At 34.6% G+C, this 57,671-nt stretch carries 43 protein-coding genes (2 of these 43 cut by a window edge); 1 reads left to right on the top strand and 42 read right to left on the bottom strand.

Annotated elements, in window-relative coordinates; genetic code table 11:
- The 3 genes from EKH84_RS22320 to EKH84_RS04745 form a co-directional block, all read right to left on the bottom strand.
- Positions 1-213 carry the 5' end (the start) of an HNH endonuclease gene (locus EKH84_RS22320; protein ID WP_207669757.1) on the bottom strand. 966 nt of this gene lie to the left of the window's left edge, so only the first 213 of its 1,179 coding nucleotides appear in the window; the start codon lies at positions 211-213; the stop codon falls past the left edge of the window.
- Positions 214-396: 183 nt separating this feature from the next.
- The gene (locus EKH84_RS04750) at positions 397-810 is read right to left on the bottom strand and encodes a Fur family transcriptional regulator (protein ID WP_127065375.1); all 414 of its coding nucleotides are present in this window, start codon (positions 808-810) and stop codon (positions 397-399) included.
- Positions 810-1,250 (bottom strand): Dps family protein, encoded by a 441-nt coding sequence (locus tag EKH84_RS04745; RefSeq protein ID WP_127065374.1) that lies wholly within the window; start codon positions 1,248-1,250, stop codon positions 810-812. The genes EKH84_RS04750 and EKH84_RS04745 overlap by 1 nt, the downstream gene beginning before the upstream one ends.
- A 297-nt stretch (positions 1,251-1,547) precedes the next feature.
- Between EKH84_RS04745 and EKH84_RS04740 the strand changes: the two genes are divergently transcribed.
- Positions 1,548-2,276: a hypothetical protein gene (locus EKH84_RS04740; RefSeq protein ID WP_127065373.1), complete on the top strand. Its 729-nt coding sequence runs from the start codon at positions 1,548-1,550 to the stop codon at positions 2,274-2,276.
- Positions 2,277-2,334: 58 nt separating this feature from the next.
- Here the strand turns inward: EKH84_RS04740 and EKH84_RS04735 are convergent, their stop codons facing one another.
- The 39 genes from EKH84_RS04735 to EKH84_RS04545 all read right to left on the bottom strand — a co-directional run.
- Positions 2,335-3,672, bottom strand: coding sequence for an alpha/beta hydrolase family protein (locus EKH84_RS04735; RefSeq protein ID WP_190283489.1), 1,338 nt, complete (start codon positions 3,670-3,672; stop codon positions 2,335-2,337).
- A 107-nt stretch (positions 3,673-3,779) separates the two neighbouring features.
- Positions 3,780-4,199, bottom strand: a complete 420-nt coding sequence (locus EKH84_RS04730; RefSeq protein WP_127065371.1) for a hypothetical protein — start codon at positions 4,197-4,199, stop codon at positions 3,780-3,782.
- A gap of 2 nt (positions 4,200-4,201) precedes the next feature.
- Entirely contained in the window at positions 4,202-4,648 is a 447-nt protein-coding gene (locus EKH84_RS04725) for a LytTR family DNA-binding domain-containing protein (protein ID WP_127065370.1), read from the bottom strand.
- A gap of 29 nt (positions 4,649-4,677) precedes the next feature.
- Entirely contained in the window at positions 4,678-6,024 is a 1,347-nt protein-coding gene (locus tag EKH84_RS04720; RefSeq protein WP_127065369.1) for a CPBP family intramembrane glutamic endopeptidase, read from the bottom strand.
- A gap of 363 nt (positions 6,025-6,387) precedes the next feature.
- Positions 6,388-8,439: a hypothetical protein gene (locus EKH84_RS04715; protein ID WP_127065368.1), complete on the bottom strand. Its 2,052-nt coding sequence runs from the start codon at positions 8,437-8,439 to the stop codon at positions 6,388-6,390.
- Positions 8,440-8,934: 495 nt separating this feature from the next.
- Positions 8,935-9,393 carry a low molecular weight protein-tyrosine-phosphatase gene (locus tag EKH84_RS04710; RefSeq protein WP_127065367.1) on the bottom strand — a complete coding sequence of 153 codons (459 nt, stop codon included), beginning with the start codon at positions 9,391-9,393 and terminating at the stop codon, positions 8,935-8,937.
- Between the two features lie 76 nt (positions 9,394-9,469).
- Positions 9,470-10,381 (bottom strand): thioredoxin-disulfide reductase, encoded by a 912-nt coding sequence (trxB, locus tag EKH84_RS04705; RefSeq protein ID WP_127065366.1) that lies wholly within the window; start codon positions 10,379-10,381, stop codon positions 9,470-9,472.
- Positions 10,382-10,572: 191 nt separating this feature from the next.
- The gene (carB, locus tag EKH84_RS04700; RefSeq protein WP_127065365.1) at positions 10,573-13,779 is read right to left on the bottom strand and encodes a carbamoyl-phosphate synthase large subunit; all 3,207 of its coding nucleotides are present in this window, start codon (positions 13,777-13,779) and stop codon (positions 10,573-10,575) included.
- A 474-nt stretch (positions 13,780-14,253) separates the two neighbouring features.
- Positions 14,254-14,571 carry a hypothetical protein gene (locus EKH84_RS04695; RefSeq protein ID WP_127065364.1) on the bottom strand — a complete coding sequence of 106 codons (318 nt, stop codon included), beginning with the start codon at positions 14,569-14,571 and terminating at the stop codon, positions 14,254-14,256.
- Positions 14,572-14,876: 305 nt separating this feature from the next.
- Positions 14,877-15,623, bottom strand: coding sequence for a hypothetical protein (locus EKH84_RS04690; RefSeq protein ID WP_127065363.1), 747 nt, complete (start codon positions 15,621-15,623; stop codon positions 14,877-14,879).
- 469 nt (positions 15,624-16,092) lie between these two features.
- On the bottom strand, positions 16,093-16,605 hold the full coding sequence (locus EKH84_RS04685) for a hypothetical protein (protein WP_127065362.1): 513 nt from the start codon (positions 16,603-16,605) through the stop codon (positions 16,093-16,095).
- A 186-nt stretch (positions 16,606-16,791) separates the two neighbouring features.
- Complete coding sequence (locus EKH84_RS04680; protein WP_127065361.1) at positions 16,792-18,162, bottom strand: hypothetical protein; 1,371 nt, start codon at positions 18,160-18,162, stop codon at positions 16,792-16,794.
- Positions 18,163-18,173: 11 nt separating this feature from the next.
- Positions 18,174-27,629, bottom strand: coding sequence for an RHS repeat-associated core domain-containing protein (locus EKH84_RS04675; RefSeq protein WP_127065360.1), 9,456 nt, complete (start codon positions 27,627-27,629; stop codon positions 18,174-18,176).
- Between the two features lie 236 nt (positions 27,630-27,865).
- Positions 27,866-29,782, bottom strand: coding sequence for a glycoside hydrolase family 127 protein (locus EKH84_RS04670; RefSeq protein WP_127065359.1), 1,917 nt, complete (start codon positions 29,780-29,782; stop codon positions 27,866-27,868).
- A 135-nt stretch (positions 29,783-29,917) separates the two neighbouring features.
- Positions 29,918-30,799 (bottom strand): AraC family transcriptional regulator, encoded by an 882-nt coding sequence (locus EKH84_RS04665; RefSeq protein ID WP_190283488.1) that lies wholly within the window; start codon positions 30,797-30,799, stop codon positions 29,918-29,920.
- A 437-nt stretch (positions 30,800-31,236) separates the two neighbouring features.
- Positions 31,237-31,719 (bottom strand): hypothetical protein, encoded by a 483-nt coding sequence (locus tag EKH84_RS04660; protein WP_127065357.1) that lies wholly within the window; start codon positions 31,717-31,719, stop codon positions 31,237-31,239.
- Positions 31,712-32,284 carry a hypothetical protein gene (locus EKH84_RS04655; protein ID WP_127065356.1) on the bottom strand — a complete coding sequence of 191 codons (573 nt, stop codon included), beginning with the start codon at positions 32,282-32,284 and terminating at the stop codon, positions 31,712-31,714. Before EKH84_RS04655 ends, EKH84_RS04660 begins: the two co-directional genes overlap by 8 nt.
- Positions 32,285-32,585: 301 nt before the next feature.
- Entirely contained in the window at positions 32,586-33,317 is a 732-nt protein-coding gene (locus EKH84_RS04650) for a hypothetical protein (RefSeq protein ID WP_127065355.1), read from the bottom strand.
- Between the two features lie 4 nt (positions 33,318-33,321).
- The gene (locus EKH84_RS04645) at positions 33,322-34,518 is read right to left on the bottom strand and encodes a hypothetical protein (protein ID WP_127065354.1); all 1,197 of its coding nucleotides are present in this window, start codon (positions 34,516-34,518) and stop codon (positions 33,322-33,324) included.
- A gap of 6 nt (positions 34,519-34,524) precedes the next feature.
- Positions 34,525-34,989 carry a hypothetical protein gene (locus EKH84_RS04640; protein ID WP_127065353.1) on the bottom strand — a complete coding sequence of 155 codons (465 nt, stop codon included), beginning with the start codon at positions 34,987-34,989 and terminating at the stop codon, positions 34,525-34,527.
- A gap of 169 nt (positions 34,990-35,158) precedes the next feature.
- Positions 35,159-35,386, bottom strand: coding sequence for a hypothetical protein (locus EKH84_RS04635; protein WP_127065352.1), 228 nt, complete (start codon positions 35,384-35,386; stop codon positions 35,159-35,161).
- A 30-nt stretch (positions 35,387-35,416) separates the two neighbouring features.
- Entirely contained in the window at positions 35,417-36,196 is a 780-nt protein-coding gene (locus tag EKH84_RS04630) for a hypothetical protein (protein WP_127065351.1), read from the bottom strand.
- A 254-nt stretch (positions 36,197-36,450) separates the two neighbouring features.
- Positions 36,451-36,765 carry a WXG100 family type VII secretion target gene (locus EKH84_RS04625; RefSeq protein WP_127065350.1) on the bottom strand — a complete coding sequence of 105 codons (315 nt, stop codon included), beginning with the start codon at positions 36,763-36,765 and terminating at the stop codon, positions 36,451-36,453.
- A 53-nt stretch (positions 36,766-36,818) separates the two neighbouring features.
- Positions 36,819-37,118, bottom strand: a complete 300-nt coding sequence (locus EKH84_RS04620; RefSeq protein WP_127065349.1) for a WXG100 family type VII secretion target — start codon at positions 37,116-37,118, stop codon at positions 36,819-36,821.
- A gap of 508 nt (positions 37,119-37,626) precedes the next feature.
- Positions 37,627-38,859, bottom strand: a complete 1,233-nt coding sequence (locus tag EKH84_RS04615; protein WP_127065348.1) for a glycerate kinase type-2 family protein — start codon at positions 38,857-38,859, stop codon at positions 37,627-37,629.
- Positions 38,860-38,950: 91 nt separating this feature from the next.
- Positions 38,951-40,345 carry a GntP family permease gene (locus EKH84_RS04610; protein ID WP_127065347.1) on the bottom strand — a complete coding sequence of 465 codons (1,395 nt, stop codon included), beginning with the start codon at positions 40,343-40,345 and terminating at the stop codon, positions 38,951-38,953.
- A 155-nt stretch (positions 40,346-40,500) separates the two neighbouring features.
- Positions 40,501-41,667 carry a CdaR family transcriptional regulator gene (locus EKH84_RS04605; RefSeq protein WP_127065346.1) on the bottom strand — a complete coding sequence of 389 codons (1,167 nt, stop codon included), beginning with the start codon at positions 41,665-41,667 and terminating at the stop codon, positions 40,501-40,503.
- A gap of 285 nt (positions 41,668-41,952) precedes the next feature.
- On the bottom strand, positions 41,953-42,984 hold the full coding sequence (locus EKH84_RS04600) for a 3-deoxy-7-phosphoheptulonate synthase (RefSeq protein WP_013655306.1): 1,032 nt from the start codon (positions 42,982-42,984) through the stop codon (positions 41,953-41,955).
- A 97-nt stretch (positions 42,985-43,081) separates the two neighbouring features.
- The gene (locus EKH84_RS04595; RefSeq protein WP_127065345.1) at positions 43,082-43,837 is read right to left on the bottom strand and encodes a sugar phosphate isomerase/epimerase family protein; all 756 of its coding nucleotides are present in this window, start codon (positions 43,835-43,837) and stop codon (positions 43,082-43,084) included.
- A gap of 382 nt (positions 43,838-44,219) precedes the next feature.
- Complete coding sequence (locus tag EKH84_RS04590) at positions 44,220-44,642, bottom strand: bacteriohemerythrin (RefSeq protein ID WP_127065344.1); 423 nt, start codon at positions 44,640-44,642, stop codon at positions 44,220-44,222.
- Positions 44,643-45,201: 559 nt separating this feature from the next.
- A complete protein-coding gene (locus EKH84_RS04585) occupies positions 45,202-46,170 on the bottom strand; it encodes a beta-galactosidase small subunit (protein WP_127065343.1) in 969 nt (322 codons plus the stop codon).
- Positions 46,154-48,034, bottom strand: coding sequence for a glycoside hydrolase family 2 TIM barrel-domain containing protein (locus EKH84_RS04580; RefSeq protein WP_127065342.1), 1,881 nt, complete (start codon positions 48,032-48,034; stop codon positions 46,154-46,156). The genes EKH84_RS04585 and EKH84_RS04580 overlap by 17 nt, the downstream gene beginning before the upstream one ends.
- A gap of 13 nt (positions 48,035-48,047) precedes the next feature.
- On the bottom strand, positions 48,048-48,887 hold the full coding sequence (locus EKH84_RS04575) for a carbohydrate ABC transporter permease (protein WP_127065341.1): 840 nt from the start codon (positions 48,885-48,887) through the stop codon (positions 48,048-48,050).
- On the bottom strand, positions 48,884-49,783 hold the full coding sequence (locus tag EKH84_RS04570; RefSeq protein ID WP_127065340.1) for a carbohydrate ABC transporter permease: 900 nt from the start codon (positions 49,781-49,783) through the stop codon (positions 48,884-48,886). Before EKH84_RS04570 ends, EKH84_RS04575 begins: the two co-directional genes overlap by 4 nt.
- A 50-nt stretch (positions 49,784-49,833) precedes the next feature.
- Positions 49,834-51,192: an ABC transporter substrate-binding protein gene (locus EKH84_RS04565; RefSeq protein ID WP_127065339.1), complete on the bottom strand. Its 1,359-nt coding sequence runs from the start codon at positions 51,190-51,192 to the stop codon at positions 49,834-49,836.
- Between the two features lie 162 nt (positions 51,193-51,354).
- A complete protein-coding gene (locus EKH84_RS04560; RefSeq protein WP_127065338.1) occupies positions 51,355-53,619 on the bottom strand; it encodes a helix-turn-helix domain-containing protein in 2,265 nt (754 codons plus the stop codon).
- A gap of 483 nt (positions 53,620-54,102) precedes the next feature.
- Positions 54,103-55,182, bottom strand: a complete 1,080-nt coding sequence (locus tag EKH84_RS04555; RefSeq protein WP_127065337.1) for a stalk domain-containing protein — start codon at positions 55,180-55,182, stop codon at positions 54,103-54,105.
- 451 nt (positions 55,183-55,633) lie between these two features.
- Positions 55,634-57,310, bottom strand: coding sequence for a YcdB/YcdC domain-containing protein (locus EKH84_RS04550; RefSeq protein WP_127065336.1), 1,677 nt, complete (start codon positions 57,308-57,310; stop codon positions 55,634-55,636).
- Between the two features lie 54 nt (positions 57,311-57,364).
- A protein-coding gene (locus EKH84_RS04545; protein WP_127065335.1) for a hypothetical protein crosses the window boundary here: on the bottom strand, positions 57,365-57,671 show its 3' portion. It continues 44 nt past the right edge of the window; 307 of the gene's 351 nt are visible here — the last part of the coding sequence; its start codon lies off the right edge, out of view — the gene reads right to left on this strand; the stop codon is at positions 57,365-57,367.

Genomic DNA, 57,671 nt, shown 5'->3' with positions numbered 1-57,671 from the left:
CTCATCACTATTCCAAAAAATATTTTCTTCAATGTCTATATCAGCTTGCCTAATATAATTATTAATTTTTAAATTGAGGATTGCATTAATAACTGCTTCTTTATCACTATCCATATCTTCTGCGAGCCTTTTAATGGTAATAGGATAAAGCTGTATTCTTAAATACGCGATTATTAAAAGCTCTAGTTCATTTAATGTCAATAATAAGTTCATTTTCATTTCCCCCTAAATATGCCTATTTTTATCCCTTTATTAATATACTATCTAAACCTTATGGGAGATTCAATAAATTTTCTAGTTATGCATAATTTTTTGTATTAACCAAGACGCATAAAAGTGCCTCAAATAGATAGTTAATGGTTCCTATCTTTTGAAGCACTTAATATAATATGTATTTTATTCTTTCGTTATTTCTTTTATGGTGCATTTAGAGCACAGACCGGTAAGTGTAAGGTCAAGCTTGAACAACTGGTAACTACTGCCTAAAGGTACTGCGGCACGTATCTTCTCAATATCTGCCTTAGGAACATTCTCAATGTAGCCACAACTCTGACAGAAGAAGTGGACATGGTCACTGCAACAAGAATCATAGTGATCGATACCTTGGTGCGATGCCACACGTCTTATTTTACCCAAATCTTCCAGTAGCCTTAGATTCCTATACACTGTTCCAAGACTTAGCCCTTGAATTTCACTCCGCAAGGCATCATACACCATTTCCGCTGATGGATGATGTTCCTTAGAAGATAGAAGGTATTCATAAATTCTTTCCCTCTGCTGAGAGTAGCGGAGCTTCTTTCCATCAGCCATTATTTTGACATGGCATTGAGGAACCAAATCGTCTTGCTATATTCCATTAAGTCACCCTCCATTGCACTGACGATAGGATACTCATCATCTAATGCAGCAGCTTTACGGATGTTTTCGGCCTGTGATTTAAGAATCTCCATATCAGAAAGAACAATTGCTAGAGCTTCTGTAGTTTTGATTTTCTTAGAAGCTAGTTCCTGAATGGAAGCTAATTCCAGATATTCTTTCATAGAAGCTGCAGGAGTGCAGTCACTCATCTTTAATAACTCTGCCACGCTGTCCAGTACACCTGCAAAGCCATCATATAAAGTCTCCAGATATTCGTGAACTGCCTTAAAATCCTTTCCTACTACATTCCAGTGCAGATTGTGCAGTTTTACATAAGATACGCCAATGTTGGCGAGATAACGGTTAAGTTCTAAAGCTAATTCTTTTTTCATATTTATATCCCCTTTTCTATGTGTTTTTAAAATTTTATGTTATTTAATATTATTTATTTTTCTTAATATTATGTTACCACACCACCTCTTTATTGTCAATAATGATTCTCATTATTATTTTTTTATACACTTTATTAATTTTTCTTTTGACTATCTATAGCAAATTTCTATGCACTCTAACATCTAAACAGTTATAATTAATTTATTAATTATTCAATCAACCATCTCTTTATTGCTATAATAGTTTAAAGCCTTTACTGCTTTTTATATTTTCTAGTACCGAAAGGAGTATTAATAATGGACTCACAAGCCTATGCTATATCAGATGCATTTATTAAGAAAACCAAGCGCACTTATTTATGTATGTATATCTTTATCCCTATTGGTATCTTCCTTATGGCAGCTCTATTATTATTTGCTGATGGTGATACTGATAACCTCTCCTTATTTATCGGGGTTTTCATAGGCATTACTGCCTTTGTTGAAATCGAGCTTCTCATTGTTAGCAAAATCATGCTTAAGAAAGTTAAAGAAAATACCCTTACCATAGGACCTGATTTTCTTCAACGATCCGGGAAAAAAGCTGAAGATCCTATAGCGTTTCAGCACATCCAAAAACTCTACATAAAAAAAGAAGCGATAGGTGATATCGCTTACATTAATATTCAAACAAGTACTAAGACCATTCGCTTATGTGGCTTTGAAAACTTAGAGGAGATTGCAGATCTACTAAAAGCTACTGCTGTGCATGCTTCCATCAAAGAAAGCCAGTACAAATTAGACTACAATCATCCTGTTATGTTCGCTCTTATTTTCTTCTTTTCACTTGCAGTGTTTTATCTCTTTAATGCCAACTTATCTCTTCCACTTAGTGATCTTGTTTGCTTAGGCATGGGCATATGGTTTCTACTCTTTAAACCTGTATCTAAAGCACAAGGTAAGCGCTTCAGATTATTTGAAATTATTGTTGGTGCCTTAATCGTATTAGGCATTGGTATGCAATATTTGTCTATGCTACTAGGATAACCTAGTAGCATTTTCTTGTTTTAGTATCCGTATCTCAATTTAAACTTCCTATAACCTTCTATTTAATAGTAATCACTTCTTCTTTAGGTAAATGAATAGGCTCTCCTTTTAAATAACCATCGAAAAATTCAAGGATAGTTTGATTTACATATTTCATACATGCTTTGGGATTAACGCTACTTGTTCCTAAAGCTTTTGCAAGTATAGGTGCCACCATTGGTAAATCTGTAAAGTTCATATGTCCTGCATTCATGATGGCTATTTGATAAGAATCCTTTTGACTAGCTGACGCAATGGTATTCGGATAGATGTCTTCAATGTTTTTTATTTCTATATAAGACTCACCATTGTAGAAATTCAGGATTGGTACCGGATAAGGCTCAGTAGTGACTTGCTCCTGACCATTCTCAAATCCCGTTTCTTCTCCTAGCATAGTCCCATCTATAACAGCTACTGCTTTAATCTCCAAATCACGACGTCCTAAATCTGCTGCTGTTGCACCACCTAAGGAGTGTCCCATAAGTCCTATTTTCTCTAGGTCAATCATACTAAAGACTTCATCTTTATCACTAGGTAACTCTACTAAACTTTTAATTTGATTTAAGCAAAAAGTCATATCTTCTGTACGAAGCTTAAGCCAACCTTGGGTCATTTCATATTTTTCCTCTCCCATTTGTCCCGCTTCATCTATTAGAAGTTGATTCACTTCATTCATAAAGCCTTGATCAAACAAAAGCATTTTACCATCTGTTTGCTTCGTAAAAGCTGCATGATAAGTGTGGTCAATGCTACATACCACATAGCCATGGCTTGCTAGCTCTGTATAAGTAGAAGTATTACTAGCCCTTATGCCAAAGGCTCCATGAGAGAAAATAACTAGAGGAAATTTATCTTCTGCTTTTTCTTCACTTTCCTTTTCCTTGGTAGGATACCAAAACTGAACCGTAATACTTCTATGGTCTGCCTCTTTAGTAAAGGTCTCATCTCTACTCTCATCTGTCCAAGTATAAGTTACTGTTTTTACACCGTAATCCCCGGTAGGAGCTATCTCATTATCTTGCGGAAATACTAGAGCTGGCACTAACATAAAAAGTAATAAAGTACTCTTTAATGCCACCTTTGCTATTGTTTTGCCTTTCGTAATCATAGTTAACTTCTTACTTTTTAATGCTTTAAACACAGCAATTATTGCTTGGATTAAGAGAATAAGACCTAAGCCATACCATCTAAAACTCCATTTAATGATTGGACTAATAACTAAGAGAATAAATATCAAAAGCTCTGCTAGCCTTACATTTGCCTTATTGGTATAAAGCGGCGACTTCTTCTTAACACTTAAGATCCCTAAGGCGATTTCTACACCTATTACTCCCAACAAAATAATCATTGCTATCATCATAATCTCCCCTTACTTTTTGATTTGTTAATAGTATAGGAAATTTTTTTTATCTTGTGTGGGTTTTGTGAGTCAAGTGCATAAAGTGCCTAGTCAAATGCATACAATTAACTTTTTTGCTTTTTGGCTCTCATTTTTTGAATACTTTCATTAAGCTTTGCATCCTTTTCTCTATAGCTTAAATACATCATTAAATAGACAATACCATAAATAACAAGGCTAAATCCTATAACAATAAGTGTTTCTATAAGCTTTAACTGAAACCCACTTTGTAACATATTAGAAAGGAAAACTGGGACTAACACATCTAAAATCTGAACAATCCCTTTTACTATTCCATTACTTACTATAAATTGGTCTGTCAAAAACATTAGAAAAGCTATGACGCTACTTACCAAAAAGATATAAAGAGAATACTTCATAGGAACCTCACTAGCTATGTTTAAGGCTTGAAATATAGCATTAGCTAGCACAACAGCTGTGAATGCATAACAATCTATCATTAAATACTTCTTAAATTGATTCATTTCTACACCCCCTGCTCCTCTATCTTCTGCCTAAAACTCTCTGCATAATGCCTATTCACTATAAGCTTTTCTCCATTTTCTAGCTTTGCTTCCACACGACCATTAAGTAAGGTTCTAATGCTTAAAAGCTTATAAATATTAAGGATGCAGGCGCGGCTAATGCGCTGAAAATTCATTGTCCCTAGCCTCTCCTCTAGCTCATAAAGCTTTTGCTTACACTCATAAACACTATCTTCACAATATGCATAGGTTCTATTATCTACAGTCTCAAAATAAAAAATCTGCTCAAGATTAATAGTAAAAGTCTCTCCATCTTTCTCTCCGGTGATGGAAAATCCATACAACCGAATTTGCTCAATGAGCTTTTCTAGAGATTTATCAATTTGGCCACACCTTACCCTGATTTCCACATCAGACCACTCATCTGACTGTTCTAAAATGAATTTCAAATTTCAATCCCCCTTGCGTACATCACTTGTCATACAGGTACAATCGTAGTAGCTATGGTATAAAGATACAATAATACTACTAGCCATAAACAAATAGACTTGCAAATAGCTTTTAGTCTTAATCCTTTATACTTCTCATCGTTAGTTATGGTGCGATATACTGTTCTGTTCTTAATTAAGATTATAATACCAACGACGCATAAAACAATCCATGATATACCATTAATAATGCCTCCTACTTCACCTGTATTAGTAATAAGTATACTTATTACCACAGAAAACAAGTTATTAGCCATATGCAGACCTATGGCTGGTAAAATAGATTCTTTTTTGATGGTTATATAAGCTAATAACATAGCAAATAAAGTGACACTTATTCCTTGATATAAATTGCCATGAATCAAACCAAATAGTACACTTGTTGCGATAATGGCAAAACGCTCCCCATAACGCTTTAATCCATTCAGTAATACACCACGAAACATATATTCTTCTGTAATCGGTGCAACAATAATCACACAAATCCCCCAGATAATAGTTTCTATTCCTAGTCTATCAAAAATATATATCTCATCTATTTTAAGACTTCTATTAAAATAACCCAGGCCCCAATCTAAAACTAAATAAATCGTGGTTCCAATAGCATTTAAACCTAATACCGCAAGGAAACTTGTCATCATCTCTTGTTTAGTCATGGTTACTTTTTTAAATAGCGCCTTTGAATTTACCTGAATTTGCTTTGCACATCTCATAAAAGGTAGTGTATTGGCAACAAGCATTGTTAAGAGTGTATTAAATGCCATAATGATACCACCATTACCATAGCCTTGTTCACTAAGTAGCTTATCAGTTCCAAAAACTATGCCTATTATAAACATTGATATCCACACAAATACAACACTGATTGCAAGATTACTAAGCATGGCCCTACCTATTTTTTTTATATCCCACTCAATATTGTTCTTTCTAATCTTTCTTAATGCATGCTGATCTTCCAGTGTTATTTCTTGAGTACTTGCCACTTCTTCTTTTAGTAATTCCCCTTCTCTTAGAGACTCCTCTGCTCTTAATGACTCTTCCCCTCTTTGCAGCTCCTCTTCCCTTAGTAGTCCTTCTCCTTTTAGTGACTCCTCTTCTCTTAGTGACTCTTCTTCCCTTAGTGACTCCTCTTCTCTTAGTGGCTCTTCTTTCCTTAGTGACTCCTCTTCTCTTAGTGACTTTTCTTCCCTTAGTGACTCTTCTTCCCTTAGTGACTCCTCTTCTCTTAGTGGCTCTTCTTCCCTTAGTGACTTCTCTTCTCTTAGTGACTCTTCTTCTCTTAGTGACTCTTCTGTACTAGCGCCCTTATCTTCCCCATATAAAAAATTCTCTTTCATTTACATCCCCTTTTCTTTTTATATACTCCTTAATTACACTGTCATATTATTTTATAAGTTATTAATTAATTTTATATTCAGATAACAACCACTTTTATAAATTTGCTCTATAGAAGTACTTACTGGAATTTTACCTATTACAATATCAAATTAAATTATAGAGAGTACGTTGATTTCTAAAGGTGTACACGATAATATTCTGTTGAACCTTTTGCATACCACAACCTAATATATGATTTGCAGTACACCAGTTATACCGATTTTATTCATAGCTACCTTTAATGGCTCAAATGTACTAGCCACTTCTCTTGATGACATACCACTCATGATATAGAAATCAGCATATGTACTTACTAGTTTTACTTAACCTGCTATATCTTTTACTACAACTGGATACCATACTCTCTGTATCCCATTTATATCTACAACTACTTTAACCCATATGATACGATTCTTAAAATCAATCTCATAATCTACAACAAGTACTTCGTATTCTTCTGCTATTACAGCATTTATAGGAGAGCCATAGTTTGGCTCACTATAATACTTATGTCCTTGAGTAAGCTTTACTCCACCATTCTGATAAGACTTAGCCATATAATCTAATTTATCTATAATTGGTTTTTCCTTCGCACCCAAGGCTTCTTTAGCTTCTTCTACTGCTATTTGATATTTTCCTTCAATTATTCCTTTAAATTCTGAATCTGTTAATAGATATAGGTAGTACGCCTCATTTTTGTCTTTTAATGACACGCTATACCAACCTAACTGCTCTCTAGTAATTTTTATATCAGATTCTAAGCCACTATTTATAATTCTTACTGATGTATTTTCCAGCATTGCTTCTCCTAACATTTGCTGCTCTTGTTCTCTTAATAAAAATTGTCTATCACCCGCCACGTCTATCAAAGAATACTTCTTAGTATAGAGTTTCTTATTGCCTTCATAAACTGTAACTGTTCCATCTTCTCCTACCTGTACTATATATAACCTTAGGTCTCCTCTCCAATAACTATCGCTATAGATCGCATAATGTCCTACAAAATCCTCCATGGTTTGCATGCTTTCATAAGTCTCACCACTACTCCAATAAAAAGAGCTCACTTGGCCTATATCCTCTAACAGTACTTTATTAGTTCCATCTTTTTCATACATATTTATTACACCTTTTAACTGTCCATTGGGTAACACTTCTAAGCTACAATAAACAAAATACGCTTCCTCTAAGTCACACGTTATAACTCCCCCACAAGCATCTGTCAACAATTGTGGTTTTTTCTTTATATCCCTTAGAACAAATAAATCATTATCTTTAGTCTCATAAAAAAAATAATCATCTACTACGCCTTTTCCCCGTAGCTCATTCCCTAAATTCTTTACCTCTCCGTTTTGTATGAAATACACGTTATTCATAGCATCCTCTACAACCAGATTATTGCCATTATTACTTGTAAGGTAGTAATCCACATTATTAGTAATGACTTCATTACTAATAATAGCGTATTCTCGCTCTTTATTTAACTCAAGTAAATAAAGACTCTCCCCTTTAAGGTAATAAACCTTGTCCTCTTCTTTACAAAATATATAACTTTCGATACCATCAACAAGTAACTGAGTTTTATTATTAGGTCCTATTATAAATAATCTTTTATTATCTGATGCATTGAGGCCGTAACAAAGAAGACTCTTTCTATTTGACATAAGATTTATGCTATTTCTAGAATAACCTAAGCTCATCTCTTCATTTATTTGTATAGGTCGACTACGTTCGTTTGCCTCATTATAAATATAGTATCTAAGCTCATCTCCATTCTGTGTTACGTAAAAATAAGTATCTTTATCAAGCTTAAAGCAATCAAATACATTTTCTGAAATAACTGTAATCTCCTGATTAGACTCTGTTGCAAAAATACTAATTTTCTGTAGCTCCCCTCCACTACTAAAAACATAATAGTAACCTCTCTCATAATCTATCTCTATTGCCTCATCATTCCCTATACATTCACTTTTTCTCTTCTCTATATCGTAGTAGTATTCTCCACGTTCGCCTATTTTGGAATAGTGTACCATCCGCTCATCTGCCACAAATCCCTCCACTACTACATTCTCCGCTATCATAATTGGCTCTTGACCAGGCCTTGTCCAATATAAATCTTTTCCTGAACAATAAAGAATAACTTGACTCTTTCTACTTAGATAATACTGCCCTTCATCTACATCCTCAGCAATAAGCTGCCTTTCTTCTCCTGCCTTATGATAATATAGAGTGCCATATGAGTGATACAACTTGTCTTCATTCATATAACCTAAAAAACTATCATTCATATTTTTATTTAACTCTTCCCCCAATATTGGACTCACCAAAACACTTCCCAATAGAAATGTGATACCTACTATCTTCCACAACTTTTTCACACTAACTCCCCCAGACATAATTATTAGAATATTTTAAATATATTATATCATGATTAATTAACAAAATGCATTATATATTGGTCCCCCTTAATCTCTATTCAAAAAGGGACGTCACACTAAGAAATTAATGTCGTCCCTTTTTCTACATAAAATACAATAGCCAGGCTTCGAAAAGCCTGACTGTTGATGTAAAATATATTTATGCTACTAAAATTATTCTACATAAAAATATGTCTCTTTGAACCGTAAGTGCTCTACACGAGATATTGAAATAACATATCACCGTGATACTGATTCCCTTTCTAAAAGATATGGAATTATATCTAAGTTTTTAATACTATAAGCCATAAACAAATAGATTTGTACATAGCCTTTAGTCTTAAATCCATATACTTTTCATCATTAGTTATAGTATCATATACTGCCCTTTAGTAATTAATTATTTTTAAATATGTTAAAGTCTATTAGGAATAGCTTTAACGTAGTTATACAACTCTATTTTTCTTCTATGATAAACTCCAAGAACTCACTACATCCCTCATAAACATCTTCATACGTCCTATCAAAATCCCCTGTATACCATGGGTCCGCAATATCTCTGGGACAGGAAGAAAAGTCTAGCAGTCTATAGATTTTTTTCTTAGGATCATCACCTAATATTCTACGCATATTGGTGATATTTCTACTATCCATCCCTAAGAAATAATCATACGCATTGTAATCCTTTTTTGTTAACTGCACTGCACACTTGCCATCAGTTAAAATGTTATATTCCTTTAACTTACGCTTCGTTCCATAGTGAACACCATTACCTATTTCTTCTGTGCTTGTTGCTGAAGATGCTATGTAGAATTCTTGACTAAGTCCACGTTTATTCACCATATCTCTCATTACAAACTCAGCCATAGGTGAACGACAAATATTGCCGTGACATACAAACATTACCCTGATCATCTTCTTCCTCCTTTAATCACTCAAAAGGCTACTTCCAAAACTAGTTGAACTAGCTTTAGTAGTAGCCTTCTTCTCTTTAGTGAGCTAAGCCATCAATATATTCACATGCAGCAAGGCCTGCAATAGTACCATCACTTGAAGCTGTTGTTAACTGACGTATGGTTTTGGTACGACAATCTCCAGCAACAAAGATCCCCTCTGCATTTGTTTTACAGTTTTCACCAGCAATAATATAACCTTCAGGGTCTAAGGCTACCATATTGGCACAAAAGTCGTTGGCAGGTATTTGCCCAATTGCAACAAAAAGGCCATCTAGGGGTAAAAATGTTTCTTCACCTGATTTACTTTTTATGTCTATTCCTTCTAAACGCCCTTCACCATGTAGCTTTGTAGCAACACTTTCTAAGATAAAGGACACATTTTCCCTAGCCTCCAGTGTTTCTACTAAACGTGATTCTGCTCTAAAGCTATCCTTTCGATGAATAAGATAGACCTTTTTACAATAAGCAGAGAGAAAGATGGCATCTTCAACAGCAGTATTACCACCACCTACAACTGCCACTTCTTTGCCCTTGAAGAATGCACCATCGCATACAGCGCAATAGGATACACCTAAGCCTGTTAATTCTTGTTCTCGTTCTAAGCCTAATGCTCTTTTGGTGGCTCCTGTTGCAATGATAATACTTTTACATTCATAAGTAGCTTGATCTGTTCTCACAACCTTTTTATCAGGAAAGCCTTCTATTGAGGTGGCATTCTCATATTTAATGGTTGCTCCTAATGAAAGTGCTTGCTCATAGAGAGCAGATGCAAAGTCAGCACCCGATATATGTTTAATCCCTGGGTAATTTTCTATTTCTTTAGAACTAACAATTTGTCCGCCAGGCAAATATCCTTCAAGAAGTAAGGTACTCTTACCTGCTCGTGACGTATAGATTGATGCAGACAAACCAGCCGTACCTGCACCAATGATAATGACATCGTACATAATTTTCTCCTTTCCTACATATCTCATAGATATGAGTCTTCTTTCTTATTCTATGCCTTTATCATACTCCCTATTAGAAATCTTTTCTATAGTACGAACTTTATTCTTTATACTTTTTTTATTATTAAAAAAATATAAAAGCACGCAAAAGCCTCACTATCATGATGCTTTTGCATGCTTTATTCCTAATCTTACTGAATTTCATTATGGAATTCTTGCAAAGATTTAATCGTATGCCCCTTGCCAGCTTTAACGGCTTTGATCCCTTCTACAGTAGCGCTGGCACCTGCCATAGTCGTTACGTAGAATACACGTTTTCTAATAGCTGCTTTTCTAATGTAGCTATCATCATCTGCTCCTACTTTATCATTCGGTGTATTAATGACGATTTGAACTTCATTATTAGTAATAGCATCTAAAATATTAGGACGACCTTGATTTAATTTAAAAATCTTTTCTGCTGGGATACCATTAGCCTTTAAAAGGTCTGCTGTTCCTCTTGTAGCAACAATCTTAAAACCACATTCAGCAAAGCCTCTAGCTATTTCTACTACTTCAGCTTTATCCCTATCATTGACACTAATAAGCACTGTTCCCTCTAAGGCAATCTTGGTTTGCGTAGCTTCTTGAGCTTTATAAAAAGCTTCTCCAAAGTTATCTGACATACCAAGCACTTCACCTGTAGATCGCATTTCAGGCCCTAGAAGTGGATCGACTTCATGGAACATATTAAATGGGAAAACAGCTTCTTTTACGCCATGGTGATTAAATACCCTGTCCTTTAGTGCTGGTACAGGTGATGGTTTATGAGTAATCTCACTGGTGATAATCTCTGTTGCCAGCCTCACCATCTGAACATTACATACCTTTGAAACTAATGGTACTGTACGAGAAGCACGTGGGTTGGCTTCTAAGACATATACCTTGTTATCTTCAATAGCATACTGCATATTCATTAAGCCGCGAACACCCATTTCTTTAGCAATACGTTTAGTATAGTCTTTGATAATCGCCACATTTTCTTCTGAAATATTGAGAGATGGCAGAATACAAGCAGAGTCACCTGAGTGAATACCCGCAAGCTCAATATGCTCCATAACCGCTGGTACAAAAACATTTTCTCCATCACTTATGGCATCAGCCTCACACTCCATAGCATTATGTAAAAATCGATCAATTAAGATTGGACGATCTGGTGTCACGCCTACTGCAGCTTTCATGTAGACTTCAAGACTTTCAGCATCATGTACCACTTCCATGCCACGACCACCTAATACATAAGAAGGTCTCACCATTACCGGATAACCAATACGCTTAGCAATAGCTAAGGCTTCCTCTACATTCACAGCCATTCCAGACTCTGGCATAGGGATTTCTAGTTTCTCCATCATGGCTCTAAATAAATCTCTATCTTCTGCAAAATCAATAGTTTCTGGACTCGTACCTAGAATATTAACCCCTGCTTTTTTAAGATCAGCTGCTAAATTAAGAGGTGTTTGACCGCCAAACTGTGCAATAACGCCAAGAGGTTTTTCTTTTTCATGGATGCTTAAAACATCTTCTAAAGTAAGAGGCTCAAAGTAAAGCTTGTCAGAAGTATCATAATCTGTTGAAACAGTCTCCGGATTACAATTGATCATAATGGTTTCAAAGCCCAGCTCTTTAAGTGCAGTAGCTGCATGCACACAGCAATAGTCAAATTCAATCCCTTGACCAATACGATTAGGACCGCTTCCCAAAATCATAATTTTAGGTTTATCTGTGCTTACCTTTGTTTCATCTTTAATATGATAGCTAGAATAGTAATAAGCCGAGTCTGGTGTTCCACTTACATGAACCCCTTCCCAAGCTTCTGTAATGCCATATTCAAGGCGTTTAGCTCTTACTTCTTCTTCAGGTACTTCTAGCAGCTTCGCTAAATACTTATCTGAGAAACCATCTTGTTTAGCTTGAAGGAGTACTTCTTTTTCTAGAACAGTTCCTTTCCTAGCAATAAGAGTATTTTCTTCTTCTACTAATTCTTTCATTTGCTCAATGAAATAAGGTTTAATCTTGGTAAGGTTAAAGAGTTCCTCTACAGTAGCACCTTTTCTAAGGGCTTCATACATGATGAATTGTCTTTCACTAGTTGGGATATGAAGCTGGTCTAAAAGCTCTTTTTTAGACTGCTTATTAAAATCTTTGGCAAAGCCCAGTCCATAGCGGCCTGTTTCAAGACTTCGGATGGCTTTTTGGAAAGCTTCTTTATAGGTTTTACCAATACTCATAACTTCCCCTACGGCGCGCATTTGTGTGCCTAATTTATCCTCCGCCTTTTTAAACTTCTCAAAAGCCCAACGTGCAAATTTAATAACCACGTAATCTCCATCTGGTTTGTACTTATCTAAAGTCCCGTATTTACCACAAGGAATATCTGCTAAAGTAAGTCCTGCCCCTAACATGGCTGATACAAGGGCAATAGGAAAACCTGTTGCTTTAGAAGCTAAGGCTGAAGAACGAGAGGTTCTTGGGTTAATCTCAATTACAATAATACGGCCTGTTTCTGTATGACGAGCAAACTGTACATTAGTACCACCTATGACCTCTATCGCTTCTACAATTTTATAAGCTTGACGCTGCAATTCCTTTTGAACATCCTCTGAAATAGTTAACATGGGTGCTGAGCAAAAGGAGTCACCTGTATGTACGCCTAATGGATCAATGTTTTCAATAAAACATACTGTAATCATATTCCCTTTAGCATCACGTACAACTTCTAATTCTAATTCTTCCCAGCCTAAAATAGATTCTTCTACTAAGACCTGTCCCACTAAACTAGCCTGAAGTCCTCTAGCACAAACGGTTTTAAGTTCATCTGTGTTATAAACTAAACCACCACCTGCACCTCCCATGGTATAAGCTGGTCTAAGTACAACGGGATAACCTAACTGCTCAGCAATGGCTAAAGCTTCTTCTACGGTATAAGCCACTTCACTTTTAGCCATTTCAATGCCTAAGCTGTTCATGGTCTTTTTAAATTCAATACGGTCTTCTCCTCTTTCAATGGCATCTACTTGAACACCTATAACCTCTACATTATATTTTTTTAAAATGCCTAATTGATTAAGCTCTGAACATAAGTTAAGACCTGATTGTCCGCCTAAATTAGGTAATAACCAATCTGGTCGTTCTTTGGCTATAATCTCTTCAAGGCGCTCTGCATTAAGAGGCTCAATGTAAGTAATGTCTGCAATACCTGGGTCAGTCATAATCGTTGCTGGGTTAGAATTAACTAGGATAATTTGATGCCCTAATTTTCTGAGCGCTTTACATGCCTGCGTTCCTGAATAATCAAACTCACAGGCTTGGCCTATAATAATAGGACCTGAACCAATAATTAAAACCTTTTTACTCTCCATTAATCACAATCCTCCAAAGTTAAGATTCATGATAGCCCAATAACGCTCTAACCGCTTATATTATTTAGACTTTTCATTATTTATAATTATAGCATAATTATTCACTTAAAATAAAGCATTTATATTATATTTTGCATATTATTATGTTAAAATGCATTTTTAAACATTTTATTGTTTGCTTTGTCAAATTATTATAGTGATTATGTAGAATTTATTTGGATTGTTATTTTATAATTTATAAGCCATTGATTAAGTTGATAATGATGATTTTCATATTTAATTCCATAAAAATCATCAAAATAGGCTATAGCACAACTCTTTATCGTAAGATGTTTGTGTTATAGCCCTTTGCATTTTTGTTTACCTTGATACAAATAATAGTATTATCTCTTTTATCTGTTTCTTACCATTAACCTCATTTAAAAATTCAGCCAACTAAGTTCCAGCACACCTGATTTCTCTATGTTTTCAGTACTATTTGTATTTTACTAAACCATAAATATTTTCATGATGAAGTACCCAGCATTGCTTTAATTCAAAGCTAATAATAAATGCCTCTTGATTAAACATAGGCTCATTATATTTTATAGCATATGCTTGACAAAAATCATCAAGTTGTTGACTATTGACTTTAAATACTCCACCCCTATCATTACCATTGCTTTGCATATAGGATACTTCGGTTACAATATATAATGTTCCTTTAAAACTTGCCAGCTGTCCTAGCTTTGTTAGCATTTCTTGATCAGATGTATTATGGATATCTATTGAAGACCATTTTGTGTCTAACAACATTAAATCATCTATGCTGTGAAACTTAATATTAAACTCTTAATTTATTCTATTTTTCAGCTCTTCCCTTGTTACTATGGTATACATATCATATCTCCCCTCTGTATATATTCTTTAGACAACTATCTACTATAATACTAGATAAATATCCTCAGCTATTACCGCTAGCACTCTATTTCAATAATGTTACTATTGCCATCATATTATCAGTAACAAATGTGATGTTCTTGATTCTCTTTTAATTCACATATATAGTCTCCCCAAATTGTAAATAACCCTTATCACTAGATTAAATACACCTATAATTAACGTTCACAATATACTAATAGTTCAACTCTGCATTCTTCAGCATCCATTGCATCACCGTATCCCATTATACTTTGCTCAGCTCCTATATCAAATAACTTAGCCAGTTCCTCTAACCTATATTCAGCGAAAATATATTTCTCTCTATTTAATATATTTTCCATCTTAGGTAATTCCGCCATTTTATCCTCATGATCAGCCCCATGTATTTCATCCAACATTGAAGCTAGTAATAAATATGTCTCTTCACTTTTTACTTTACCTTCATTAAATGCCTTATATATATCTTCTTCTCCATACTCTTCTTTTAAAAGTCTTACCCATTTATCTGGGCTTCCTTTTAATGCTTCCTTCATTTCTGGTGTCACAGGCTCTCCCCAATAGTCAGGGCAATTATTATATTGATCAATACATTCTCTATTTTCAAAGAGTTGGAGTATTAAAATATCACTATCATAAACCATTGCCGTATATGCTAGTGTTTGGAACTTCTTCGTTAATAGTCTACCTAACTCCTCTAATCTTTCTAATTGACCAAAGTCTGCTTCCTGCATATAAACGCCTACCCATGGCTTCCCTTCTGTCGTAGCTAGCACGATGTCCTCACCCTCAGCACCTTCTTCTGTGCATAACACTAAGCCTTGCTTGTCCATTATTTCTGAAATACTTTCAATAACCTGCTTCTTTGTTTCCTCAATATCTTTTCCCTTACTCCAAACCTGTAAATTTCCTATGTTTGCCCCCATTTATTTTTCTCCATTCTATTTAAATTAGTTTATTGCTTTTATTATGCTATATATTCTAAATATTTTTAATATTAATTCTCGTAAAACATAAAATCTATCATAGGAAAGGGCTATGACACAATTCTTCACCTAAACTGAGCTTCAAAAATACTTTTCATGTTTTATTCATTTGAATAGGCACTACTGTATATTAATCAAATAGTACACGCCTCCCTCTAATATATGTATGTCATTTATCTAAAGTCTCCCTATCCTCATTATAATTTCCATTAGATATTCTACTTCTACTTTTTCTACTCTATCTATTTGCCCATTCAGGAGACAGAGTCCATCACCTAGGTTTAATTGTGCTGCTTCCATCCAGCCTTTGTCTTCTACATAGAAAAGATGAGTTTCTGTAGTGTGAATAGTGGGGTAAATACATGGTTATATACCTTAAATAATTTGTCAAAATTAAGCCTGAGTGTGCCTATTCCCTCTTTTGATACATGACTAGTGTGAGTCCTAATTCTCCCATTATCTCATCTCCCCACTCCACTACAATTTTTTTATCTAGAAATAATTCTTTAGCTCTTTTTTCCCAGAAATACTTAATAATCTTACAAAAATTATTAATCATATGCTCATCATCATAAAGTACAGAATCTCTATTAATATACTCTCCATCGTTCACATCCCAAAAATAGTCGTATACACTCCAACTATTTACCCACTGCTCTACTTCTATTTTATTTCCTTGAAATTGTTCTTCAAGCTTACGCACTGCTTTAATAGCTTCTTCTCCTCTTTCTTCAAACAAATCAACCAAGAAAACATACTCTCCAACTTGTATCATATCCGGCCATAAAATATTAACTGTTGCTAAAAAATCTTCTATATTTACGCCCAGACAAAAGTGATTAAATAAATCACACCCTTTGTAAAGATTAAACTGATTATAAACCGAATGATCTACTGCTCCTTTTATTAACTTAACTTCCATCGCTTATCACCACCCAAATAAACTTTCAACACCTTTTCTATTATTAAAGTAAAATCTAAATAATAAAAGAGATAATACCTGCCAATTTGTAGTATTATCTCTTTTGCTTATCTCTTAAATATTAATTCTAGGTCATCTATCTTAATCTTCTAATAGCAATTCTAAAAATCCCAATATTCCTTTGGATTAATACGTAATAAAGTCTACATCTTTCCATTCTAGGTACCTATCTACTATAACATTTTCAATAGATCTCCATTCATATAGATGATCCTCTATTGTTTTATGTATCTGTTTAGAACAATTAATAATTACTTCTTCTCTTCCTAAGTAAATAAGGTTGTATTTTTTTATATCTTCCTCATCCATGGTGTCTAATATCATATTATAATTTAAACGTTGGTTTTCCACGTATTTGCTAGGGTCTTCTAAAGGCATCATAGGTAATAATGGTGTTTGTCTAATCATTTCTGAGCTAGGTAATTCATCCCCTAACCACTGATATACTTCTATAACAGGATTAATACAGGCTTTTTCTTTATCCCATAGTAATTCTATTACTCTAAATAGTATATATTTATTTAGTAAGCCTTTTTCTTTGCTATACTCAGTATTAAACTTATACGCAAATACATCTCCTAACTTCCACTGGTAAGTGTTAAGTTTCATATGTTCTTGCCCATCGACATGACTTGGAATATTTTCTACCTCCTTCCATACTAAGTATCTATCAATAAAATATTCCTCTATCCATTTATATAAAAACATTCCCCCTTCATTTGTATATCTTTTTTGTTGCGGTATAACGCTTATGGCAGGAGAATTACCCAAATAAAATAAACTTCCTTTTTTTATTTGCCTTTTACTCGATATATCGATATTCCATTCATAAGCTATTGATTTTAACTTTAAATAACCTTCTGGATGTTTTATACCCGTTGAAGGTAATAAACATTCCTTATAAATAACATCTAAACCTGGTAACTCTTTTCCCATCCATTTATACACCTGTACAACAGGTTGTATACTATTATCACTTTTACTCCTTACTAATTGAATAACTCTAAAAACCATATAGTGATTTTCTACCCCCTTTTTCTTGCTATAATCAGAGGTGAATTGATAGGCAAATACATCCCCTAGTTTCCACTCACACTCATATGGTTTTGGAACACGAATTTTCTTTTCTGCTGGCATAGGTGAAAGTAACTTTTCTCTTAATTGTTCTAACACTTGCTCACGTTTTTTATAATCCGTGTTACTACACTCTTCCCATGCTTCTAACCCTTTTCCTGTTTCAAGATAACCTAAAGCTCTAGCCTTAACTCTTTCAGAAAGCCTTCCATATTTCCACTCTAAATCTGCCAGAACTAACCATGCATCTATTGTTTCATCGTCTTCGTCTTCATCCTCACATTCCATTGTATCCTCATATTGTTCTATTGTCAGACGTTCAACTTCTTCTTTTGTCTTTCCTTCTTTTAGCAGTCTCATATAAGTTCCTTTTAAATCTAATGCAAGATCATTCGAATAAAGTCCTGTACCCCATGTTCCCATATTTCTCCTCCTTATTTAATAAATCCTAGCAATGCAGCTTCATCCTCAAAGTAACCTGCATATATAACTAGTAACTCCTTCCATTCTTCAGCATTTATATAATCTCCCATCCCACCATATTTATCTACTTTACCAGATGCAATCTCCCGTCGCATATTTGCCAACTTATCTAGTGTGTATGCTGATATATATGATTGCTCAACTAATCTAGACATCCTTTCAGATAGATTATCCTGAAGAACTATCATTTCCCAATCTTTTCTTTCTAGTTTTCTTTTATGCTCATTGAGTCTTCTTGCAACATCATCTGTTCTTCCAATATATTTTACTTCTCTTGTCTCAGCAATTTCGTCAAATAAGGCATATACCGCAAACCTCTTTGTTTCATTGCCTGGCTTAACCTTTTCACCATTTGCAACTATTTTATTAGCTTTATCTACTAAACTAGCTAACAGTATATTTATATCTGCAGCATATTCTTCTAAACTAGGAATATCTAATGCTCCAGGAACTAAAACATCCGCTAGTCCATTAAATGAGATGTTTCCCACCTCTGAATATGCAATTTTCATTAACTGCATTCCTGCACGTAATGCAACTGAACTAGCAAACCTATAGGCAGCATCTGCCATGCTCATCGTTTCCATTGTTGCAGTTGATTCAGCTATGCTATTCATACCTGTCGGATCTGAATAAGTAATCGGATTCGCATTAGCATACATATATTTATGCAAACTAGCTGGCTCAAATAGACTACCTTCGTAAACATCTCTTGAGGCAAATACACCATTTCTTGGATTCATATACCTTGCTCTTAAGTAATAGAATCCACTATTAGCATCATACTGTTCCCCTCTATATAGATAACTATTTTCTGTATCACCTGTTTGACTAAGTAAATTACCAAAGCCATCAAATAAATAGGTATCTGTAATAATCCCTTTTGAGTCACTTAACATTCTTACATTTAGAAGTCCATCAAAAAGATAGTATTGCTTACCTGAAGAACGTTCTAAACTTATTAATTCGCTTCCATAGCAATAGTAGGTCACAACTCCTGTCTTATGGTTGGTTTCTGCAATCACTCTAGCTAATCCAGAGGTTTCAACAAGATACTGTATCTTCTCTGTACCATTGATATTCTTTTGAATGCGATTACCTTCCCAATCATACTCATATGTTTCTACTACTTTAACATTTTCTTCTTGCTTAATAAATTTAATTAACTTATTTTCAAGATTATATTGATACTCTGCTATTTTTTGCTGATTTTGATTCTTGCTTATTAAATTTCCATTTGAATCATATTGATAGGTTAGGTTTCCTTCACTAATTAATTGATCATTCTCATTATATGTATACTTTATTACTATACCATCTTGCATCTTACTCAGTCTATTACCTACTTTATCATACGTATAGGATATTTCACTGATAGTACCATTACTTTGAATTGTTTTTTCATAAATTAATCTATAAACTTCATCATACTTGTATTGTGTATGCGTTCCATTTAATTCTGTTATTTCTAATCTCTGACCAGCCTTACCAAGCTTCATTGTATAGCCTTCAATGCACTGTCCTTGATTATTGAAAACTTTCTCTTCTGTAAGCCTATTTAAATTATCGTAGATATATTGAACTACAATGCCATTTGGATATACAATACTCTCTCTGTTCCCATTTTGATCATAAGTATATTTTGTTATTTGTCCATTGTCCTCAACACTTGATAAACGTTCTAAATCATCATAAGTATAATTAATCGTTTGATTATCTACTTTAATCTGAGCTAAATTCCCTGAAATGTCATATGAATAAATAAACTTAACACCATCTGGATTGGTTTTTGTATATAGCTGTCCTTCTGAAGTATATTCGTAACTTGTTGTACCTTTTTCACTAATTACTTGTTTTATACTTCCATCATTTGTATAACTAAATAACGTAGCATCACCATTAGCTAAAGTCTTTTTAATTATTCTGCCATTATGATCATATTCATAACTTGTTTTACTGCCATTATAATCTACACTTTCTACCCTATTTCCAACTTCATCATATTTGTTTACAGAAGTCATTCCTAATGGCAGTATAGTTTTAGTCCTTCTTCCTAACTTATCATATTCATATTGAGTACTATGTCCATTTGCATCAATAACCTTAACTAAGTTATTAAAATCATCGTACTCATATTTCCACTTAGAACCATTTGCATTAGTAACAGATGTAAGTAAATTTCTATTATCATAAGTGTATAATGTTTTGTGACCTTCTGCATCGGTTTCTTCTAAAAGTCTTCCCATTTCATCATAATTAGCTTTGGTACTGGTTCCATCTGGATAAACTGTCTCTATCTTATTTCCATAGGCATCATATGAAAAACTATACTTATTCCCCTTAGCATTTATCATTGTAGTAATTCTAGATAACTCGTCATATTCATAATTAGTTTGATTACTGTAACAATCGATAATACTTGTATTTCTACCCAACTTATCATACTTATAAGTTGTAGTACTACCATTAGCATTTATTAATTCTGTAATATTACCTATGGCATCATACTTATATTGATTAATAGTTCCCTGATTGTTGTAGGTCCTACTTATTCTTCCTAACTTATCATATTCGTAATAAGTTACTTTTCCTCCTCGAGATATTGTTTTAGTATTTCTACCCTCTGCATCATATTCAAATTTTTCTATAGTATTATCAGGATAATAAACTTCTATTAAGTTACCTAAATCATCATATCGATATTCAGTCCTATTTCCTTTTGCATTGATAAATGCTGAAATTTTCCCTGTGCTATAATATTCTGCTCTTGAAACATTTCCCTCTGCATCAGTAACCTCTACTTGATTTCCAAGTGCATCATACTTTATAAACTTTGTAATAGTCTGCATTTCACCTTGGGAAGCTCCTGTTATACTTGAGCTTAATATATTTCCATTATCATCATAGGTATAACTTAATATTCTGTCTGTATCATCAACTTGTGAAATTATTTTACCATCTTCGTTATAAGTATATTGCACCTTTCTTCCAATAAGATCTGTAAATCCTACTAAATACCCATTTGCATCATATTCAGATTTTATTCCTCTTCCGTCATCATTGATAATAGCAGTTACTTGTCCTTTGGAATTGTAGTCATAATTCAAGATATTACCTTGCAAATCTTGTATTGTAGCAATCTTACCATTGGTATCATAAGTAGTTAAAATCTGTTCACCCAATGGATTCGTCATACTTATTAGCTTATTATCATCTGTATATTTATAGCTCCATACATCTCCCAGTGCATTTTGTCGTAATGTCTGATTACCTTTTGAATCATATTCAAATTTAGATACGTTCCCTAATGCATCAGTTATAGATAATATATGTCCTTCATCATCATAAGTCATCAGTGTGGTATTACCTAATCGATCTTTAACTACTTCCTGCCTACCTTCAACATCATGACTGTACTCCATTCTATTTCCTTTTGCATCAATGGAAGCTACCAAACGTCCATTTTCATCATACTCATTTCTAGCAATAGCAATTCCTCTTGGGTCTATAATTTGTGCTAGATTATGCTTATTGTCATAAATGAATTGCACTGATTGATCAAGTGAATTAATAACCTCTACTAAATCCCCGTTGTTATCATAAACATATCTTGTAGCATTACCTGCTAAATCAGTAGCTGATATAATACGTTCTTCGCTATCTCTTGTGAAAGTAATGCTTTTGCCTGTTGAGTTTGTGATACCGTTTTTGTCTACAGTAATTTGATTGCCATTTTTATCTGTGATGCTTTGAATGCCATTTTGTTTATGGAATATGATTTCAGTACCATCTTCTCTGGTGAGTTTAAATACCTGTGGATCCATAGGTTGGTCAAGATTAGAATATTCACCTTCTGGGAAGAACGTAGTAGTACCTAATCCCCCTGTGCATTCCATCGTCTTGTTACCCACTATTTCTAGCTTGACTTTACTATTGGTCTTACATCTATACGTGGCATCTACTATACGTATGGGTACAATAGGGGTTTGACCTTTATAGTCTATACCCACTTCGAAGGTATCACTTTTGCCATCTCCATAGGTGATGACTACATCATGGCTTTGTGTAGGTTGAAAACTATATTGAGTAAACATCCCTACTTTTTTACTGATTTGTTCCCAATTAGCGCCTAGTTCAGAGCCCTCGTACATTTGAATGCTATTAAGCCCCAATGTCCAACCAACGCCAAAATCCCCTTTCTGCTTATTAAAACTATTATAGTTTCTCGTCACAGACATATTCACGCCTGCCACATTAGCTGAAATATCAGTAAATCCAATAGACATTTGACCTATTTTCATATCACCAGCTACATGATAGGTAGTAGTTAATTTATTGATGGTTCCTCCCTTGTCTTCTGCAACAAGTTGTATTTCATACATACCATTTTCTAATGCTGTTGGATCAAATCTACCTAACACTTCATCTTCTTTTGACACTGATTCTTCTGAAAAAACAATATAATCTTCTGTTCCTTTTAAGCGATATTGTAAATAATATCTTTCTAGGGCTTTATTATCCTTGGCTGTCCCTATTATATCTATAGGCGACGTAATAGTAGCGCCTGGTTCTGGTGAATTAATCATTACCTCTGGTGGTACTTTATCTTCTGGATCAATAATGCGGCAAGTTATTGTTTCTCTTATTTCCTTGCCTTCTAATGTAATTGCTACAGCTTCAACCTGTACAATTTTTGCCTCTGTACAAGTAAATGTACCTACTCCATTTATTAGCTCAATTGGACTTCCATCTACATAAACAGTTATCGCTTGAACAGGTACACCATTAGTAATACCTGCTTGTACTGTAACAGGTGTTCCTACATTGGCTACTGTGGTTGATGTCATAACAGCTAATATAGGTTCTTTATTAATAATGTCACCTACAATGTATTTCACTATTATTCCTGCAGTATTACCTCCCATATCTTCTGCTATTAGCTTGATTTGATAAATGCCTTTTGGTAAATCTGCTGGATTAAATTGTCCTAATACTTGATTTGCCTTAGCTGATGTACCTTCTGCAAAAGTAATAAAATCTTCTGTTCCATCTGGTGCATATTGTAACGTATATTTTTTTAACTGCGTTTCATCTGTCACAGTTCCTATAATATCTATAGGTTTTGAAATAGTACTTCCCACCGTTGGAGATGAAATGTTAGCTATGGGATTTACTTTGTCTCTAGAGTCAACGACTTTACATATAGTAGTCTTACTACTCTCATTGCCACTGGTATCTATAGCAATAACCTTTATTTCTATATTACCAGCCTCATTATTGGAGAAATTAATCGTTCCTGGTGCTTCCATCTCCAATTTATCATTTACATAAACTTTAACAGATTGCACTCCTACATTATCTGTAACCTGAATCTTAGCTGTTACCTCTTCTCCAACTTCCACTTGCTCTTTAGTTAAGCTAATGGAAATCTTGGGTGCTTCTTCATCCACTCGTTCTATACATGATATGGTGTAATTCTTAGTTGCTATGTTGCCCGCTTTATCACTGGCATTAACCGTTATAGTGTTTTCTCCTATAACTAAATTTTCTATTGGAATAATTGCTTGAATAGGTAGTGATTCACCGTTACATACGAATTCAATCTTCTCCACTCCAATGTTATCCGTTATCTGGAGAGTCGCATATGCTGTTTCTCCTTGATAATAAAGCTCTTTATCAAATGTCACATTAATTACAGGTTCTTCTTTATCATTACTTACCACAACTATTTTTCCTGATGAAGTGTAAGTTCTTCCTAAATCTGAGACAATAGTTGCTGTAAATAAATAAGTCCCTGTTACAGAGGTATCTATCACGTATTTTCCAGCGTCATCGATAGATACTGCCTTATTGTTTAATGTATAAGTTGCACTACGAATGTTTTGTATGCCTGTTGTTTTGACTTCAAAATACGCTGATTCATTTTGAAGCGTACTGTCTGATGAAACAGTAACTGACACACTTGGTTCAGCGCTGTAAACTAAGATAGTATACTGCTCACTTTTCTTATTTCCTGCTGCATCCCATGCATTAACTTCTATGCTATTTTTACGAAGTACTAGATTATCAATTACTATACTTGGTTCTATAGCAAACTCTTTTCCATTACAACTAAATTGTACTTTCTCTACACCTACATTGTCTGTGACTACTAATTGAGCAGTTGCCTGATCTCCTTCGTAATAGGTTGACTTATCAAAAGCTACTTTGACAACAGGTGGTTCTTTATCCTTAGACACTACGGAGATTGTCTCCGTGGCACTATAAGCTTCCCCTGATAAAGTAGAAATAGTTGCTGTAAACCTATATTCTCCTAGTTCTGAGGTATCTAAGTGATATGTACCATTAATAAGTTGAACTTCTTCTCCATTTAATGTACAGGTTATAGATTTAATTTTGTCTTCGTCTGTTGTTTTAACTAAGAATGAAGCTTCTTCATTTTGTTCTACGATATTACTTGAAGCTTTTACACTAATCGTTGGAATAATGGTATAGACTTCAATCTCATATTCTTTCTTATCAAAATTACCTTTTGCGTCATAAGCATAAGCAGTAATATGATACCTCTGGTCTTTCCCTGGCATCGCTAAAGTGAAGCTTCCATTCGCTGAAACTTCTATATCTTGACCATCTGCTTGCACTTTATAGCTTACTATTTCAGCTTCATTAAGCGACTTAATTTGAGCATTTATGATTTGCCCTTGTTCAGCTCTTTTAGGTAAACTTACAAAAATGCATGGTTTATTACTTTTATCACTGCCTAAATGAATATTTTCATCACTCTTAGTTACATTAAGCACACTACCATTGAGTAAAATATCATCGGCATAGATGGCTCCCCTTAATGTTGTATCATATGTATTAATGGTCACCTTTCCATTAGGTGCATATAATAATCCATTAACTTGAATCTGAGAACCATTTATTGTAATATTACCTTCCTCAGAATATAAACAAACACTTCCTTCTCCAGAGAAACTCATTACATTATAATTAATGTTTCCTTTTGCAATAATGGTGCAATTTCCTTTAAAAGTGGTTCCACTAATGTCTACATCCCCATTAACTTTAATGGCTTGTTCAATGATATTTTGATCCTTAATATACGATATACCTTCATCATAAACCCTACATTCTCCTGCTGCTTCTAGAATGGCATCTTCTAAATCCGGCATTTCTAAGGATTCAACTTTTTCATTAACTGCATCTACTTCTTTCTTCCAGCCTGCTATTATTGCACTTCCTGTTGTATCAATACTACCTGTTACATATAATTCTGAAACTTGACTTTTAAAATCATTCCCTGTATAAATATCACCGATAACATTGCACTTCCAACCACTTAATGTCAAACCATTAGATGGATGTGCTGCAAAAAGGGCATACTTTAATTCAATCTCTTCTGGCAAGCTTGCTGGTACTGTAAGTGTCCCCTCTGTAATTTCTGTCAATACTTCAGATAAGTTTTCACTTTGATAGCTTACTTCTATTTGATAATTATAATTTTTTTCTACTGAAAGCTCTTGTAAAACAAAATTATATCCAATGCTATCACTCTCTCCTACATTTAAGCCTTCCTTAGAGATACTTGCTTGTGAAGCGTCTAATAAATAAATACCTTCTTCAGTAGCTATTTTAATCTTTACATTCTTAGCATTACCATTTCCAATATTAGTATAATCTAATTGAATATGTCCTTCCCCATTTTGAACATCACTGTTTCTTAAAGCTAGTTCTATTTTAGGTAAGTTAGCTTCCTTATAGTTGTACTCATAATGAAGAACACTAGAAGTATTATTAGCTTTGTCTAACGCTTTAACATGGATATAGAGTGTATCCTTCATCTCATATTCATCAGGTACTACTACTTTAAAATGACCATCTTCTGTTTCTATTTCATTGTCAGGTATGGTGTCCGGCTTTTGGTCAATTACTATAGAATATCCTTTTATTCCCGACTCTAAATATACAGCCTCCACATTAGATTTCATTTTTTCGCCTGTATCTGGGTGAGTTGCTTCAACATAATATTCATAATCATCACCTAAGTCTTCAGCTTGCAAATCAAACTCCAGTGATTTAGTAACATAAGATGCCTTTAGATTAGATAGCTTAGGTTCAGTAGGTGCACTTAAATCCTGCCCCATGTGATCTACCCAACTAGTTTGAGTTGTTTTTTGTGCTAAGTAGTAGAGTGTGTTCATTAAAAGTTTTTGTTCATCCTCAGTAGCTCTTCCATTAGAATGGCCCGTTTGAATCATGGCGCAGTTATTCCACGTAGTAAGATAGAATTTGTCATCTGATGTAAACTTCATCCATATATCACCATATGGTGTCTGATATGAAATATGTGATGATGGTATGCTTAATATATCCCCAACTTCTCCTATCTTGTATGGATAATTAGTTAATAAGCCTTTTTTTGAAATTTTTATTTTATTACCGCCTTGATTTGCTACAGGCCCCAACGTTAAATTAACATAATGTGCTAGTGCATTAAAATAGGTATGACCTATATAACTATTAATGGTATCATGCCCGAATAATACACCTTTACCTGATTCAATATATTCCTTCATTACATCTCGACTATTTTCATTTAAATCCCAACCATTATTACAGTCCCAGAATCCAAAAACAATAACATCATATTCCCATACACTATTAGGATCTTTATTAAAGTTAGACATACTTATTGCATCACAAGTTATCTTTCCTTCTCCATATTGCTTTACCCATCCTACTAATTGTGGTGTATTAGGATATACTTGCAATACTTTTACTGTATCATTTGCAGGAATACTCTGATACTCAGAGTCTTCCACTAAATCATTCTTATGTTTTTGATAAATCATATAAGAATAATTAATACCCTCTTCTGGTGAATTCCAATCTAGATTAATGCAGTTATTTTCCATGTCAGGCTCTGCACTTAGTGTTACGCCTTTCTTAACTAAGTAACCTGGTACTACTACATCAAAAGTTCCTTGTTTTGTGTATACTTCTGTAAGTTCACTATTATAATAGGTGAGTGTAATCTCACAGGCATAGGTCTGCTCTACTTCAGATATAGGTACTGTTAATATCCATGGCTTAGTAACTGATTGTCCACCCTCTACATCCCCCATTTCAATCTGTAGCTGTGAACCAGTTGTGGAGCATAGACTATCTGTACTCTCGATAAAAGCCACTACATTTTTTGCTTCAATATTAGTGACATTATTACATTTAAGATTAAGATTTACTTGATTATCTACTAGATTTTCTTGACTAATCTCTAGCTCTAGATTTGGTCCAATCTCTTGTACCACTTGCGATGTTGCCATTATTGGTAGTGTGTTAATATTCATTGATGTAATGATTAGTATGACCGACAAAATCTTTGCCAATTTTCTTTTTAACTCCATAATAGCCTCCCTTATATTTTTTAATATTAATATTATATCAAATATTTTAAATTTAATAAATATTTGATATAATATTGCAATAAAAACAGGCTATTTCTAACACTAGCTTTTACTAGTACTAAAAATAGCCTTTCTTCTACTTCCTAAATAACACAATTAACTTCTATTTTTGATAACCACCAAATGTAAATCATCCATCCAAACTAATAACTTGATCTATACAAAATACTCTTACATCATTCTTCCGGAAGCCATACTCTCATCTGATTAAGCCCCCGATTGCCCCACGTATAATAAGGAATAAGGGTAATCTTACAAGGCTCTACTTCCGGACGCACAGTGGAATAAAGTAGCTTGCTATCACTCACCTTATACCCATCTACTTTAATCTCAACAATACCATTTAGTTTTTCAGAGCTATAAGCTTTAATCTCTCCCTCTTTCTTTGCTCTCAAACTAAAGACATCTCCAGCATTATCAACCCCCTCAGCGCAGTAGACCAATGGTCCTCTTGAAAATGCCACCTTGCCACTATCAGCTGTAATCTTGCTAGAAGCAAAAATACGTTTAATGCTCATATCAAAGGTTACAGTTATGATATCCTCTGCTGTGAACGCCTTAGTAAGATAAGCATATCCGTTTCTGATCTCATAATCGGCTTTCTTTTCACCTAGCATGATGCTTGTATTTTCACTCCAAAGCGGAAGTCTGATTGCAAGGGTCAAATCCATAGATTCATTAGCTGGCTCAAATCTATAGAGAACCTTATTCTCATAAGGGTAGCTGGTTTCAACTTTAATTTTGCCGTGTGAAGTATCTGTCAGGTCAAGAGTTCCCCCGATGAACAAATGAGAATAAACCGTGTTTCCTCCTTCACTCCATGCATATCTTCCGATAGAGGATAAAAGTCTCGCTACATTGGGAGGGCAGCATGCACAAGTAAACCACTTTGGACGCTGTGGCAGTGCATGGCGGTGAGTAACGGCTTCCCCAGATATGCCGGGTATAGCCTCTAAAGGATTGACATAAAAGAATTTTGTACCATCTAGCTGCATGCCTGCAAGGACACAGTTATAAAGTGCGCGTTCCATGATATCAGCATATTCATTGTTCTTTTCAAGGTCAATCATCTTTCTTGCGAAGAAAATCAAACCAATTGCCGCGCAAGTCTCTGCATAAGCTGTATCATTGGGAAGGTGATAGTCCTTGGTAAAAGCTTCTCCCTCATAAGCTGAACCAATAGCACCTGTCACATACATTCTACACTTAGTAATATTCTCCCAAAGTGTCTCACAAGCTTTTTTTAGACTTTCATCACCAGTCTCTGCTGCCACATCAGCCATACCTGTGTAAAGGTAAACTGCTCGAACGGCATGCCCAACGGCTTTTGTCTGTTCCCTTACAGGAAGATGATTTTGGGTATATTCCTTATTGTTGCAGTCATTACCCCAAACAGTCCAGTTATAACGCTCACTTTCCTTTATAAAATAATCACTATCCACACCTCTAACGTCAATAAAGTGCTGAGCAAGACGCTTATACTTCTCATTTTTCGTAAATCTGTACATTCTCATCAGAGCAAGTTCAACTTCAGGGTGTCCTGGATATCCTGGTACTTCATCCTCAATAAAGCGTTCATAAATATGGTCTGCCATACGACACATTATATCAAGTAACTTTGTTTTCCCTGTACATTCAGCATAAGCAACGGCAGCTTCCATCATATGCCCAGCACAGTAAAGCTCATGTGCTTCCTCAAGATTAGTCCAGCGCTTGTCCGGTTCTTTCACAGTAAAGTAGGTATTAAGATACCCATCCTGATGTTGCGCACGGCCAATTAAGTCAATCACCTCATCACAGCGTTTTTCAAGCTCTTCATCTGAATGCATTAATAGTGTATAAGCAGCGGCTTCAAGCCACTTTGCAACATCACTATCTTGAAAGATCATTCCATAAAAGGCTTCATCACATTTTCCCGTTTCAATCACCTTTGCTGCTATTCTAAAGTTTTCTATGGCATGACTCTTTTCAGCATCCTCAATTTGATCGTTTAATACCTTTTCCTGATAGGGCACCACCGTATCCTTAATAAGTGCTTCGTAATATCCAAAAAATTTATCTGTAACTGTAAATTTCTTTAGCATATCATCCATTTCTTATCCTCCCTCATTAATCTTATATATGTATAATATTCCTTAATGAAGGTAGATAACATGGATTATATTCCACAATTTATGTATTTTTTTCTGATTTATATTAAATCTGATTTATATTAAGTCTGATTGCTATTAAATTCTTGGGAGATAGACATTTCTAAATTTCTGAGGAGATATTTCATTTTTACGTTTAAATACTTTGCTGAAATAAAATGTATCATAAAATCCTGTCTCACTTGCAATTTCAGCTACTGACATCTCTGTTTCACATAGCAGCCTCTCTGCTTTTCTTATTCTCAGCATCGATTGATATTCCTTAATTGTCATGCCCGTTTTCAGTTTAAATAAGGTACCAATGTATTTGTAAGTCAGCCCAACAGCTTTTTCAAGTTCCTCCGCGGTAAAATTCCGACAGTAATGCTGCTCAAGGAAATCAATGACTCTTTGTGTTCGCCTATCCTCCTTTGAACTTTCAACTTTGCCTTGTGCAATATCAAAGCTATGCAGGAGAATTTCCCACAACATGACATTTGCTCTAATCATATCCGTTGCAACTGCTGACTTAAACAGATCGATTAATTTTTCAATTTCCTTTTCAAATTCGTTGCCAATTGTTAAATTTAAAAGCTTAGGAACGGTTATATAGCAATTGAAATCCGATGGTGATAAATATTTAGGACCACCATAAATCCTATTATTTTTCAGCTGTGGCATATTTAAAGGGGGTTCATCATTATAGAAATGTATATAATACCATGCTGTCCCACTTTCAAAAGGCTTTTCTCCCCAATGATGCACGCCACTCTTTAAGAAAAATAAAGTGTGAGGCGATAATTCATATATAGTGCCATCTTCCACTATTTGCATCCCGCCTTTTAGTACATAAATAAGAACATTAAATTCTGCAATTCTATCGCAATGCACCATTGGTTTGAGAGAAAGCCCAAAATCTGCTTCACCCACTAGTGGTAACGAATTACACGGAATACGACAAAGGTGAGTCGCTCTATTCATGTCTTTTCTTCCTCCTTTACGATGTGCTTTATACCTATTATTCGATATGTCTATTATAATCATTTTCTAAATAAAAGACTATTTCTAACACCAGTAAGGCTAATATTCAACATTATCTTATTTTAGATATTGGTATGAGCGAGGTTTTATTACTGCTTAACCTATTTTTTGTTAGATAGAAAAATGCTTACACTAAAAGAGGCGCTCTCAAAGGTTGCTTTACCTTTTAAGAACGCCTCTTTTAGCCATTCATTTTTTTAAAGAATGAATGATAAAGTGTATATTTTAGATATTCTTATTTTATAACTGAAAAGTGATGACTTTTTGATTATCATGTGTTGTTTATCGGAACTCCAATATTTTTTATTCTTATAGGATATCTTACTAATACCTTATTTCCAATAATCCTGTAATTAAACCTCCATTTTGTATATATTTTAATCCTCTATGCTTTGATGGCTTCCATACCATATACTTAAGCCAATTATATAACTTGTAAAACTAATCAAGCTAAATATTTGAAGCCTATCTGCTAGTTGATTTAACTTAAAAAGGTCTAACCATGCCTCCCCATAGACTAATAAATTGTTTGACCTATCCATTACACTAAGAGGGTGGGCTATTGACTGATTAAATATAAAAATAACCCCTATAACTATAATCATTATGCCCATAGAAGTTGTTCTGGTTACTTTTTTCTTAGAAACCTCCTTAAAATTCAAAGAATAAAAAAGTATACTTGCTAATAAGAATATATTCACCTTAATATTCGTTGGTAATGGTACATCTACTGGTATAATTAAACCCTCAAATTGAGCAAGCCAAATTCCCGTTTTATACATCAGTATACTTGTTATAATATATATAACACCTGTAATTTGAGCTATTAAAATACATCTTCTAGATACTTGGTTATCCATGATTTCCCCCTGTATGATTACATATCTCTTTTATATGCCGTAATGCATATAGCCTTGGCGCAAATGGTAATATGATCGGTAAAAGTATCATACTCCATACACCTAATATTGCTAATATTCTTATATGAGGTAAACGTGATAATATCATCATAAATGTAAAGCCTGCTGGGAAAATACTGATCACAATATAAATAATACTTCCTACCGACTCCTTCAGCCACTTCTTAAAACCTTTTATCTCTTCCTGCTCATTGTCAGCATCAGTTCTTTCTTGATTTGTACTATAATAAATTAACTTTAAAACGAAACCTATACAAAGCAGTGGAAAACCACTAAGTACTAAAAATTCTCCTGGCATATAGCCCGCATGTGGATTCTGTGTACTTGGATCATATCCAGGGCTGGGCATAGAAATACTAAGGAAACACAGAAAGGCCATTAAATCATTGTAAATAACCAACCATAAAAATCCCCAAGATACAGACTTAGGACACCTTACTTTCTTAATGATACACCCTAGCGTAAGAATAATTAAAAATGCTATAAAGCCTATATCTAAATTCATAGTACTATCCCCTCCCATTTTCTCTTAACCTACTGCTATGCCACACACTTAAACCGACTACGAAATCTATAAAACTGCTCAGACCAAATACATTCAAATGCAATTGTACTTTAAATATTCTTATATTTCTGAATTCATTTTACTCTATTTAGCATTAAAAAGCACTCCTAAATATAGTTAATAATTTAATTTTTTGAAACAAAAAATCACCTATCAGGCAACTAGACTTGCTAGTTCTAATAAGTGATTTTCGTCATACGCTTTTATCTTACACTATTTATACCGTTTCATATAATAATCTTTATTTGTATGAATCATCCTTTAAGATTGAAATAATGTCATCACAAAACTCCTTATAGTTTGGTGGAAGATGCGTACCATCTTGAGTATACCCTGTATAAGCACATAATGAGCCATCTTGCTTTTCAAAAATAAGCTTCCAATACAATGAACCTGTACTTTCTTCTTCCTCTCCGCTATAATTATTTTCCCAATTATAAATCTCATACTTTTCAGGTAGTTTTTCCACTATTTCTTTCTGCTTAGCTGATAGTTCATGTGCGGTAGCATCATCTAAATACCACTTACTCTCTACTAAATCAAATATAATGTTTTGCTGAAAAGTACCCTCATTATATACCATAGCTATCTTATTAAAATGATCGCCTGTTTTAATACTACCTTCTGCTGGGGTATCAAATATTTGAAACAATTTTGTTTTACCATCATCTATATAGTATTTAGCCTGTGATTCTATGATTTCTCTTACTTCTTCACTTGTAAATGATCTCACCTTTAACTCATAGTCTTGTATAAGCTTAGTCACGTCAATTCCTTCAAGTTCTTCCTTTGTAAAGCCATAGCTATCTATCATGAACTGTATATCCTCTACACTTTGGTCACTCTTTTGGGTTACTATTTCATTTTTATTTTTCACTTCTTCACCTTCATTTTTTATTGATATTGCCTTGCATCCATTTAATGACATACATAAAACTAAGCTTAGTAAAATACAAATTTTATTTTTTTTCATCTTCTTACGCTCCTAATGCTTTCGTATACTCATTCATAATTTTGGTTGCCTCAGGAAAATATTCATAAACTAGATTAAGGCTTGTATCATCTCCTGCCATATTATAAGAAAAATACTCTGCCCAAAGCTCCTTTGCCGCCTTTTTATCATCTTCCCAGTAACTCGTATCATGTCCATACCCCGATCTTAACTCATTCCCTGACATTCCTCCATAAACATCACTTACAGCCTCATAAGTAGCACCACTAACCCCACTTGTAAATTCACTTTTCACTGCATTATATAAAAGAAGATCCGCATTACTTAAATCACTTCCACTACCTTGTTTTAATGCATCAATCACATTCTGTACATCGCCTTTACTACCACTTCCACCACTAGCAATAATTCTGTTAGCAATACTGGTTATACTATGTTCATTGTTATCATTATAATAAACGTCATATTCTATAGCCTGCCTCATGGTCACATCTTTTCCCATTGCCTCACTATATACCTTGTATTCTTCGCTATCACTTCCCAGCCATTTAGCTACATCACTAAGGTCATCTATGGCATGACCACACTCATGGAAGAATACTGTATAAGCTCCTCGTGGGTCACTAGCAAAGGAGTCTGGATAGGAATAAGTTACCGTATGCTTCCACGCCTTATAAAAAGCACTCTTGCCATCCGCATCAGCTATCTTAAACTTGGTAATTGATTCCATAAAAATGCTTCTATATGGTTCTGGTGCTGTATAAATAAGATATTTAATATTGCGTTTATCTTCCTCTGTTAAAATATCCGCACCATCTCCATTTAGGAAGTCATTTAACTCCTCCACTTCCTTCTCATGTTCTTTTTCATAGGCGGCAATTGCCTCATCCATCTCCTTCTTCGTCACATGGTTTAAAGGATTTTCTCCCCTATTAGGATTAATATTAGATACCAAAAGAATCTGATTTTCGGATTTAAGATAAGCATTTTTAACGCTATTTAAAGCAACTGCCATTCTTTTCATTTCTTGCTGAAATTGAGCAATTTTTTTCTTTTCAGTCGCAATTTCTTTAAGGATTGCCTCGGAGCAATAATCATTCCATCTACTCATTGCAAAATAAAGTATGTTCATCTGTCCGGCCATTTCCCCCATTTGGCTACTTAAGCTATTAATATCATCTGCTATTTCTTTTATATTTTCAATACGAATATCAAATGCCATATAATATTATGTTCCCCCTTTAACTATTTTTTCTTCACTCACCTGATAATAAGTACTAATTTTCTCTAATGCTTCTTTCATATATTTATATTCCGTTGTTTGTTGTAATACATTTTTCCCTACTAGATCTAATGATCTTTTTATGCCAAAAAAATCACCATTCAGATGACTACAAACACTCTTAATTGCTGCTACATAATCTATTAATTCATTATAGCTGTTTTCTAATTCACTTGTCACAGTAACGAGTTTTTCAGTCTGAACTGTAAATGCCCATGGTTGACCTTCAGTAGGTTGTGTTTCATTAGGCTTAGCTGGTATAACAATATCTACTACATTAAAACCTGCTTCTACCAATTCACCTATCATTAACAAAGTCTTTTGTTTATTTTCTGGAGATAATGTTCGTAAATAATTGTCAAGAAATTCATCAACATCTGCCATTCTCTCATCTCTAGTACCAACAGTCATTTGGACCGTTCCATCAGATTTAAAATCAAAAAAGTATTCGGATAATGATTCTCTAGGAATCCTCCTTCTCCATAATCATAACCTTTATAAAAGGTAGTGTTTCCCACATCATTTAATAGTAAATTAACGCAATCACTCTCTACATTATGATTGGATATCTTATCTTGATTCATTGCAACCTGTTAATAATATTTTGCCAATCATCGCCTGTCATATAAGAGCCATAATCCTTATTGGAGTCAAATTTATTTGAATCTGCATTTTTAGTGATATTTGAAACTAACTGTTCCACCGTCATTCCTTCTAAGCCAATCACCTGTTGTAACGGTTTATTATCTGTCATATACATTAAATTATTTAATAATAATACCTGTTCAGTTGATAATTGCTCTGACATATTAACCTCCGAACGCTTAGTTATATTTCATCAAAAGGCTTCATTAAACACTTCTTTATTCTCATTGACAGAATCATAAATGCTCACAATATAATAACCGGATACTTTCTTTTGATTGATTACCTGTTTAATTTTCTCAAACTCTTCTTTATAGGATTCATTTCCCAGCCTATTGCTATCAATATAAATAAAAGTTGTATTTTGCACATGCACGTTGCCGTTAATAATATCACTAACCTCTAGCTTTTCATTGAAGTCATTACCCTCTACAGTAGTAATACGTGCATCTACTCTATCACAAGGGATATCTTCCTGTAACAATACTGCTTTCAATTCATTTTCATATTCTTCCTCTATGATATATCCATAAAAATTATCCTCTGCAGAATACTCCCCATCCTCTACATATAAGTACAGGTCATAATAACTTTCACTGTCATCTGACTCTTGAAAAACAAATTTAGAATAGGCATTATTCAACTTATTTTTTGGTTCGCAGTCTACTATATGAAATGTATAAGAAGGATATTTGCCTAGCAAATAATCCATTGCATAATCATATTGTCTTAAAACTTCCTCCTGCCAAACAAAGAGTTTCCCTTCCTTAACTCTGTCTTCGTTTATTGAAATCTTGCATAACAAGGCTTCTTGTTCTGGTGTCATATCAACCTTTGTTTCCATGTCACTACTCTCCTCTTTCAAATTACTCTTTTCTAATACAATACCATTGCTTCCTTCTACCATACTGCCGCATGCAGTAAGTAAAATAATCATGCTAATCATTTCCCAAAATGCATATTTTATTTTCACTTCAAAGCATCTCCAATAACTTTATTCATCCGTTCAGCCCTCTGAAACATCAAAACCACTATCACCTAAATCTAATGCATAATTTAGCTTATCTTAGAATACTCGTAAGCCTTTTTATATTTATACAGAACTCCATGTATCATTTCTGCTCTCCCATAAAATGTATTACTATGAAATACTGCTCACTTTTCCCCTTTTTTAAAATAATTGGCAAGCGGAAATGTCTTTTTCCTCTCGCCAATTATTATGTACTACTATGAAATTACTGAATCTGTTAAACCTTGACCCTGTTCCATATTAAGATTTTCAGCTTGTTTATATTGCTCTGCCATTGTATTTAAATCTTGTGAATGTTCTTGGATCATACGATTCATTTTGTCAATGTCAGCTTGTAAACCTTGAAACTTACGTAAGTAAGTAGCTGATGCTTCCCCTTGCCAAGAACCACTTAAATTCTTTACGATTCCCATCATTTGATCCATTAACCCTTTAATTGTATTTCCTTTACCACTAAAGTCACCTGCAGTTGCTTGTAACTCTTCTGGGGTTACCTTTAAAATTCCTTCCATATGCTTGACGCCTCCTTGATATTTTTCTTATCTGATATTTTAATAAACACTTCTTAGTAATTTCTAGTTCTTGCAACTTCAGCGTTAGCTGATTCAGTCTTTTCATATTGTGCTGCGATTTGTAATAATGCAGCTATATAGTTCTCCACTAACTTATAGAAGTTATCCATTTGTCCTTTATCTTTTACAAATGCTGCATGGAAATTGTCATTCGCTTGGCCAACCCATTTACTCTTTAAAGCACCTTCAATCGTTTCTAAATTTCCCACCTCTCCTTTAAAGCTTCCATTTAATCCTTTTAGTTCTTCAGCTTTTGCTCTTAATTCTGATGCTGTTACTTGAAAAAATGCCATATTACTTTCCTCCTTGTTTTCCTTGATAATTGTATATTATCACAAATTTCTGTTTTCTATTATTTTTACTACCAAATGCACTTTTAAGTGTTCGAATGACCACTTTTAGCATCTTCAGGTGCTTTATAGCCTATGGGGGGATATCAATAAATAGGCATCTAGATAAATCTATGGCTTTTGCCATTCTTTCTTGGCTATAGGCTCAAGTTCACTATAGTTTGTTGCACTGCCATTTGCTGTATAGCTATAACCATCATCAAAATTAAAACGCTCTTTAGTTAGGCTTCTTACCTTTCCATCACAGCTCCCAGGTTGTCAATCTAAAAAGGCCCATGAAAAGCTAAAATATTATTGACACATATAAAATAGGCCTGAAATTTATATTTCAGACCTATTAGCTGCTTTGGCATTATAGACTTTCTAGGGGGACAAAGTCTATAATGCCAAAGCAACCCATACGAGTCAAATTATACTCTGGGATTATCTCTATTCCGTTTAAAGTATGTTCTCACCTTCGAATCAAGAGGACAGCTACGTCATTTACATTGGTTCCTGTTGCCCCTGTCATAATCAGACCACCTACCCGCTGTAGTGCATGATACGAATCATTCTCCTTGAGTATCTCGAAAATTTCTATACCCTGCTTTCTTAATTTTTCCTGCGTATCTTGATCTACATAACCTCCAGCCGCATCTGTAGGTCCATCTGTTCCATCTGAGCCTACACTTAATAGAGCCGTTTGATATAAGCCTCCTATTTCACGAGCTGCTGAAAGTGCTAATTCTTGATTTCTTCCTCCTTTTCCATGTCCCGTTAAATGAACTATGGTCTCTCCTCCAACAATAAAAGCTAAACTTTCTTGACTTCCCTGATAAGTTTTGGCGATAGCTGCTAGAAAAGTCCCTGCTTCTCTTGCTTCACAATTTAAGCAATCCGTTAGTATAAGCGTCTTGTATCCAAGCTGCTGACAGGCCTCTGCTGCTGCCTTACAAAGTAATTTAACTGAACCCGTAATCCTAGTCTCAACATGTGTTAGATCTTTAGGTGTTTCTATATCCATCAGTTTCATCGCTTCTGCGCTTAATTTCAAATGGTATTTAGCGATGATTTTCTTTGCCATTTCATTGGTAGAACTATCTGGATAAGCCGGTCCCGAAGCAATCATATCTAGTGGATCACCAATAATATCACTTAGTACAACACTAAATACCTTAGCAGGTAAACAGAGCTTTGCAAACTTTCCGCCTTTAACAGCTGATAATCTTTTACGAAGTATATTTATTTCCACAATATCTGCACCACAAGCTAAAAGCTGCCTGGTTATATCCGTCAGTTCCGCCTCGCTTACAAGGGGCTTTTCAAATAAAGCAGATCCGCCACCTGATAGCAAAAACAGTACCGTATCCTCTGCATTAAGGCCTGTAATTAAATCAATCGCTACCTGAGTCGCCCTGAAGGAATTGGCATCAGGTATAGGATGCCCTGCTTCATAGCACTCTACATTAGGTAACTCACCCTTCATGTGTCCATATTTCGAAATACAGATGCCTTTTTCAATCTTCTTGTCTAAACAGTCACTTGCAGCTTTGGCCATTTGCCATGCTGCCTTACCTACTGCGACCATATAAATTTTACCTTCACCAAAATCTTTAGTTTTTAGAGCCTGTCTTACTGCTTCATCTGGAAGTGCTGAGGAAATAGCCTTATTTACAATGTAGTCTGCTTCTTCTCTTAGAGTCATCTCATCATCTCCTTGTACAAAGACCAGGCACTAATCACTAGATGCCTGGTCTGTTTTTCAACTATTTATAAAGTAAACCTATGTAGCCAATCTAGTGTAAAAATAATGATAATATAAAGATACCTATCATGGAACAAATACCTTCTACTAATGTAACAGCTGTTTGTGTTTTATATCCTTGTTCAGGTGTCATTTCTCCAAAGTTGGTAACTACCCAGAAGTAAGAGTCATTGGCATGAGACACTGTCATAGAGCCTGCTCCTATTGCCATAACACATAATACAGACATTACTACTGAATCCATTCCTAAAACCCCCATTAGTGGCGCCATAATACCTGCTGTCGTCGTAATGGCAACTGTTGATGAACCTTGAGCTGATTTCAAAATAGCTGCTAGAAGGAATGGGAAGAAAATACCAATACTCTCTAGAGTTGCTGCGTTTTCTGTAATAAACGCCACTAGACTTGTAGATGCAATCACTTTTCCTAATACGCCACCTGCTGCTGTTACAAATAAAATAGGACCTACTGTTTTTAAAGTTTCATTTGTAATATCGTAGAGCTGACTTCCTTTGTTAACTTGAAGCATTAATATAATTCCAAATATAACACCTACAGCTAACGCAATAATAGGTGTTCCTAAGAAGGTAAACGCTGTACTAACTGCACCACTCCATCCTAAAATGCTTGATACGTTTGACATAGCCATTAAGAAAATCGGTACAATGATAGGTGCCAGACTCATAAAACCACCTGGAAGTTTCCCATAAGAAGCTACTAACTCTTCATAGCTTTGAACAACCTCTCCTTGATTCTCCTGTTCATCCTTAGCTTTTACTCTCTTTCCTACCCATTTAGCATAAAAATAGGCGCCTATTAAACCAGGAATGGAAGCTAATGTACCTAATCCCATAACAAGTAGTATATGCTCTCCGACACCTAAGGTATTTGCTGCTGCAATAGGTCCTGGAGTAGGTGGGATAAAAACATGGGAAGCATATAAACCTGCTGACAAACAAACAGTCATTGCTACAGATGAAGTCCTTGTACGTTTTACTAATGCTTTACGAATTGGATTTAAAATGACAAACCCTGAGTCGCAAAATACTGGTATGGATACTACCCATCCCATGATTTCAATGGCAAGTTCAGGATGCTTTTCACCTACTAACTTAACAACCATATCCGCTAACTTCAAAGCACCTCCTGTTACCTCCAGGATTGTTCCAATTAATGCACCAAATATAATGACGATTCCGATACTTGTAAATGTAGATGAAAAGCCATTTCCAATAACAGTTGCAATACCACTTACCGTACTTCCGTCCGCATTGGTATAGGATGCAAAAGGAATACCTCCTATTAATCCTAACACCAGAGAAATGGACATAATAGAAAGAAATGGATGAATCTTAAACTTACTAATCATAACAATCATAAGAATGATTGCTACAATAAATACAATTAAAAAAGGAATGCCCGTCATAAAAATACCCCCTTTAATAGCTTTTATCCCCAATGCAATATACACGCTTGGGTGTTATCTATTAATAATATTATATTATTTAAAATATTTTGTATATATTCTCTATAACATATATTTAAGGTAATTATTGTTATGTATAATATCCTTGAATTATTTTAAAAACGTGTAAGCCGTTCTTTCTTATGTAATCTTTGATAAAACTCTCTGGCAATATAGTAGGCAGCTGCTTCTGAAGGGTTACGTATGTCCTTACCTGTAATAGTCTCCAGCTTTTTCAATTTATATTGTAAGGTATTTTTATGGATATAAAGTGCATTAGCTGCCTGAGTAATTGAACCCTCATAAGTAAAATAAACATCTATCAGTTGCATATATTCTTCCACATCTTCCTCGCTTTGCCCACTAAATAATTTTCTAATATATTCTTCCATGCTGCCTAACGAAATTTCATTCATAAATAAATCCATATAAAGATCGTCATAAAATACAATTTCTCTTACCAAAGGTACTGCACAAGTTACTGCTTTTTCTGCCTCATCACACATCTTAAATACTATACGATCATTATTCGAGTTACTATCTATGCCTATCAGTAGCGTTTCTTCATATCTAGAATAGATTTTCTCCTTTAACCGCTTAGCTATTTGCTTCATTTGTTCATTGGAGCAAATCGGTACTAACACAATTTGTTTGGGTGGCATACGTAAATACAGGCACTCACCTTCACGCTCTACACTATGCCGAATAGTGGTCTCCATCTGCTCTAGCTTTTCTTGTCCCTGCAACGTTACCGATAACTGGTGATATGTAGCAATATTAATGATCATTACACGACGAGGTCTCCTAACATCAATCCCCAGTTTTTCTCCTCGCTCCACAAATTCCCAATTATACTTATTTCTCACACCAGATATCCATTCTTCCAAGAAGCGATATCGTACTCTCCTGTCATAGCGATGTTCATCTTTTATAAGTCCATCTTCAACCATAATCTGTGTCATATGTTGTACAATCTTTCCATAGCCAACCACTCGTTCTACTTCACCCGTAATACCAATCACACCTACAATAGCTTCATGAATCACAATAGGTAAATTAACACCCGCTTTCATAGTAGGCGTTTCCATATCTGCCGTCACATATAAGCACTCCAGTTGCTCTCTAATCACTTTTTGTGCACCTTCATGCAGCATACCAATTCTGTTTTCATCCGTACTTGCAATAATATAGCCATCTGCATCCATAAAATTAATGTGTGCATGTATTTCATTGCCAATTTCATCTACAATTACTTGCGCTGTTAGGGGACTAATACGTCTCATAGACTATCACATCCTTTGGGATTAGTATTTCTTTTTCTTAGTATAACTATTTTTATATGTTTTTAGAAAGCCTTTATTATAAATATTTAGAAATTATAAGATTTTATAACGGTTAGGTTTTCCCCTGTTTTTTATGCCTACATAGTGATTGAACTCATCTTATTTATTGCTATGCTCAGGGGGTAAGTAAATAATAAAAGAAATGGACATAGGAAAGCCGGCAATAGCGTATCATCCATTGCCGGCTTTCTTTTTTATTCCACTAACAGCTATCCTAAAAAACGTCTAGCAGTTTTCTGCAATCTTATAAAGCAGTTTTTCTGTTTCTTCCCATCCAAGGCAAGGGTCTGTAATAGACTTACCATATACTTGATTCTCACTAATTGGCTGTGTGCCACCTTCGATATAGCTTTCAATCATAACCCCTTTTACAAGTTTCTTTAAGTCATTATTGTATGATCTACTATGAAGCACTTCACTCACAATACGGATTTGTTCCATATATTGCTTACCAGAATTAGCATGGTTAGCATCAATGATGGCTGCTGGGTTCACTAAGTCATACTTGTCATAAAGCTCCATCATATACATTAAATCTTCGTAGTGGTAGTTAGGAATAGAGATGCCTCTCTTATTCACTGCGCCACGTAAAATAACATGAGCAAGATCATTGCCATCTGTTGTTACATCCCAGCCACGATAAATAAAGTTATGAGACTTTTGAGCTGCAACGACAGAGTTAAACATAACAGAAAGATCTCCACTTGTAGGATTTTTCATCCCTACAGGAATATCCATACCACTAGCTGTTAAACGGTGTTGTTGATTCTCTACAGAGCGTGCCCCAATAGCTTCATAAGATAAGATGTCATCTAGATATCTACGATTTTCTGGATATAACATTTCATCTGCTGCAGTAAGCCCTGTTTCCTCAATAGCACGTACATGCATTTTACGAATAGCAATAATTCCTGATAATAAGTCAGGGTCTTTAGTTGGATCTGGTTGGTGAAGCATACCCTTGTAGCCTTCACCTGTTGTTCTAGGTTTATTGGTATAGATTCTAGGGATAATCATTAATCTATCTGAAACCTTTTCATTCACCTTTGCAAGTCTACTTACATAGTCACATACTGAATCTTCATTATCTGCAGAGCATGGTCCTATAATAACAATAAATTTATCAGATTCCCCTGTGAAGATTTTTCTAATTTCTGCATCTCTTTTTGCCTTTATTTCAGCTACCTTTTGAGAAATAGGATATTGCTCCTTGATTTCCTTAGGTATTGGTAGCTTCTCTTTAAAGTTCATTCCCATATTCTATTCTCCTTATCTAAATGAGTAATGCGTATTTTTATATTGTATACCATACTACAGTACTTTCCAATAACTTTATCCATTGTTACATTACTCTCTAGTACTTTTTAATAAGCCACTGCAAAGATTCCTCTAGCATTTTTTCATCACCTATTTCTAAGCTCCACTTTGCATAAGGTGCATCATGCTTAAGCTGTTGTAATATTGTTTGAATAGGCAGAGTACCGTATTCTAAGCCTTGATGTGCATCCCTGGTACCATCATTATTATGCAGATGTACATAACCTATTCTTTCCCCTAATGCTTTAATCCACTCTTCTACTGTTTGATTTGAATACGCATTAACATGACCTATATCCAAACATGCTTTAAAATTGGGCTGATTTACTCTATCAACTATTTCCTTTAGTAACTCCCAATCCGTATCTAATACATTTTCTATATAAAACATACATTCTTTACTTTTGTCTTCTAAAAATTCTTTCCAAAAAGCCACTACATTTTCTAACCAGTATTTGTCGATATAAACATTTGGCAGATAGCCTGTGTGAAAAATCATATCTTTGCTCCCAAAAGCCTGAGCTGCCTTATAACTTGCGTTAAAACGTTCCTCTGTCAAACTTCTTATCTTTCCATCACAGCTTCCAGGTTGTAAATCTAAAAAAGGGCCATGAAAAGCTAAAGGTGTATTGTCTTTAAATGATGCGAATTCCTTTTGATAGTAGCTAATTGAATGTTCTAAGTCATCTAGCACCTTTCCAATACCAAAGCTAATAACCTCTAGGCCCACTGGGTACCTTTTTAATAATTTTTCTATTTTATTTGTCTCCAATAATTGCGAAAAATAAATCATGTTCTTGCTGTACCCTTTCCAAATTTGTTTTTATCACGTTCTTATCATTATAAGTATGCTTGTTTTCTGGCCACACTTTATCACTCATTATTATACTATACATATCCTCACTTTGTTATATACATTCTTCTTATGTATATAACAAAGAAAATGGACATGTAAAAGCCGGCAATGAATGCTAATCCATTCAATTGCCGGCGCTTTTTTATTCTATAGCTATCTATGTATATGGTCTAGCAAGCATCTATTATTTATACTATTTCTCTAGATATATTCTCTATCTCTATGCCTATCTTTTATACACTTCTTATATCGTGCCTTTCATAATATTCAACTGCATTTTTACCTATGTCTTTTATATTCTTAAACATGCCCCTACCCTCTATATCATTGACTCAATTTCTACCAAAAGCGCCTGCCTATCTTCAATTAAAATGTGCTCAAAAACCCACTTTTGTAATGCTTCTTTTATTTCTTTAAGCTTCTTTTGTGGATTCTGTAGTAACTCTCCACAATCTATGCTATTTACCCACGCTATAAATTGATTGTGTTCATTTTTATGTTTTACAAATAAATGAGGGTTTAATTCTTTAATAACCTTCTCTTCCTCATAAAAATGATATGTAACATATTCCCTAATCTCACATAATAATTTTAAAAGATATTTTTCATCCGCATTCATACATTGAGTTAATATTTCTTGTTCTAACTTTCTCCCTATACTAAATAACTCTTGGTGTTGTTCATCGATAAAAGGGATTCCTACATTCAGTGACTCATCCCAATCAAATTTAAAATCAAACATTTCTTCTCCCTCTTCTTTAACTCAAATTAATTAACGTCTAAAAACCTCTTATAGCCTAAATTTTGAATTTGCAATAAAAGATTACTTTAAAATTTCACTTTCTTGGGCTCTCCCTAATTCCATTAATTTTCATAATTCCTTCTCTATGTTTGTTTACATAAATAAATTTTCTGCAGATATTATATATTTTTTTACGTTACATAACAATCCTTTTATTCAAAAGTTTTGTTATTTTAAATATACTTTCTAGTTTATAACTATTTACATCTATTGCTTATTGACTTCTCTATTTGTAATATGAAATATGAGTTTATAAGAGCAATTCTTTTATTTAGTAGTTTAAATTTATTTAATGCGCTTATATTAGTAGGCGCATTAGCATTATATCTTTATCTTTGGTAATATAGTTGCCCAATAGATAAAGGCTCTAGTATAAATTACCAGAGCCTTTTCGTTTGTACAAAACCAATAATATAGAACTCCTTATAGCCCTCTACTAAATAGTAATGACCTCTTCCTTAGGTAAATTTACAACCTTCTCCTCCTATTGTAAATGTTTCTAAATCAACACTCTTTTTATAGAAAAGGCATAGCTTATATCCTGAGTAGCATCAATTTGATACTGAGGCATTACATCACTTCCCCAACTGTCAATGCCTCCTACACCACGTACTTTTCCTAGTATAGAGACAACTGTTCTTCTAGGCAGTGGTAATTCTTCATGATGTGTTGCATTTTCCAGTTCTTCTGCGGTATAAGGTATGCAAGAAAATGCAAAGGGCTCTCCTAGTGCCTCAAACTGTAAACTAAAAGTAGTCTTGTCAGCATCCGCATTATTTAAGGTAGTGGCACGTGTTACTGTCAGTTTTTTAGTTGCCATATGTACATTACAATCCTGAGGTACCATATATGGTGTTACAGGTAAGCCTTCTATATGATAAGTTCCTGGCACTCCTCCTGCCATACGATCAGGATAGGTTTCACCAGATAAACCTTCATAGGTGTACCCTACTGCTTTTGTTGGCATAATAAAACGCATTCCAAATACAGGCAGGCTAGGTAAGCCTTCTTTTCCATAATAATGCACCTTTACCTCTATGGTGCCATCTACTTGAACTGTGTAGGTTACCTCTACTTCTGCAGCTGGCACTGTATTCGTTATATAGGTAAAGCAAAGACTTACACTTTCGGCATACTCTTCATCTGTATACTTATTATTAATAGGTGCTATAGGCTTTTCTACTTTCTTGCCATCTACTGCTACTACCACATTGCTACATTTTATAAATAAATCAGCACCTAACCACATACCTGATTTGTAGGAAAAACCATTTCCTCTATCATTATCTGTAGTGGCACGCCAGAAAGTTGGCTTAGGTGTGCGATAAAGCCATTCTTTACCTGCTACACTCAAAGATTCTAATCCTCCTGTTTGGTAGGAGAAAATATAATGAAAGTCTTCTCCACTCACCCCTAAGGTCACATCACCGAAGATAAGTTGTAGAGTTTGATTATTTATAGCGTTCATAGTAGTATTTTACCTCCTGCATGGCTGGTTTTTCTTCCCTAGTTGCAAAGACGATCCCATTACCTGAAAACTCATAATCCGATGGTCTGTCATCAAAGTCTCCACCATAACGAATCACCTGGGCCCCTGTCACTTCATCCTCTACCATTAAGCCTTGGTCAATGAAATCCCATATAAATCCGCCTTGATACATTTCAAAACGGTCAAACAGTTCCATGTAGTCCTTCATTCCCCCGAGAGAATTCCCCATATCATGCATGTATTCACATAAAATAAAGGGTTTCTTAGGCTCATTTTCTAAATAGGCTATAATCTCTGCTGGCCTAGCATACATCCTGCTCTCCACATCAGAAATTCTATCCTCATAAGCGCGATTATGATGTACGCCTTCATAATGGACTAATCTACTACAATCAACTGCTTTATAGTAGTCATGCATGGCAGCTATATTCTCCTCGGCATAGGATTCATTACCTAATGACCAGAATAAAATAGATGGATGATTTTTAAACACTTCAAAGTTAGTCTTTGCCCGATCTAAAACGGCTGCTAGCCATTTCTTATCACTTCCTGGTAGATTCCAAGAGGGCTCAACTGCCCCCATCTTTTGCCAACTACCGTGTGTTTCCATATTGACTTCTGCCATGACATAAAGCCCTGCCTCATCACACAAAGTGTACCATGGGATTTGATTAGGATAGTGACTGGTACGTACCGCATTGATGCCATTTCGAAGCATGCAGTCTATATCCCACACCATCTCTTCCTTAGTAATGACTCTACCTGTTTTGGCGCTCCATTCATGACGATTAACGCCAAGTATACGTAGTCTTTTTCCATTCAATAGCATCATATTATTTTTAATCTCTATTCGTCTAAACCCTACTAAATAAGGTACTAGTTCCACTAATACATTTGCCTCATTATACACCTCTATTAAAAACTCATATAAATAAGGTGTTTCATGACTCCATGGGGTAATATCTTCTAAAGTTACTGGTGCAAAAATCACTTTTTCAGAAGCAGGCATCTCGGCTTCTAAAATCCCTTTCCCATCTTGATCACGTAAATAAATCTTCACAGTTCCTCCAGAGGCTTTGCCACTTAGCTTCATTTCTACTTCAAAACTACCTGACCTCTGATCTTCTGCTAGCTCTGGTTTGACATAGAAGTCTTCTACATGAAGCTCGGGTTTGGCATATAAGGTTACATTTCTAAAAATACCAAAGAAACGGAAGAAATCTTGATCCTCTAGAAAAGCTGCGCAGCTTCTCTTATGTACCTCTACACAAAGCACATTGCCTTGTTCTTTTATAAAAGGTGTTAAATCAAACTCTGATGGTGTAAAGCTATCCTCTGCGTAGCCTATAAATGCGCCATTTAACCAAACATACATAGCCTGTTCTACACCTTCAAAGCAAATGGTTACAGGCTTATTCCTTAAACCTAGGTTCAAATCAAAGGTGGTTCTATAGGCACCTACAGGATTGTAGCTTGCCTCACTAAATAACCCTATCCCCTCAGGTGTATCTTCCTTTACAGGACGTCTATAGATATGGCCTTCCCAAGGATACATGGTGTTGATATAGTGGATTTTATCATGATGATTGAGTTCGATATGGCTTGGCACTTCTATGCTGCCAAATCCACTGGCATCATACTCCGGCTTATAAAAATCAATAGGTCTTTCTTTGGCATTCTTAGCATAAGCAAACTGCCATACCCCATTTAGGCTTTGCATAAGAGAAGATTCCTTCTTAAGCATTTCCTCTTTACTAGGATAAAATAAATGGTCACTATGAGCTGCCAATTTGTTTACACCAAATACTTCTGGGTCATCTAACCACGTCATTTTTGCATTCATCGTTTATCTCTCCTTATTCTTTTACTGCTCCAGCTGAAACCCCTGCTAAAATATAGCGTTGGAAAAATACATAAAGTAAAACTGTAGGAATCATAATAATAATAATCCCTGCCGCCAAGTTCTGCCAAGAGCCTTGTTGTGCATTGGAATAATTCATTAAAAAGGTGGTTAATGTTCTTAGTTTATTTTTCGGCATATACAGATATGGAATATACATATCATTAATAATCGTAATGGCTTTGATAATACATACCGTTGCAGTAGCAGGTGCTAATAACGGAAATATAATTTTGATAAACAATCCAAAGTAAGAACAGCCATCGATTAGCGCTGCTTCATCTAATGAAGGGGATAAATTTGAAATGAACTGTCTATAAATATAAAGTTGCATCAAATCTGAGGCAATATAAATGACAATAGGTGCCGCCAATGTATTATACAGATTTAACCCTTGAATAACCTTAAACCTGGCTATCTCTGTCACAAAGGTCGGTATGAGCATCCCAATAAAGAATAGTGCCACCACCAATTTCTTCCCTTTAAAGTCAAAACGTTCAATGATAAATGCTGTAATCGTTCCAATGATGACATTAAAAAATAATGAAACCACTAGCAAAATACCTGTATTCTTAAAACCAATGAGCAAATATTTATCTGTAAGTACCTTCTTAAAATTGTCGAATGTTATATTTTCTATTGCTGGTAAAAGAAGTGGTGAAGTCTGTACCATATCTGCCTTCGTTTTTAAAGCTGCAAATAAAGTGATTAAAATAGGTGCTAGTACAATCGCTACCATGCTTAAGCAAATCAGTTGTTTAATAAGTTGCACAAAAAATGATTTTCTTGATTTCATTGCTTTTTCCCCCTATCTTTTAATATGAGGCCATGAATGAGCTCATTTTGAATAAGATAGATGACTACAATCATAATCATAATCGTCACTGCCATAGTAGATGCCAGGCCGAAGTTAGAGAAGGTAAAAGCGGTTTTTATGGTATAGAGTGTAAACGTAGAAGAAGCATAACCTGGCCCTCCTGCTGTCATGACAAATGGAATATCAAATACTTGCAAGGCCCCACGAATATTATCAAATAGTACAAAGTCTACCATGAGCATAATAGCTGGTACCTGAATGTATCTAAAGAGATGCCATGTATTAGCACCATCTACCTCTGCTGCCTCTTCAATATCCTTTGGTATAGACTGCAAAGCTGCCATAAACAAAATAACGTGGTAACCACTAAAGCGCCATAAAGACACAAACGCTAGTACATAGTTGACAACCTTCTCGTCTGATAACCAATTACGGATCCAGCCTTCTAAGTTCATAGCTTGTAAAATGGCATCAAAAGCACCATTAATAGGAGAAAAGAAATAAGAAAATGCATAAGCAATGGCTACGCCATTAATAATGTAGGGTAAAAAAACCATTGTTTTATAGAACTTCGCTGCTCTTAGCTTGCTTGTTAGTAATACTGCAAAAGCTAGTTCTACTACGATCATTAATAAATGTACGACGAAATAAATACCATTATTTCTTAAAGATAACCATAAGTCCTTGTTTTTTAACATTGAAATGTAGTTCGCAAGCCCTATGAAGCTACTACTTGGAGAATAGCCATCCCAGTTGGTAAAACTCATTTTGAATAAATCCATAGCTGGAAATACTACAAAAGCAATTAATAGGGTTAACGGAACTATAAGCGATACAATGATAAATAGATTACGTTGTTTAGTAAGCTTATTCATAGTTTCCTCCTTGTTTTGCAAGAGGGCAGCCCAGGCTGCCCTCTACTTTTTTACTGAATACCTAATTTTGCTCTTGCATCTTTCCATTTTGCATTTAAGGTTTCGAGTTCTTCCTTTAAATCAAAGCCATTCATTACCATTTGCGCTCCAAGTTTTTTGTAATCAAAAGCTGTTTCATTTTGAATAGCCGTAAAGTCATCTCCACCACCATCATACATAATAAGTACTTTATCTGAAGCAAGTGTATCTGCTTCTGCTAGTACAGGATCTTTTTCTTTAGGGAAGTTCTTCATAGCTGATGCAGAGGAAACATAGGCTAGGTAATCTGGATACCATGCATCAGAATAAAACCATTCTACAAATGCAATAGCTGCTTCTTGATTTTTAGACTGTGAAGTTACACCCATAAAAGAGTCTCCTTGAACAACCACATTATAAGGGTCATTTACAGTATCTCTAACTGGAAGATAGAAGGTACCTAGCTGAGAGGTGTCCTCTGCTGCATTTTGAATATTTTGAAGTCCCCAGTCACCCAGTGCTATCATAGCTGCACCTTTAGTAGCAAAAAGATTGGTTACTTGATCATTTCCAAGTCCTAAAGGATCTTTTCCTAGTACACCTGAAGTAAATAAGCTATTTACCTTTTGATAGGCTTTATAAATATCTGTGCCTTCTGCAAATGGTTTATCTTGAGTCGCCATCGTATTCCAGTTCTGACCATTTCCTGACTCTAGTGCTGGCATGAATTCCATATAAGGATAGTCTGGCCACTCATCTTTTAAACCGCATGCTATTGCCATAAAGTCTGGGTTAGCTGCCCCAAAATGGCTTTGTAGTTTTTTAGATACTTCTTCTAATTCTCCCCATGTAGTAGGCACTTCTACGCCTGCTTCCTTAAACATATCTTTCCAGTAGTAGACATATTCATAGCCTGATGTCATTGGGATGCCTAATACTTTGCCGTCTATAGCATAGCCTGCTGCTAGTTCATTATTGGCATTAGCTGTCGTTCCTGATAAATCTACTAAGTAATCTTTAAATCTAGCTAAGGTAAAGGTTTTATTAAACATCACATCTGGCAATTGATTTGCTGATGTTCTAATCTTCATGGTATTCCAGTACTCACTATCATCTTTAATTTTTTCAACTTCGATTTCTACATTAGGGTACTGTTCTTGAAACTTTCCAACCATATCTTGTTCTTCTATAAAAGTATTTAAGTTATTATCCCATATAGCAAAAGTAATTGTTCCTTTTAAATCAGCGCCTGTACTTTGATTCGTTTCATTATTGCTTGCCGGATTAGTACTGCCCCCTGGATTAGTACCTGCTCCTGAATCACCACAACCTACTAATGTAGCCATGGCTAATGCCCCAGTTAAAAATGTTGCTACCAGTTTTCTTTTCATAAATACATACCCCCTTCGATTTGGTACCTTTAGCATATCTATTTGCTTCCAAACCCACTAGGTTTTATAGTTGTTTTTCTTGACAATTCTTCACTTTTTAAGATTAACCATTTTTCACTTTTAGTTAGAATTCCTTGCACAAAGTAAGAAAAACCACGTATTTTACATGGTTTTTCTATATTGAAGTGGACTTATTCCATAATATTTCTTAAAAACACGATTAAAGCTTTCTACATTACGATACCCTACCATCTCAGCAATTTCATATATTTTAAAAGTAGTTGTCTTTAACAATTCTTTTGCCTTTTGCATACGAAGGCCTGTTAGGTAGTTCATAAAGGACTCTCCCGTCTCTTTAGAAAACTTACTAGTAAAATATTTCTCATTTAATCCTACATACTCTGCTACTTCTCCCAGAGATAAATCTGGATTTTCATAGTAACTACTAATATAATGCTTTGCTTTCTTAATGGTGTCTGTTTCTTTTTCCCCTAATTTACTTGCTTCATAATCCACCAACCATTCTATATAATTGGTAAGCCATAGTTTAAGGCTCTTTATATCTTCGATACGTGCTAGCTTTATTTCATAAGGGACTGCTTCTCCAAAAACCTCGTGAAAATTTGCCTGTGCTTCTTCAAACTTTTTAGCAAGTGCTAAAATAACTGCTAGTACCTGCCACCTAGCTTCTTCTATTTTCTCTTTACCCATCTTATTAATGGTGCTAAATAACTTTTCTTTTTCCTTTAATATATTTCTTTCATCTGCCACATAGATAGCAGTTGCCAACGCCTCATACTGTGGTACTAGGGACATCACCTTATTTACTAGGGAATCCTCTAAAGAAAACATCACCTGTTTCCCTTTTAAATATCTATAAAGCTGTGTTTCTTTTACCTTGGCTATCTGGATATAAAAGGCTTCCCCGCCAAATACTTTTTCCCCTATACAAACATCTATCTCAATGCCAAATTCAGCTTTTGCTACTTTTTGTAAGGCACTAATCATCTGATACGTTACATCTAAATAGGCTTCTTCTGTCATACGATAAAAGGCATACATATGCATACTGTCTTCCACATATACCGTACATCTCGCACTAAATCTAGGATTTCTCATAAAACAATGAATCACTTTTTCTATTTCGATCTTTTCTATTTCTTTTCCCTTTGAATCATTTAATACAAAGTATAAAATGGCGTAGCTCTCCTCAAAAAAGTCCTTCGACTGCTGCATAACTTCTTTAGGCGTAATATTCCCTGTCATAAGTTCTTCAAAATAGGTTTCCATAGACTTTTCTACACGTTTCATCTTCTCCTCATACTCAGAAATAAGCGCCTGTAATCTACGTACCATGGCATTAAAAGAATGAATCATCGTTCTAATTTCATACTGTCCTTCTGGTGATATATGTATAGCCAGTTCCCCTTCTTCTACTTGTCTTAATCCTGTATTAATTTTTTCTATAGGTGCAACGATACTACGTATGAAATACCTAGAGCAATATCCCACTAATAGAAGCATCCCAATAGCTACTAATAGTACATATTTTGCCGTCTTCCAAAACTCACTTGTTAATTCTTTTGTAGGTATATAACTTTCAATATACCAGGTATCTTCATACAATGTAACGGGTGTCTTCACGTAGGTATACGTAGGTCTTAAAAGCATTTCTTGGTCCGTAATAGTAGAAAATATAATCTCTCCATCTGCCGAGCGTAGCTGCATTAAACCTAGCTTATTTTTGCCACTTAGATATTCCTTATTATAAGCCTTCATCTTATCTCCTGTACGTGATAACTGATAAAGGGCTATCATTTCAATCCGTTCAGAGCGATCTGTCTTCCTATCTGGTGCCAAGGCAAACACTAACATCAGGTTATCTTGTTTACTTCCACTGTATAACTCATTACGCCCTTCACTCGTTATCCAGCCTACTACTACTTGGTTGTTACGTTGCAAAGCTGTTTGATACCATTTGGTCCCCTTTATTTTTTCATAGGACCAATTAATAGAATTCTTATAGAAGCTTGATTTGCCATCCTTCATATAAAAACCTACCGATATAATATCTGATACAGGCTCTAGTACTAAGCCTCCTGCTTGATTTAATTTATTTTGATAAACATTTCTCTTCTCTAAATCATTTGTATTGGTTCCCGCTGCATAATCTATTACTTCATTATTATTGCCATGTACTAAGTGAGATAGTCTCATAGACATTGTTTGGATATCAGAGGATAACTCAGTCATAATCGTTTCTTGCGCACGAGATATATTTTCTATTGCCTGAATTTTAAATTGCTTATTTAATATATTTAGTACACCAATAAGCACAATTAAAATAGGCACCACAATAAAGCAAATAAAGGTAAGATTAAATACTGTTTTTAATCGAAGCTTAGACCAATTAATTTGTTTATTCATATCTAAATACTTCCCCCGTTTTATTTTTGTGTACTCATTTAAGAAATATCTAAGTTATACTTTTAAGCCTTTTCTTAATTGTATCATAATTTTATTATTTATTACTAAAAATTACTCTTTTTGCGAGTTAGTTTTGTAATAAATATAGTAAAAGGCAACCATTAACATTAGCTCTTACTAATGTTAATGGTCGCCTTTTATCTGTATTACATGTTAAGTTACTTGTACAGGTAGTTTAATGTTTACATTGGTTCCAAAGCCAAGTTCACTTTGCACCTCCACTCCGTACTCTTTTCCATATAATAATTTAGTACGCTCACCTATACTGTGAACCCACTATTTTCTAGTAACACACAAGTTGGTACTAAGATATATTAAGTGAGTGGAGAAAACCTCTAAGCATTTTAATTAAAAAGTAAGAAGCACCATTCTATTAGTAAATTCCAATGCTAGAACGGTGCTTCTTTTAATATAACATCTAAGTTATTTTACTAGTTGATGAAAAATAATATCCTCATGTGCCACCATTTTTCTTGAAGATGCAATCTCTAATTTAATATCGCCATAAGTAACATAATGTCTTTCAGACTCATCTTGTACGGCAAAATCTTTACGAACAATTGACATAATTTCTTTTACTTGATCTTTAGTAAAAATCTGATTTAGGATCTCTTCTGTTAATTTGTACTGAGTAGCAAGAGGTGCAAATCCACCCTTCTCATCTGAAATAATTGTTAAGGATCCACTATAGGCATAGCCAGAAGAAACATAATCACTTTCTGTCGGTTCCTTGGAACAACGTGCCTGAACTTGTATACTAAAAAGGTCTCCTGGAGTATAGGCATAACCATGTTCATCTGTTGTTAATGTAATACCTTTGGGAAGGGTAAAAGCTTTACCTCCTAAATAGTAACTTCCTGTTTTAGGTTTTGCTTTAATGGTATCGGGAATGGTAGGAGCTGCTTCAGTTGTAGAAATACTTAATGTTGATGTACTGCCATCCCATAGAACCTTATAACCTAATTTTTCAACAGCATAACGAAGAGGTAGGTAAACTCTTCCAAATGCCATTGCAGGTTTATCATTAGAAAATTCATAATTATACAGCCTTATGTACTCTGGAGCATACATACAATTATATCCAGTACCCTTGCCAATTTGCAGCATAATCCAATTGTTTTTTCCGTTAATCTTGATCATTTTTGTAGTAGCGTTATAATCGATTTTAACCTCTTCTAAAATGTTTTCCAGTAATCTTACTGGTACATAGGTCACCCCTGAAGAAATAATAGGATTTAAATCACTAGAAACTGTACTAGTGACATCAACACCATTGAGAATAATATTAATTCTGTTTTTGCTAGCAGCTTTTTCAATATTAGGAACAGATTGACTCTCTAACTTATTAAGGTATTCTATGGCTTTCTGCTCATATTTCTTGGTGTATTCAGGATCTGTTATTTCAATGGTTGCTGTGTCTTCTACTACTGATGCATACACTGGTGATAATAAGCTGCAAACAAGGCTAGTTACAATCATGTACCTTAAAAATACTTTTTTCATATTAAACCCTCCATATCATTTTTATAGCTATTCAAAACTCTAATTGTTCATTTAAAATTATACAAAAAATTTAATATTTTTTCAATTTTTATTATATTATAAAAATAAAAAGTATTATTTAGGTCAGCTTTTGGTGTTTTTGATAGTACACAAGTCATTGTTTTTAAGAGGAACTCTAGAATCATTCGGGTATTCGAAATCATATGATTACTCTTTGCTTCAGCTATAAATCTCTTTAGGCTCTATAATTAAAACATCTTTCTCAAATATCTTAGTTCCCTCAATCTATATCTACTGTTTCAATTAATTTTAAGTCTGTTGAATCATATCTCTTACTTACTTTTCTATCATTTTCACATATATAGTAATACCACTCATGATCCTTGAAATGATAGGTTATTGTTTGAATTATCCCCCTAACTATCTCTATTGCCTCATTTGCTATAGCAAACTACTTATTCTCTTTGCTATTAGTTTCTACTTTTTCCATTTCAAAATTAGTTTTAGGCTCTAGGTACATATATACAGGCACAGCTTGCTGCTTAGAAACTATTAAATAATAAAGCTTTAAGTCTAACATTCTAGCTAATTCTTCTCTAGTTAATGGTTCAGAAGCTGAAATCACTTTGCCTTTGTATAAATGCTTGGTATAGTATGCAATTTCTTTTTCTTCATGGTTATAGGTCAAAGAAAAACCATAATAGGGTACAGGTATACCGTTAATAAGTTGCAAATAGCTATAGTTGCCTACCGTGCCATGCGTGCTGCGTAGTTCAGCCTTTTCCCAATCCTTAGGATTTAACTTCTTTAGTAAAGCTTCTACTTCTTGAAGTTGCTTTTCTGTAGGCTTACTATCTGATTGCATATTTTCCCTAGGCAAATTTGTATTGTCATAGACCATTACCTCACCTGTTGCAGCTTCACACACTACGTCTAATACATTAATATATTTATAATCTAGCTTATTAGTTTCATATTCCTTTTTAAGACTTTCCACGTTCCCTTTATATGCCTCGGTATAGGCCATTAACTTTAGATTCCAATAGGTCTTTCCTTCTCCTTTGGTAAGTTGTTTTTCTATAATAAATGCATTATTAATGAGCGGAAAACTTTTAGCTGCTACTGACTGAGCTTGTTCTGGTGTTAATAAATAATCATACTTTATGTATTCTTTAAATGATGCCTCGTCGAACTGTAGATGTTCCTCTGAAAAAGAACCCACCTGGCTACTTAAAAGAGAATCCATAGGATTCTTTAAAGTTCCCACTTCATCTGTCCAATACTCTCTTTCAAACTTAGGCATCACTATACTACCATCTATTGCCTGAATGCCATATTTATAAGGATTCTCTAAGTGATAGACTAACACCTGCTGATAGGCTCCTGATTCATCTTTACTCAGCCAATACATTTCCTCCAATGGCATCTTATTAACAAACGCTACTCTAGCTTTCTCTATAGATAGAAGGTTTTCTAAAGGCTTGTATTCTCCAACAAAAGGTGAAATACCATTCATTAACACTACCCTTCCCGATGTGGTATAAATACTAATACTCACCTTTTCATCATAGACTGGTAGTCCATCTTTATAATATTGAAACTCAAAATACTTAATCTCCTCTTCGGGTTGCTTCTTATCTATGTATTTTAACGTCTTAAGGTCATAGCCACCTTTTTCCTTAAGATATTGAAGTGCCTTGTCATAAGCTTGCTGCTGTGTTAACTTGATCTTCCCTTCTCTTTCTGTGTCATAATAATTGGTAAAGTACTGAAGCACCTGCCCTTTCTCTGTAAAGGCAATTCTGATTTCACCGCTGTACTCTTCAGCTTTAGGATTGGTCCAAGCAATTGCCCACTCATCTACACCCCATCTTTCTGAACCTGACCATTCTAAATACTCACATCTAAAAGAAGCAGGTACCTCAAAACGTTTTTTGAGCCCATTAATTGTGCCTTCTAACCTTTTATAATTTTCGCCTTGTGTTACATCATAGTTTGTTTCTTCTTCATAAAATGATAACCATTCATTCCCCTCATCATTTAATACCTCTGCTTGTATAACCCCTATACTTAAGCTTAATACACTTAAAAATAGATAGAGCTTCATAAACCCCTTGCCTTTTTGCATATACTTCCCCCCTTAATGGTATTTTTCTATTATCATCTTATTATTTACTACTGATCAAAATGCGCATGGATGTTCAGGCGGTAAACATTCATCACATAATAATTTTCCATCTACAGTTGCACCATAGCAAAGCTCTTTAATGGGATCTTCTTTTTCAATATCAGTGACCCAACCATTGCAATTAGCACATTTACCACAATTTATTCTCTCAGAATCTAATACTCTAGAAGAAGTTCCTTCCCATTTTAATGATATCATTTCATTAGTATTTAGTTGTAAATTGATGTCTTCTGATACCTCGCTAGTTATTTTATCTAGAAGGCCATCAACTTTACTTAAGTCTTCATCTTCCATATCAACT

Source organism: Cellulosilyticum sp. WCF-2 (assembly GCF_003990395.1).
In the GTDB taxonomy this organism is placed as follows: domain Bacteria; phylum Bacillota; class Clostridia; order Lachnospirales; family Cellulosilyticaceae; genus Cellulosilyticum; species Cellulosilyticum lentocellum.
The sequence above is the reverse complement of the archived record's forward strand: the minus strand, read 5'-3'. Positions and strand labels throughout refer to the sequence as shown.

Excerpts from the sequence above, each read along its gene's own strand:
- EKH84_RS04750 (WP_127065375.1), bottom strand. The coding sequence starts at position 810 with ATGGCTGATGGAAAGAAGCTCCGCTACTCTCAGCAGAGGGAAAGAATT.
- EKH84_RS04745 (WP_127065374.1), bottom strand. The coding sequence starts at position 1,250 with ATGAAAAAAGAATTAGCTTTAGAACTTAACCGTTATCTCGCCAACATT.
- EKH84_RS04740 (WP_127065373.1), top strand. The coding sequence starts at position 1,548 with ATGGACTCACAAGCCTATGCTATATCAGATGCATTTATTAAGAAAACC.
- EKH84_RS04735 (WP_190283489.1), bottom strand. The coding sequence starts at position 3,672 with ATGATAGCAATGATTATTTTGTTGGGAGTAATAGGTGTAGAAATCGCC.
- EKH84_RS04730 (WP_127065371.1), bottom strand. The coding sequence starts at position 4,199 with ATGAATCAATTTAAGAAGTATTTAATGATAGATTGTTATGCATTCACA.
- EKH84_RS04720 (WP_127065369.1), bottom strand. The coding sequence starts at position 6,024 with ATGAAAGAGAATTTTTTATATGGGGAAGATAAGGGCGCTAGTACAGAA.
- EKH84_RS04710 (WP_127065367.1), bottom strand. The coding sequence starts at position 9,393 with ATGATCAGGGTAATGTTTGTATGTCACGGCAATATTTGTCGTTCACCT.
- trxB (WP_127065366.1), bottom strand. The coding sequence starts at position 10,381 with ATGTACGATGTCATTATCATTGGTGCAGGTACGGCTGGTTTGTCTGCA.
- carB (WP_127065365.1), bottom strand. The coding sequence starts at position 13,779 with ATGGAGAGTAAAAAGGTTTTAATTATTGGTTCAGGTCCTATTATTATA.
- EKH84_RS04690 (WP_127065363.1), bottom strand. The coding sequence starts at position 15,623 with ATGGGGGCAAACATAGGAAATTTACAGGTTTGGAGTAAGGGAAAAGAT.
- EKH84_RS04685 (WP_127065362.1), bottom strand. The coding sequence starts at position 16,605 with ATGGAAGTTAAGTTAATAAAAGGAGCAGTAGATCATTCGGTTTATAAT.
- EKH84_RS04680 (WP_127065361.1), bottom strand. The coding sequence starts at position 18,162 with ATGGGAACATGGGGTACAGGACTTTATTCGAATGATCTTGCATTAGAT.
- EKH84_RS04675 (WP_127065360.1), bottom strand. The coding sequence starts at position 27,629 with ATGGAGTTAAAAAGAAAATTGGCAAAGATTTTGTCGGTCATACTAATC.
- EKH84_RS04670 (WP_127065359.1), bottom strand. The coding sequence starts at position 29,782 with ATGGATGATATGCTAAAGAAATTTACAGTTACAGATAAATTTTTTGGA.
- EKH84_RS04665 (WP_190283488.1), bottom strand. The coding sequence starts at position 30,799 with ATGAATAGAGCGACTCACCTTTGTCGTATTCCGTGTAATTCGTTACCA.
- EKH84_RS04660 (WP_127065357.1), bottom strand. The coding sequence starts at position 31,719 with ATGGATAACCAAGTATCTAGAAGATGTATTTTAATAGCTCAAATTACA.
- EKH84_RS04655 (WP_127065356.1), bottom strand. The coding sequence starts at position 32,284 with ATGAATTTAGATATAGGCTTTATAGCATTTTTAATTATTCTTACGCTA.
- EKH84_RS04650 (WP_127065355.1), bottom strand. The coding sequence starts at position 33,317 with ATGAAAAAAAATAAAATTTGTATTTTACTAAGCTTAGTTTTATGTATG.
- EKH84_RS04645 (WP_127065354.1), bottom strand. The coding sequence starts at position 34,518 with ATGGCATTTGATATTCGTATTGAAAATATAAAAGAAATAGCAGATGAT.
- EKH84_RS04640 (WP_127065353.1), bottom strand. The coding sequence starts at position 34,989 with ATGACTGTTGGTACTAGAGATGAGAGAATGGCAGATGTTGATGAATTT.
- EKH84_RS04635 (WP_127065352.1), bottom strand. The coding sequence starts at position 35,386 with ATGTCAGAGCAATTATCAACTGAACAGGTATTATTATTAAATAATTTA.
- EKH84_RS04625 (WP_127065350.1), bottom strand. The coding sequence starts at position 36,765 with ATGGAAGGAATTTTAAAGGTAACCCCAGAAGAGTTACAAGCAACTGCA.
- EKH84_RS04620 (WP_127065349.1), bottom strand. The coding sequence starts at position 37,118 with ATGGCATTTTTTCAAGTAACAGCATCAGAATTAAGAGCAAAAGCTGAA.
- EKH84_RS04615 (WP_127065348.1), bottom strand. The coding sequence starts at position 38,859 with ATGACTCTAAGAGAAGAAGCAGACTACATTGTAAATAAGGCTATTTCC.
- EKH84_RS04610 (WP_127065347.1), bottom strand. The coding sequence starts at position 40,345 with ATGACGGGCATTCCTTTTTTAATTGTATTTATTGTAGCAATCATTCTT.
- EKH84_RS04605 (WP_127065346.1), bottom strand. The coding sequence starts at position 41,667 with ATGAGACGTATTAGTCCCCTAACAGCGCAAGTAATTGTAGATGAAATT.
- EKH84_RS04600 (WP_013655306.1), bottom strand. The coding sequence starts at position 42,984 with ATGGGAATGAACTTTAAAGAGAAGCTACCAATACCTAAGGAAATCAAG.
- EKH84_RS04595 (WP_127065345.1), bottom strand. The coding sequence starts at position 43,837 with ATGATTTATTTTTCGCAATTATTGGAGACAAATAAAATAGAAAAATTA.
- EKH84_RS04590 (WP_127065344.1), bottom strand. The coding sequence starts at position 44,642 with ATGTTTGATTTTAAATTTGATTGGGATGAGTCACTGAATGTAGGAATC.
- EKH84_RS04585 (WP_127065343.1), bottom strand. The coding sequence starts at position 46,170 with ATGAACGCTATAAATAATCAAACTCTACAACTTATCTTCGGTGATGTG.
- EKH84_RS04580 (WP_127065342.1), bottom strand. The coding sequence starts at position 48,034 with ATGAATGCAAAAATGACGTGGTTAGATGACCCAGAAGTATTTGGTGTA.
- EKH84_RS04575 (WP_127065341.1), bottom strand. The coding sequence starts at position 48,887 with ATGAAATCAAGAAAATCATTTTTTGTGCAACTTATTAAACAACTGATT.
- EKH84_RS04570 (WP_127065340.1), bottom strand. The coding sequence starts at position 49,783 with ATGAATAAGCTTACTAAACAACGTAATCTATTTATCATTGTATCGCTT.
- EKH84_RS04565 (WP_127065339.1), bottom strand. The coding sequence starts at position 51,192 with ATGAAAAGAAAACTGGTAGCAACATTTTTAACTGGGGCATTAGCCATG.
- EKH84_RS04560 (WP_127065338.1), bottom strand. The coding sequence starts at position 53,619 with ATGAATAAACAAATTAATTGGTCTAAGCTTCGATTAAAAACAGTATTT.
- EKH84_RS04555 (WP_127065337.1), bottom strand. The coding sequence starts at position 55,182 with ATGAAAAAAGTATTTTTAAGGTACATGATTGTAACTAGCCTTGTTTGC.
- EKH84_RS04550 (WP_127065336.1), bottom strand. The coding sequence starts at position 57,310 with ATGCAAAAAGGCAAGGGGTTTATGAAGCTCTATCTATTTTTAAGTGTA.